Source organism: Verrucomicrobiia bacterium, from assembly GCA_019634625.1.
Taxonomy (GTDB): domain Bacteria; phylum Verrucomicrobiota; class Verrucomicrobiia; order Limisphaerales; family CAIMTB01; genus CAIMTB01.
The window spans coordinates 1-46799 of sequence record JAHCBA010000048.1; the positions used below are offsets into that span (position 1 = coordinate 1).

Sequence of the window (46799 nt, forward strand, 5' to 3'; positions counted from 1 at the left end):
GGCGCGGATCATTCGAGGCGCCCCGATTCCGGGGCTTACCGTGTTGCGTGATCTCCGCGTCGATGCGGTGGGGTAAGGCGCTTCGTCTGAGCCGAAGTCATCGGGTCCATCCAACTGTCCTGTGTTCCGGCTTGAGTCGGCCTCCGCCAAGCTCCAATCCCCTGACCCATTCCCCAGCCCCGACACGCCAAAGCGTGGACACCCGACCACCTCTTCCATGCCCACTTTGCGGGAGATGCTCCAGTGGGTGAATGGCACCTGAAGCAGGAAACAAGAGGTCCAGGCGGCGGCAGAAGGCGTCGGTGGTCAGGTTCGGGTGCGTCGGCCGCTGCCGGGAGAGCGGGGTGAGGCGGAGGCGGCCGGGGTGGATGCGGTTCGGTCGGAAGGAGAGGAGCTGTCCGTGGGGCGCGGAGGGTGAGGTGAGGGGTGTTCCTCCGCGGGGATCATTGGGGAGTGAGGGCGGAAGAGGTGCAGGGTGACGATGCCGACGCCGAGGAGGAGGGCGGCGGCGCCGGCGGGCACGAGGAAGATGCCGGGGCCGGGTTCGCCTCCGATCAGCCAGAGGGCGCCGAGCAGAAAGCCGAGGGGGAGGAGGATTTGACCACTCGTCATGCTCCAGGACATGCAACCCGCCAGTCGGCCACTTGGAACAGGTGCGGCCCGGAGGGTGAAGGCCAGGGCAATCTGAACCAGGGAGAAGAGTGTGCCGTGGGCGTGGGCAAGCGTGAGGAGGAGACGGCGCTGGGTACCGTCAGGACTGAGGTACCAGGAGACCTTGAAGCCGTGGAGAACTTCAAGAGCGATACCCAGGGTTAGGAATGTCAGCAGGCCCGTCCAGCCATAGCGCAGGTGGCGTCGGACGAGGGGAGACGGGGTTGCATCGTGAGTGGGCATGGCTGGGGGATGGGGATGGGGATGGGGGCCTCGCGGAGATCGTCCCTCTGGACGGCCGATAGCGTTCGGATGAATCCGGATGGGCAATGAAGTGCGATCATTCCTTGACGGTCACCGGGCGCTGGTCCTGGGCTTCCAAGAGCGCGGCCAGGCGGTCCCACATGAGTGCGCCATCGGGATGGAGCAGGATTTCCGGGCCGGTCCGGGTGGGGTTGGGGGTGAGGCGTTGCCAGGTGTCCTGGAGAGCGCGGATGTCGGTTCGGACGTCATTGGCGGGGTTGAGGAAGTCGTAGCGGGTGGATTCGAAGCCGGGGAGTTTGCGGAGTTCGCGTTCGGCGACGTAGCGCACGACCCCGTAGGAATCGGCGAGGAGTTCGGCCTGGAAGGGGGCGAGCCAGTCCCGGCCGGAGGCGGCGAGGGCGGGTTCCCAGCCGAGGTGCCAGGAGGCGATGACGCGCTGGGCGGCGTGGCCTTTGAGGAGCCAGAGGAGCGCGGCGGAGGTGGAGCGTTGTTCGTCGGTAAGGGGGACCCGGGGTTGTCCGTACCAGCGTTCGAGGTGTTCGGCGGTCCAGGCGAGGGTGCGGTCGAGGTGACAGAGGTTGCAGGCGTTGGGGACGCCGAGGCGGGCGCTGGCGCGGGCGTGAGGGGACTCGATCTGGTGGGAGCGGATGCCTTTGAGCAGGGCGTAGGTGGTGTGGGGCATGTGGCAGTTGAGGCAGTCGCTGCCGGTCGAGGCGGGGGCGTGGAAGGTGTGGCGCTGCACCTCGGTGGTGAAGCGGGGTTCGGTGTGGCACTGGGTGCAGGCGTGGCTGGTGTCCATGCCGGGGATCAATTGGTCCACGGGGTCGCTGGCATGCATGGAATGGCAGGAGAGGCAGGACATTGTCCCGCGCCGGTAACAGGCGGAGGCGGACATGCCGGTGAATTCGCGTCCTCCGGCGAGGATGGTGCCGTCGTCCCACCAGCGTTCCCGGAAGAACTGCGGGTTTTCCCGCCATTCCTGGCGGCGTTCGGGGGTGGGATCGACGCGGGGATGCTGGATGAGGTAGCGGGTGGCTTCGAGGTCGTCGCCGGGCCGGAACAGGGGGCCGCGCCGGGCGTACTCCATGGCGACCTCGTCCTGGAGGATCGAGACGGCGTGGCACTGGCCGCAGACCTGGCTGGAGCGGCGATGATCGAGGCGGGCGGGGTTGACGATGGTGGGATCGGGTTGGTCGGAGAGGAGGGCGCGATAGCGTTCGATGGGATCGCGGTGACGGCGGACGTGGGCTTCGCCGGGGCCGTGACAGGCTTCGCAGGCGATGCCGAGTTCGCCGACCTCGGTGCGCAACTGGCCGGATTCCAGGTCGAGGCCGGGATTGCCGCCGGTGCTGTGACAGCGGATGCAGTGGTGGTTCCACTGGGTGATGAAGCGGCCGCGGTCGCCGGGTCCGCGCAGGAAAGCCTCTTCGCGCGGGATCCAGCGTTGGTCGGCGATGAGCCAGACGAGGGGCAGGGTCTGGAGGAGGCGGTCGTAGCGTTCACTGGCGACCCAGTAGGTCTGGTAGTGGTGGGAGCCTGTGGTCATGACCACCGGAAGTCGGACCCGAGGGATTTCCTCCATCGGGATGTCACGTCCGCCCTGAACGACGTACATCATCACGTCGGGGTCGGGCATTTCGGCCCAGAAGGCGTCGCCGTCGCGGATCACGCGGTAGAGGAGGCCGTCCGAGGAAACCGCCGTGCCGTCGAAGGCGCCGAGGACGTTTTCCGGGGCGGCTGCCTGGGTCATGGTGCGGTGAAAGGTGCGATGCCAGGATGCGTGTTCGCCGGGGTGACAGGCGCGGCATTCGGCGGAGGTGACGTAATCGCCCTGGCTGCGTGGGCCGGGGAGGTCGGCGGCGAGGCGTGCGAGGTTGGCGGTATGGCGGAGTCCCTCGGACTGGCCGGCCTTGCGGGCGGCCGCGAGGGTCCATGCGGTGACGACGGCGAGGGCGAGGAGGAGGGCGAGTCCGGCGGTTGGAAGGGGGTGTGAAGGCGGGGCGGGCATGTCGGCGCGGAGGGGCGGGGTGGGTGGGTGATGGGCGGGATCGTTTCGGGACCGGATTGGAAAGGCAAACCCCGGGCGACAGCCGGTGTGGCCGTCGCCCGGGGTGGAATCAAGCCCCTGGGATGGGGCGGGCGATCAGTCGGCCAGGTAGTAGGCCTGGGCGCCGGTGGGGGGGGCCGTGTAGGGCGACGATGCGCCGGTGACGGGGGTGTAGGGGCCGGTCACCTGGTCTGCGCGCTTGAGGGTGCCGGTGTACTCGATGACGACGCCCGCCGTTTGGAGGGCGATGCGGGAGATGCCTGCGGGGGCGACGGGGAGGGCAGGTTCCGCGACGGTGCGGCGGCGGTAGGCTTTGAGGGAGGCGGCATCAGGGCCGTTGACGAGGGAGGCGACGCCGTTGTCGCCGAGGGTGAACCATTCGACACTGGCGCCACCGCCGCCCTCGAACCAGAGGAGGCGGAAGAGATAGACGCCCGGGGCTTCGGCACGGAAGTAGAAGACGGTGTCCGAGGCGCCGCGTCCGGCGTCGAACCGGCCGAGGACGAGGTGGGTGGGGGTTTCGGCGTTGCCGACGCTGACCTGGAAGCCGTCATCGCTGTTGACGACCATGGTGTACACGCCGGCGGCGGGGATCTCGAGGTAGGCGAGGGCTTCACCGGCGATGTTGTCGTTACCGCCTTCGAGGCCGGGGATGCCGGGGATGAAGTCATCGGCGATCTGGAGTTCGGCGGTGGCGGCGGAACCGCGGAAGCGGCCGGCTTCGCCGCCGTTCTGTTCGAAGTTCACGAAGTCGATATCGAAGCGACCGGGGGATACTTCGAGGCTGGTGTCGTGGATGCTTTCGCCGAGTTCGCCGCGGAGCTGCTGTTCGGTGAGGGCGATGGTGGTGCCGCGGGAGGTGGCGAGCTGGTGGGTGCGCCAGCGCATGCCGGGTTCGGTGCGGGTGCCGGGAGCAGTGCCGAGGGCGGCGGGGACGGTGACGTAGGAGGGTGCGGTGAAGGTCACGGTCTCCTCGAGTTCCTGACCGGCGCGGGTGGTGTAGATCACCTTGAGGGTATGGGATGATCCCGAGGCGAAGACCTGGGGAGCCATGGAGTAGCGGGCGTCGATACGGTCCGGGGCATCGGAGCCATCGTTGGCGAGGAGGTCCACGCGTTGGACCGACTGCGGGGTGACGGACGTGCCGTTGAGTTCGAAGCGGATTCCTTTGCTCTCATCCACGCCGAGGTACGTGGTTTCAAGGAGGGAGGCGGTCACGACGGACGGGGTGGCCGAGACGGTGACATAGCCGGGTGCGGTGAAGGCGACGGTGTCGGTCAGGTTTCGACCATCGCTGGAGCGGTAGGCAAGTTCGACGGTGTGGGTCGAACGGGGGGCGAAGACCATTGGGGACTGATCGTAGCGGACGAGCAGTCCGGAGGCGGAGATCTGGCCACCGACGATCGACTCGTCGGGATCGGATTCCTCGGCTTCGCGGGTCACGGTCACGGCCTGGCCGTTGAGGCGGGCGGTGATGGCGGGGGTGGTGCTGACGGTTTTGCCGAGGGCCTCGACGACACGGACGGCGAAGCCGACGCCGGAGGCGGTGACGCCGGCGACCATGGGCGGTTCACCGACGGCGAGGTTGTCGAAGGCCCACCACCAGTCGTTGGCGGCCTGGATCATGCCGAACTTGAGCCGGGCGTTCTGGGCGCCGGCGGGGTTGTTGAGGGGGACGAGGACGGCCTCGTTGACGGCGTTGGGCTTGAAGGTTTCGCTATCTGCCTTGGAGTCCCAGCGCATGACTTCGATCGGGGTGCCTCCATCCCACTCGACGGTGATGACGGCGGTCTGATTGTTGAGGCGTTCGCCGGTGTCCGGATCGGCGGGGAAACGCGGGGGGCCGTCGTCGCAGCATTCGGGGCGCCAGCTTGAGTCGAAGGCCATGACCAGGCTGTTGGCGGGGCGGCCGGCGACATTGAACTGGGGGGTGAGGAGGTAGCTGTTGAAGAGGCCCGGGTAGTGGTCGGCATCATCCCACTCGTCGGGATCGGCGATTGCGGCGGCCCCGTTGGCACGACGGAACTCCGAGCGGCGCTGGTCATCGACGGTGGGCCACCAGCGGACGTCGGCGAAGCTCCAGCCGGCCCATTCGTGCATGCCGTCGCGGGCGCGGTAGTCCGGCTCACCCCAGCCTGGCATGCCGGTGTCATCGATTTCCCAGCCGGCTGGCGGGGTTTTGGTCCAGACTTGGGCTCCTGCGGAGGCTTCCTCGACGTTGGGGCCGAGGGGGAGGCCATCGAAGTTCTCGAAGAACAGCTTCTGCCCCGGCGCGGGCATCGACAGTGAGGCAGCGAGGGCCAGTAGGGTCGCGTGGCGAACCCGTCTGGTCCCTCCATGCGGTGAACGGTGATCTGTGGTTTTCATTCCTGATGGTGTATGCGTGGTGAAGCGAAGAAACCGGGGAGGCATTCCCGCGGCGCGGCGAGGGAATAGAGGGGAGGAGCACCGGTCTCAATCCCAGACAGGCGTGGGAGGATCAATTCACAGGACGGTCACACGGGCGTTGCCGAAGGACCCGCGAAAGGGAAGGCAGGAAGGCAGGAAGGGGCTGGAGGAAGGGTTGCGAGTTGGCAGGGGGCGGATCGGGCCGGGGTGTCTGCGCCGCGGCAGGGGGTGCGCGGGTGGGTCCTCCGGAAGCGGGTCATTTCTGGAGGTGGCGGACGACGGCCTCGGTGCGGGTGCGGACGCCGTACTTGGCGAAGATGCGTTTGAGGTGGCTGTGGACGGTCCAGATGCTGATGCCGAGTTCGTGGGCGACTTCCTTGTCGGCGAAGCCGCGGCTGAGGAGGTCGAGGATTTCGAGTTCGCGGCTGGTGACTTCGGCGGGATGCCCGCGCGCAGGGGCGCTGGCGGGTTCGAGGAGAGCCTGGAAATAGCGGGCCACGGTGCGATCGGCGTCGAGGGGCGCGCGAGGGGGTCCGTCGGGAAGGGCCTCGAACAGGGGCGCCAAGAGAGAGGCCGGTTGGACCCGGCGCAGGAGGTAGCCCTGACTTACGCCGCTGAAGGAGGCGAAGATGGCGTCGCTATCGGTGAACACGCCATGGGTGAGAAGGCGCGGATGGGTGGACGGAGGGGGGTCGAGACGGTCGCGCAGGGTGGCCGCGGGCTGCTCACGGTTCGCGAGGATGATGTCCCACCCCTGGGAGCGCGGCGCGTGGGCGGCCGACTCGGCGTCGTCCACGCGGGCCGCGCCGGTTCCGGAGGCGAGAGCCTGAACGAGGGCCCTCCGGACGCCGGCATCGGGTTCGAGGACGAGGATGCGCCAGCCGTGTTCGCGGTCGGGTGCGGGTTCGGGTGAGCCTGCCCGCGCCGGGAGGGAGAGGAGGGTGGTGTAGGTGCAGGTCATCGGGTTGGCGCGCCAGAAGACGGCGATGGTGATTTCGCGGGAATGCGACAGGCGGAACCGGGCCCAGCCGTCCCGTTCCAGTTCGCCGCGCAGATCCTGGGCGCGAAGCCGGGCTTCATTGGGGTCGTCCGTCCCGAGCGGCACATGTTCCGTGATGCCCTGGGCCACCAGGGTGGCGAACCATTCGCGAGCGCGGGCGGGGCCGAGGTCTCCGACATATTTGCGACGGCCGACGCCCAGGAGTTCGGGGGTGGCGGGGTCGGGGAGAGGGCCGGGAGATCGTCGTCGGTCGAGGGCCGCCCAGCCGCCGGCGCGGAGCAGGCGGTGGAGATTGGCGGCCTCGCGACCGGCTTCGTGGCGATCGCGGGCGGCGAGGCGGAGCGTCCGGCGTTCGCCCTGCCATTGGACCTTGATGCACCACCCGGGCACGGTGCGGCGCCGGCCCCGGTAGGTGAATGTGTTCCGGAACAGGCGCCGCTCCCAGTAGGCCGGGGTGGCGCGGTCGTTCGGCTTGGACATTTCCAGGACACTGGCGTTCCGGCCCGGGGCGGCGCAAGCCGGTCTGCCGCATTCGATCCGGTTCAGCAGGTTACGAAACGGTGAAGTCGCGGAGAAGGTGAGGTGATGGCCATGTGAACCGCGGGCAACGCACAGGGGCGTCTTCCCCCGTTCGGGCGAGTGGCCAGATCCTGGCGGACCCGGCTAGGGTTCGTGCGCGGTCGGTCAGGGTTCCCGGCAGCGGTTGCCGGTGGATCCGCCTCCTCGAACGCCTTCGCGCCATCCGCGGGCGGGGCGAGGTTGCCATCGCCAGATTCGCTCACCCCAACACCCATCAACGGCTCTTCACCCTGCCTTCCATGCGAACCAACAACCTCCCTCCCGACGGTCCGACCGGCGGCCCGGTCTGGCGCGCCGTGCTGCTCGCCTCCCTGGTTGCCCTGACACTCCACTCCTCCGCACGGGGTGCGGTGGTGGGCCAGTGGAACTTTGAGAACGGCAACCTCAACGCCGCCGTGGGGGGGCAACCCCTGGCGTATGCGGACGGGGCAGGGGGGCTGACCCAGCAGGGCACCAGCTTCGGGACCACCACCAGCCTGGGCATCCCGGACATCGGGGGCGTTGCGGCACCGGTGATGCGGTTCAGCGAGTTCAACTTCCCGGCCGGCTACGCCATGCCGGTCTCGGCTGATCCGAACGGGGGCGGTTCCCAGGTGAACACGTGGACGCTGTTCCTGGACGTGCTCTATCCGCAGGAATCCCACAACCGTTGGCGGGCGCTGATCGACACGGACGGCGGGTTCTTCGGGGAGGACGCGGATTTCTTCATCAACACGGCCAACGGGATCGGGATTTCGGGCAACTACAGCGGAACGATCCAGCCCAACACCTGGCACCGGATCGCCATTGTGGTGGATGCGCCCAACAATCAGATCCGGAAGTATATCGACGGCATCGAGGTGGGAACCCAGGCGGCCGGGGGGGCCAGTGCGGTGGACGGACGCTGGGCCCTGACGGCCGGGGGCACGGCCACGTTATTTGCTGATAACGACGGCGAAGTGGCTCCGGGTTTCGTCAGCAGCATTCAACTTCAGGATGTCGCGCTCGAACGCGGCCAGATCGCGGCCTACGGCGGTCCCAGCGCAGCCGGCGTTCCCACCACCCCTCCCGCCGTCCCGTCGTCCCTCCTGGCGTGGATCCCACGGGGCGATCTGGCGATGCCCAACACGGACATCGGGATCGTCCTCGAACGGGGTGGAGGCACTATCGATCAGGCGTCCATCGTGCTGCGCCTGAACGGCACGGCGGTCACCGGCCCGGTCATCACCCCTTCCGCGGACCGGTTGACGGTTCGCCGCTCCGGAGCCGGACCCTTCGCGATCGGGTCCACGCAGACGATCGAGGTGACTTACAACGAGACCGTGGGCGGCGAGGTTCGGGCGCGATCCTTCACCCACACGTTCGGCATCGCGGTGTTTGTCGAGGATTTCGACGGGCTCGAACTCGGCCCCAACGTCGAGGAGGCCCTGGCGGGAGACGCAGTATGGACCAAGACGCCGCCTCCGGGCTGGACCGTGGACGATTCGGGCATGCCCGGGTTCGACGAGCCGGATTATGCCGAGCGGAACGGGATCGACGAGTTCTCCGGCTGGACGTTTCTGGATGCGAGCTGGTGGGTGGCGACGGCCGGTGACCAGCGCCGGTCCGAGTTCACCAAGGCGCGCGGCACGGTGGCTGTGGCCGATCCGGACGAATGGGATGACGGCGGCGGCGGACATTACCAGGGGCTGTTCAACAGCCTGTTGATCACCCCGGCCATCTCGCTGACGGGAGTGCCGGCCGGGGCGGCGGTGCTGCAGTTCGATTCGAGCTGGCGGCCGGAGTGCTGCGACGACGGACCTCCGAACTTCCCGGAGGGCAACATCAACAACCAGACCGCGGTCATCCGCATCGCCTTCGACGGGGGCGAATCCGAGGAGATCCTCCGCTGGGAATCCCGGCCCGGTCCGTTCTTCAAGGCCGACGGGCAGTTCATCAACGAGACCGTCGTGCTCCCCCTCAACAACCCCGCCGGGGCCAGCACCATGCAGCTCACCTTCGGTCTCCTCGACGCCGCCAACGACTGGTGGTGGGCCATCGACAACATCGCCATCATCGGCACCGTCCCGGCCCCGGAGATTGTGCAGCACCCGGTCGGCACGGCACGCATCGTCGGATCGTCCGCAACCTTCACCGTCGGGGCCAGCGGGGCGCAGTTGTCGTATCAATGGACCAAGGACGGCGCCAACATCGCCAACGCGACCAATGCCACCTTCACCATCGACGCCGTCATGCTTGCCGATGCCGGCAGTTACCGGGTGGTGGTGTCGAACCCGACGGCATCGCTGACCAGTGAACCGGCGGTCCTGTCGGTGCTGTTCCCGCCCGCCGAAGCCGGCACGCTGACTCAGGGGCTGGTGACCTACCTGGGCTTCGAGGGCAACCTCGACGACGCCTCCGGCAACAATCTTCCGGGCATCGCGGTGGGCGAGGTCACCTTCGCCCCGGGCCGGGCGGGTCAGGCCGTGCGGATCGAGAATTCCCGCGCCGACGGCATCTACAATTACATCACCCTGGGCGACAACGTCACCCTTTCGCCGGGTCAGGATTCGGACTTCACGGTGGCCTTCTGGGTCAAGACCGAACGGCTGTCCGGCGACCCTGCGATCATCGCCAACAAGGCCTGGGCCTCGGGCGGCAATGTGGGCTGGACCATCGGCACCCAGGGCGACGGGCGCATCGAGTGGAACTACGCCCGCAGCGGCAACACCCGGAAGGATCTGGATTACACCGCCAAGGGAAATGTCCTGAACAACCCCGACGCCTGGTCCCATGTGGTCGTGGTCTGGCGCATCGACGGCAACGCCGAGACCTACCTCAACGGTGAGTTGGTGGATGTCACCGCGATCGCGCCGGGCACCGGGGACATCGGCAATCCGGATCTCTCCCTCAACCTCGGCCAGGACGGAACCGGCGCGTATGGCAGCGGGGACTGGACCGGCCTTCTCGACGAGGTGGCGATCTGGGAACGCGGGCTCTCCTCGGAAGAGGTGGTCAGCCTCTATGCCTTCGGCGCCTTCGGCGACAGCATCTATGCACCGGCGCTCTCCAGTCAGTTGGCCACGCTGCTCAAATTCGACGGCGACCTCGCGGATGCCACCGCCACCGGCAACCACGGCACCGCGGTGGGGAACCCGGCCTTCGCGCCCGGTCGGATCGGGCAGGGCGTGCATCTCCGCACCGAGCGGTCGGCCGGCGGCAATGCCTACAACTACGTCACCCTGGGCAGCGGACCGAATGTGCGGTTCGGCGAGACCCAGCCGTTCACGGTCGCCTTCTGGGTGAAGATGAACGAATGGAGCAGCGACCCCTCGCTGATCGCCAACAAGAGCTGGGCCAGCGGCGGGAACACCGGCTGGATCGTGGCCACCGACAGCGACGGGCGTGTCCAGTGGAACTACCGTCGGGATGGCCAGACCCGGAAGGACTTCGACAGTGTGGGCGGATTGCTGAACGACCTGGCGTGGCACCACGTTGCGGTCGTGTTTGACATCAACGGGCAGGCGGTGACGTACTTCGACGGCAACGAGATCGAACTCGACCGCGGCAATGCGCCCGGGCGCAAGGACATCACGCCGGCGACCGGCACGCTCTTCCCGGCGGGCCTGGCGTTGAACATCGGGCAGGACGGCACCGGGGAATATGCGGACAGCTCGCTGTTCGATGCGGTGCTCGACGACGTGGCCTTCTGGAACCGGTCGCTCAGCGGCCGTGAGATCGCCCTGCTATACGTCCGCGGTCTCAACAACCAGAGTGCCGACGGTTCCGGCGGACCGGATGCCGGGCCGACGCTGACGGCGGCGGTCTCCGGCGGCCAACTGACGCTGACCTGGACGGGCGCGGACTTCGTGCTCGAGGAAAACGGCGTCGTGGGCACCGCGGGCGGCTGGACGCCGGTGGCCGGGGCGGGCGCGAACTCGGCCACGGTACCGTTGACAGGATCGGCGCGGTATTTCCGCCTGAGGAAGTGACATTGCACAATCCGCCAAGACAAGGCATCTGATGGATCGCGTCGCCGGGGGCCCAGGCGCCTCCGGCGACACGTCTTTGATCCACCGCCAACGTTTCATGAAAAGAGACCCATACGTACCGGCCAAGGGTTCCCCCCGTTCGGCCTTCACCCTGATCGAACTGCTGGTGGTCATCGCCATCATCGCCATCCTGGCCTCGATGCTCCTGCCGGCGCTGGCCAAGGCGAAGGAGAAGGGGCGCCAGGCGAAGTGCCTGAGCAATCTCAAGCAGATCGGCCTCTCGACCGCGATGTATGCCGAGGATAACGACGAGGTGTTCCACCATGTGGGGGGCTCGGCGCCGAATCACGGGATGTGGGTGGCCACGCCGCGCAGCACCATTCTCCTCGATCCCAATCATCCCCAGGCGTACTGGGGCATCGCCTATGCCAAGTACATCCGCTCCACCGGCACCAACTGGAACTGGGAAGGCGCGCAGACGATGTTCCGCTGCCCTTCGGCCCGGGTCGTGGACGAGTGGCGTGAAGAGGGACTGCGGTTCGCTGCCGAGTACTGGCTCAACTCCTCGATCGGCATCAATGCCTATGTGGTCCAGCCCGCCGACCCCAGCAGCCCGAACACACGGCTGACCGGTCCGCGCAAGCTGTCCAGCTTCCTGAGCCCGACCACCACCGTCTTCGCCCAGGACGCCGCCGAGCAGCGCATGGAAGGCCCCGACGACTCGATCGGGCTGTTTCCCGGTCAAAGCGAGTGCCTGACCCAATGGAAGTACGGCCTGGCGAGCCATTATCCGGGCCGCCAGATGGAGATGGAATGGTGGCGGCACAATCGGCGCTGCAACACCCTCTGGGTCGGCGGCAACGTCTCCTCCGTCCGCTACTCCAAGCGCGGTTACGACTACCGCTGGTACACGGGCGCACCCCCGCTGGAACAACCCCCGCTGTGAACCCTTCCCTCCTTCGGATGAAGCTATCTCCCTTGCACGGTGCGTTGCTGATCGCGGTGTCCCTGGTGATGGCCGGTTGCGGCTCCGGGGACAAGGCCCCCGAGCTGGTCGGCGTGGAGGACATCTCGCAGGGCGCCGCCAGCGCCTTCCAAAGCGGTCAGGCCGAGATTCAGGAGCTGTCCAACCAGGTGGTGGAGGCCCTCGGCAGGCGCGATTTCAACGGCGCCTGGGGCGCGTTGCAGGATCTGAACGCGCACCCCGATCTCACCGCCGAACAACGCGCCTTCGTGGCCCAAAGCCTGGCGAGTGTCGGGGCCGAACTTCAGAAGGCGGAGCAATCCGGCGACGACCGGGCCCGCCAGACCCTCGAGTTCCACCGCGCCAACAAGTAACCGGGCGCGGGTTCCCGGTTTGCCTTGGCGCTTAGCTTTCGCCGCCTCGTGGCGGCGGCTTCCCGGACGGGGGGCAGGGCATCGTTCCGTGTGTGGCCCTGCTCCCCGTGCCTGGGGCGGTCTGAGGCCTGAAACCTGAAACCTGAGACCTGAGACCTGAGACCTGAGACCTGAGACCTGAGGACTGAAGGTGGAGGGAGGTTTGGATATTTGAGTGAGTGGCCTGCGGAGGCGGGCCTGGCGATTTTTCTATGTTGGCACCCATGGTACCCAGTTCGCGCGACAAGGTTCTGTTCACACCCGGCCCCTTGACCACCAGTCTGGCGGTCAAACAGGCCATGCTTCACGATGCCGGGTCCTGGCATTGGGAGTTCAATGCGCTGGTCAAGTCGATCCGTGACCGGCTCCTGGCTCTCGCCGGGCTCGATGCGGGCGAGGGATGGGAGTGCATCCTGCTCCAGGGCAGCGGCACCTTCGGCGTCGAGGCGGTGCTGGCCAGCGTGGTGCCGCCCCAGGGCAAGGTGCTGGTCCATGCCAATGGCGCCTATGGCGAACGGGCCATCAGGATGCTCGAGCATCACCGCACGCCGCATGTCGCCTACCGCACGCCCGAGGATGCCGCGCCCGATCCGGTGGAACTCGACCGCCTGCTGGCCGATGACCCCACCATCACCCACGTCGTCGCCATCCATTGCGAAACCACCACGGGCATCCTGAACCCGATCGAGGCCCTCGGGCCGGTGGTGCGGCGTCACCAACGGGTGTTCATCGTCGATGCGATGAGCAGCTTCGGGGCGTTGCCCATCGACTTCCGGGCGTGCGGCATCGACTACCTCATCTCCTCGCCGAACAAGTGCCTCGAGGGCGTCCCAGGGTTTTCGTTCGTGTTCGGGCGGCGGGCGGATTTCGCGGCCACGGCGGGTTGGGCGCGCTCCTTGAGCCTGGATCTGCTCGGGCAGCTCGAGGGCTTCGACAAGAACGGGCAGTTCCGGTACACGCCGCCGACCCATTCCATCCTGGCGCTCCACCAGGCGCTCCAGGAACTCGAGATGGAAGGGGGTCGCGAGGCGCGGTTCGATCGGTACCAGGCGAATCATCGCACCCTGGTGGCGGGGATGACCGCGCTCGGATTTCGTCCCTACCTGCGCACCGTCGTGCAGAGCTGCATCATCACGTCGTTTGTCTTCCCGAAGGATCCCCGGTTCACCTTCGATGCCTTCTACCGGCGTCTCAGCGACGAGGGCCATATCATCTATCCGGGCAAGATCAGCCAGGCCGACACCTTCCGCATCGGGAGCATCGGCCGGATCTTCCCCTCGGATGTGTTGAATCTCGTCGCCGCTGTCCAGCGGGTCATCGACGCCATGCAGGTCCGGCCCGATGCGGGCGGGTCATCCGCGAGCTGACCTCCTGGCTGCAAGGCATGGATTGGCGTGCCTCCCCCCGAGCCGTTCGAACACGCTGAAGCGTGGACACCGAACCGGGCGGGGCTTCCGCGTCTGCCCTGCCGGCACAGAATCTCCGCCAGGCCGCCTTCGTGCTCGTGCTCGTGCTCTTGCTCGTGCTCGTGCTCTTGCTCTTGCTCGTACTCTTGCTCGTGCTCTTGCTCGTGCTCTTGCTCGTGCTCTTGCTCGTGCTCTTGCTCGTGCTCTTGCTCGCACTCGCACTCGGCCTTTCCCGCTCCGCTTCTTTCAACACCCAGACAGAATCCCTCCCGCGCACCCGTCGTCCGGTCAATTCGAGGAACGAGGACGAGTACCGCCCTTCGGGCTGAGTACGAGTACGATGACGGACAAATGGAATAATACGGAGTTGACCCCACTGCCCAAACCGTGAGGCAGGAACCAAGCTGCGCGGGGTCAGATTGGGCACGGTGCATCCCCAAGTTGTCGGTGAGGAGGCAGCAAATCGGAGGGACGAGCTCCGCGAGTCCTCAATCGAACGCACCACACCATTGCGGCCTCGTGGAACTCGGCCCTCCGAGGCGATGCTTCGCGAAGTTCGCGCCTCCACCCACTCCTCCGGGATGCACGGGATTGGCCAACCTCCGGACTTCCCCTGAAGACTCCGCACCGGCAGGCTTTTCCGCCCATGTCCAAAGCCGTCACGTTCACCGTCCATCATCGCACCTACTCGCCTCCGGCCCGCCCGGTGGCGGTCGTCTGCCTCGACGGGTCGGCCGACGAGTATCTCGACGCGGCCATTGCCCGCGGACGCATGCCCAACCTCGTCCGGATGACGGCATCGGGATACCGCGGCAAGGCCCGCGGGGCCATGCCCAGTTTCACCAACGTCAACAACACCTCGATCGTCACCGGGGTGCCGCCGGCCGTCCACGGGATCGGCGGGAACTTCTTCTACGAGGCGGACAGCGGGCGCGAGGTGATGATGAACTCGGCCTCGTTTCTCCGGGTCGAGACGATTTTTCCCGCGGCCCAGCGCGCGGGCCGGCGGGTCGCGGTGGTCACCGCCAAGGAGAAGCTGCGCGATATCTTCGCCCATGAGCTGATCGCGGCAGGCGGGATTGCCTTTTCCTCGGAGAAGGCCAATCAGGCCCGGATGGCGACCCATGGCATCGACGAGGTGGAAGCCCTGGCGGGACCGACGCCGGAGATCTACAGCGGGGAGGCGAGCCTGTACGTCCTGCGGGCCGGAGTGGCGCTGATCGAGCAGGACCGCGCGGACTTCCTGTATCTGAGCACAACGGATTTCATGCAGCACAAGTTCCCGCCCGAGGCGCCCGAGGCCCTCGAGTTCTATGCCGGGATCGATGCGCTGCTGGGCCGGCTTCTCGACCTGGGCGTGGTGGTGGGCCTGACCGCCGACCATGGGATGAACGACAAGCGGAAGGCCGATGGTTCGCCGAATGTGATCTATCTCGAGACCGCCCTGAACGACCGGTTCGGCCCCGGATTCCGCGTCATCCTGCCCATCACCGATCCGTACGTCGTGCATCACGGCGCCCTCGGCAGCTTTGCCCAGGTCCATTTGCCTCCGTCCGATGCGCGGATCGCCGTGCCCGAGGTGGCGACGTGGCTGCTGTCGCTGGTGGGAATCACCGAGGTGCATGACCGGGCGACGGGCGCGCGGTTGCTCGAACTGCCGATCGATCGGATGGGCGACATCGTGGTCTGCGCGGGGCGCGATGTCGTTCTGGGCCGGACGGTCGATTACCACGATCTGAAGGCGATCGAGGGCGGGCTTCGTTCGCACGGCGGACGGTACGAGGAAATGGTGCCGTTCATCCTGTCCGAGGCGCCTCGCCCCGAGTACCTCGCCCGGGCCCGCGCGGATGTCCGCAATTTCGACATCTTCGAGTTCACATGCAATGCGGGTGTGAAATCGGAGGGTTGAGCGCCACGAGGCCGCAGGGAAGGCGAGCGATGGGGGGCGCGCATCTCAGTCTTATGCAGCGGACCTCGTACTCGTACTCGTAATCGTAATCGTAATCGTAATCGTAATCGCCCTGCCCAATTCCCATGCGGAATGGGAGGTCCGAACAGGATCGAACCCATCGGGCCAGCCATGAGGCGACGCTGAAACGGTGTGTCTGCGAGTCGAGGACGATGACGCGTACGAGTACCGCCCTTCGGGCTGAGTACGAGTCCCGGGAAGGGGGAAGAGGTGTGGTGCAATGGATTGCGGACTCGCGGAGCTCGTCCCTCCGAAGGGTGAAGCGGGGTGGCGAGATCGGAGGGCCGAGTTCCACGAGGCCGGCAGGGGAGTGGTGCAATGGGATGGGAGGTCGCTCCCGATTTCGATTTCGATTTCGATTTCGATTCCGACTTGGGACTGTTCCGACGCTGAGGGTCGCCGAGTCCATGGGGTACCGAGTTCCAGACTGCTGCGGATCCCGACAAAACTGCGATCCTTCCCAGACCCATCCATGACCTCCTGGCGTGACCGTTCCCTGGCTTTGTTCCCTGCCGGTTCCAATGGCGAATACGCCATTCCTCCCGAACTCGTCCCCGTCCTCGAACGCGGGCACGGAGGCCGGGTGTGGGACACCGAGGGTCACGAATGGATCGACCTCACCATGGCCTGGGGTTCGGCGCTGGTCGGCCACGGACATCCGCATGTCTTCGAGGCGGTCACCCGGGCGGCCCGGGACGGCTTCAACTTCGCGGCTGTCAACCGGCGCAGTGTGGAGCTGGCGGAGCGGATCGCCGCCCTTTCGCCCTGCGTCGAGCGCCTGCGGTTTGTCGCGTCCGGCACGGAGGCCACGATGCTGTGCCTCCGGGTGGCCCAGGCGGCGACGGGCCGTTCGAAGGTGCTGAAGTTCGAGGGCGCCTACCACGGGCAGCACCCGGTGGGGGTGACCAGCATGCTCAACGGTCGTCCGGCCGTGCTTCCGCAATCCGATCCTTCGGGAGCCGGGGCGGCCTGGGTGGAGCGCGACGTGCTGGTGGCACCGTTCAATGACCTCGCGGCCACCGCGGCCATCGTGGCCCGGCATGCCGGCGAACTCGCGGCGGTGATCGTCGAGCCCCTGCACCGATGCCTGCCGCCGAAGGACGGTTTCCTGGCCGGGTTGCGCGACCTGACCCGGCGCCACGGGATCGTTCTGGTCTTTGACGAAGTCGTCACCGGCTTCCGCCTCGCCCTCGGTGGGGCGCAGGAATACTACGGGGTCATTCCGGACCTGGTCGCCTACGGCAAGGCGCTGGGCGGCGGGTTCCCATTGGGCGCCTACGGGGGCCGGGCGGACCTGATGGAGGTGGTCAACGAGCACCGGCTGCCGGGTCCGAACTATGCATGGTCCGCATCGACGACCGGCGGCAACCCTGTCTCCTGCGCCGCCGGTCTGGCGGTGCTGGACATCCTCTCGGAAGCAGGGGTGTACGAGCGGTTGCATGGCATGGGGCGGCGTTTGCGGGAAGGGATGGGCGAGGCGTTGGGGGCGTCGGGTGAGATCGGGCAGGTCCTGGGGGACGGCCCGGTGGCGCAGGTGGCGTTCTCGGCGGAACCCGTGGTGGACCAGCGTTCCTGGCTGGCGAGTGACCGGGCGCGGGGCCGTGCGCTCATGCTCGAACTGCTGCGGCGCCGGATCTTCCTGAATCCGCTGGGCACCAAGCTCTATGTGTCCCTGGCCCACGAGGAGACGGATCTGAAGGAGTTCCTGGAGCGGTTGGACGGGGCGCTGCGGGCGACCCGGGGCCGGTGTCAGGACGGGTAAGCCGTAACAGACGCTGGGCCGCAGCACTCCCCGTCACCGGTCCGCTTCGCGCAGGCACCACGCCCGAGTTCGCTCACCGGATCGTGAGCCGGGCATCGCGTGGTCGTGGCCTTCGGGTTCCGGTCCCGTATTCTTGCTCCTGCTCGCCCCCTCGCCCTCCACCACCGGGGCTGGATCGCGTTGAAATGCCTGTGCGTTCTGTTGCACAACCCCTGTTTAGCCTTGTCGCAGGGCAGCAAGATGCTCCATAACGCCGCCCGTACCCAGTTCGGTAACAAGTCAACCAACCCCTATTTGGAAGAAGAACCCATGAGGAGTAAAAAACCATGGGCAGCTTCCCGCCTGATCGCGGCGGGAGCGGCCTTATTCGTAGCCGGATCGGCATTCGCCGGTTCGGTCACCTACAACTTCACCACGGATCCGCAGGCCGATCCGAATCTCGAGTTCGGCGGGAACTTTGTGAACACCATGCCCTGGGTGGATTCGGGCGGGAATCCCGGTGGATTCCTCGCACTGACCTGGCCCATCGGCAGTCTGTACCAAGGGGTGATCTTCCCGGACATCGATCCGGGCAAGATCGTCACCGGATTCAATTTCAAGTGCGACATCCGGACCGGCAACAGCACGGGCGACCGTGTGGCCGACGGCTTCAGCGTCAGCTTCGCGCGCGATGGGGATCCGGTTTTGGGTGACATCAACAACATGGGGAACTTCGCCGGTGGCATTGCCGAGGGCGGCACGACCACGGGTATCGCGGTGCTGTTCGACACCTGGTCGGGCAACACGCTCCCCGACGGAGCCGACATCGAAGGCATCATTGTCCGCGTGGACAACCGGACGGTCCTGCGTCAGGCGCTGCCGACGCGGCATGGCGCCTGCACGGACATCACCAGCCTCCAGACGGGGCCTTGGGATTCGGAGTACTGGGCACAAGGCGGCGATCCGATGGATCCGGCCTCGTGGGCGGGCCTCTGCTGGCAGCCGTTCGAGATCGATCTGACCCAGGACGGCAAGCTGACGGTGGCCTGGAAGGGCAACAAGGTGCTGGACGCGTTCCAGACCGACTACTTCCCGAGCGCGGGTCGGATCGTGTTTGCGGGCCGGACCGGTGGCGCCAACGGGCACACGCACATCGATAATCTTCAACTGACCACGGTGGCTGTGGAAAGCGGCGGACCGCCTACCGCTCCGGGTGCGCTCACTGTGGCGCAGGCTGGCGCGCGTCGCGTTGCGTTGAGCTGGGGCCCGGCCACCACGCCGGATGGGACCCGCGTGGCCTACCGCCTGAGCCGCAATGGCAACCAGTTGGGGGGACTCCTTACCGAAACAACCTACGAAGATCGCGGGCTAAGCCCCGGAACGACTTACAACTACTCCGTGGTGGCGGTTAATTTGGCGGGCCAGGACGGACCGGCGGCGACCGTATCCGCGACGACGGTGGCAGAGGTGGCTGGAATCGGCTTCCCGCTGGTGCGCATCTATGACGGATTTGGCGGCGCCGGCCAGTTCGACATCGACACCGTACTCGCCGATCCCAAGTGGCCCAACAGCCCGGACCGGACCTTCTACGCCAATGGGCTGAACTTCGCCGACTTTGGCGACAACTACATGGCGGCGATCTCGACGACGATCACCGTTCCCGAGACCGGCCAGTACCGGTTCTTCGTTCGGAGCGACGACGCCTCGCGCTTCTACATCAACCCGACCGGCACGGCGATCCCGAACCCGCTGGTGGACCTCCCGGTGGCCCAGGAAAACGGCTGCTGCGGTCCCTTTGAAGAACCCGGGGCCGGTGAGAATGTCGATGATGGCACGTTCCCGACCAGCGAGCCGATTCAGCTCACGGCGGGGAGCCGCTACGGTGTGCTATTCCTGGTGAAGGAAGCGGGCGGCGGCGACTTCGGCCAGGTCGCGATGCGTCGCGAGGGGAGCACCACTCCGGCGAACCAGTTGACCCCGATTGGAGGAGCCCTGATCGAGGCTCCCGCCGATGCGGTGGGCGCTTCGGCGACCATTGTGACCCAACCGGCCGATGCCACCACGGTTGCCTACCAGCCGGTGACGTTCTCGGTCACGGCGGAAACGGTTTCTGCCTATGGCGCGGGAACCTTCTACCAGTGGTACAAGAACGACGCGCTGATTCCGAATGCCACGGCGGCGACCTACACGATTCCGGTGGCCATGCCGGCCGACAACGGGGCGAAGTTCAAGGTGCTCGTCGGAACGCTGGGTGCGAACGTGACCAGCGCCGAGGCGACTCTCACGGTGAACGCCGGGCAGGCGCCGCTGGTGGCCAACGTCGAGGGCAGCGAAAGCTTCACCGCCGCCACCGTCCGGTTCAACCAGCCGGTTTCAGCTCCTTCGTCCACGACAGTCGCCAACTACACCTTCAGCGGTGGCTTGACCGTGTCCGCAGCCACGGTGGTCGATCAGTACACGGTGCGGCTGACCACCTCGACCCAGGCGGAAGGCACCACCTACAACCTGACGGTGAACGGCGTCCAGAATCTTGGCGGCACACCCGCTGCCGCGGCCTCGGGCGTCCTCAATTCCTGGCTGCTGGTGCCGAATCGCGCCCGGGCCGACCAGTACACGGGCTTCACGGGAGCTTCCCAAGCCGACATGGACACGGTGCTGGCAGATGCCAAGTGGCCCAACAGCCCGGACGTGGTGCGTTACACCCCTGGCATGACCTTCGGGGAAACCACCAACTTCGGCGACACCTGGGGTGACAACCACATGGTGGCCATGCGGGCGATCCTGCGTCCGACCGAATCCGGTCAGTACCGGTTCTTTGTCCGCAGCGACGATGCGTCCCGGCTGTATATCAACACCAGCGGTGCCGCCATTCCCGATCCCCTGGTGGCCCTTCCGATCGCCCAGGAGAACGGTTGCTGCGGGCCGTTCGAGAATCCGGGAGCGGCCCAGAATGCCGACGATGGGACCTTCCCCACCAGCGAGCCCATCAACCTCACGGCGGGACAGAGCTACGGTCTTCTCTTCCTCGTGAAGGAAGGGGGCGGCGGCGACTGGGGCCAGGTGGCCTGGCGCCGGGAAGGCGACACCACTCCCGCCGCCTCCCTGACCGCGCTGAGTGCCCATGTGTATTGGTACGGTCCGCCGGTCGTGCAGGAGATCGCCATCGACTCCATCGCGTTGCAAGGCGGGAACGTCGTGATCACCTACGCGACGGGAACTCTGCAATCCGCACCTGCTGTGACCGGTCCTTGGACTGACGTGGCGGGAGCCTCGTCGCCGTACTCCACGGCGCCGACGGGCGACGGCACCTATTTCCGCGTCCGGCAGTAGCCGGAAGGGCAGGTGGTTTTCGAGAGACCGGGCCGCAAGGCCCGGTCTCTTTCTATTTCTGGAAGCAACGATTCCGCGGCACGCGGCCTTGATTGAACGCAGGGGCTGGGGCAAGGCTCTGAGGCACATGGTTTGCGCATGACGTCCGACGTGTCTCCCCCTGACGCCCCCGGTTCCGCGGAAGAGTTGCCTCCAGGTCTGGCTGAGGAGATGGCGGCATTCTGGAGGGCGTTTCCGGGCAGGACGTTGTTCCTCGGCCTGTTGGGCATCTGGATCGCGCTGTTCCATTTCCTGGGCAATTCGACCTTTGGGTATGTCGAGTCCGGATCGCTGTTCGGGTGGCTCAACTATGCGTACAGCCAGTCGCAGGATGACGAGCTGGGGCGGTACGTGCCCTTGCTGGTGCTCGGGTTGTGCTGGTGGAAGCGGGACGAGTTGATGGCGGTTCCCAAGGGTCCCTGGGCGGGCGGCGTGGTGCTGCTGGGACTGGCGTTGGTGCTGCATGTGCTCGGGTTCGCCATCCAGCAGACCCGCCTGAGCGTGGCGGCGTTCTACCTCGGGGTGTACGCCCTGCTGGGGGTGGTGTGGGGCTGGACCTTCCTCAGGGCGGCGTTCTTCCCCTGTTTTCTCTTCGTCTTCTGTGTGCCGCTGGGGACCCTGGCCGAGACCATCACCTTTCCGTTGCGGTTGATCGCCACGAACATCACCACCTGGATCTGCCAGGCGGGACTGGGGATCAGCCTGATTCAGAACGGGACCCAGATCTTCGATGCCCAGGGCACGTTTCGATACGAGGTGGCCCCGGCCTGCGGGGGATTGCGAAGCCTGACGGCCACGCTGGCCCTGGCCTCGATTTATGCCTTCGTCACGCTGCGCCGCCCGTGGCGGATTGCGGTGATGATTGCCTCCGCATTCCCGCTGGCCGTGGCGGGCAACGTGCTCCGGCTCACCCTGATCATCCTGGCTGCGGAGGCGTTCGGGCAGGAGGCCGGGAACTGGGTGCACGACAATGCGGTGATGAGTCTGCTGCCGTACGTGCCGGCTTTTCTCGGGCTCGGCCTGCTGGGTTCGTGGCTCGGAGAGGGCCGGGCGGCGTCCCAGCCCGCCGATCCTCCGAACCCGGGAACCCTGGCCTCACAAACCCCATGACGCGCACCCGCAGTTGGACCCTGGCCGTCGTTTCGCTCGCACTGATGACCGGCGCGGCACTGTTGTTGTTCCGGTTGCAATCGGGACAGCGGTTGGGCGAACCGGGCCTGGTGCTGACCGATGTGGCGCTGCTGGACGACGAGGGGAAGCTGGCCGCCACCCACAGCATTCACCTGCCGGAGCGCATCCTCGACTACCGGTCCGAGTTGTTGCCGGTGACGCGGGAGGAACTGGACTGGTTGCCGGCCGACACCACCTACGGGCGCCGGTTGTACCGGTCCGAGACGGATGGGTTTCCGGTCCAGGTCTCCGGCGTGCTGATGGGAACGGACCGGACGAGCATCCACAAACCGGAGTACTGTCTCCCCGGGCAGGGGTTCCAGATCCATACCTGGCGCAAGGAGCGCATTCCCATCGATCGACCGCACCGATACGAGCTGCCGGTGGCGCGGTTGGATGCGCTGCGGGAGCTTCGGACACCGGGGGGCCAGGTGGAACGAATGGGGGCGGTGTACGTGTACTGGTTCGTGTCCGAAACCCGCCTGTCCAACGATCATCTCGAGCGGATGTGGTGGCTGGCAGCGGATCTGGTTCGAACGGGGGAACTCCAGCGTTGGGCCTACATCGGCTGCCTGGCGTATTGTCCGCCGGGCCGGGAAGACGAAGCCTATGAACGGCTGGTCCGGCTGATTCAGGCGATCGTCCCTGAGTTTCAACGCACCACGGGTCCGGTGATGATGGGCTCGCGGAGCTCGCCCCTCCGGAAGTTGGAACGGGCGGATGCAATCGGAGGGCCGAGCTCTGCGAGGCCGGCAATGGAATGGAGCGGAGGGACTGAGGGCTCGCGGAGCTCGCCCCTCCGGATGCGCGTGACCACGCCGGCGTTGTCTTTCGGGGAAGGTCGCGGCTAACCTCGCGCACCGCCTGGTTCGGGTCAGAGCCGTATGTTACGCCGTCAGCGCATTGTTCGGGACCGCATCCAAAAAGTTGCGGATGCGGCGCTGTTTGCGTGCGGGTTTTACCTGGCGTTTCTGTTGCGGTCGAACGCGGACGACGTGGGCAACTGGCTGGTGGTGTTTTTCGGCTGGTTCGGCGGCACCCCGGAGATCCAGCCGTTCGGGCAGTATGCGTGGTACATGCTGCTGACGGTTCCGGCGGCGATGCTGCTGCTGAATCAATACGGGTTCTATGGGCGTCCGCTGGTGGCCTCGCGGCGCCAGACGTTGCTGATCCTCTTCAAGGTTTGCACCGTCCTGACCATCGGGGTGGTGCTGCTGATGTTCCTGACCCGCGAGCAACTGGCGCGGGCGGTCATCATTCTCTTCGGCGTCTTCAGCTTCGTCCTGGTCCTGGTGAAGGAGGAAATCGTCCGCTGGTGGATCCGGTCGGGGCTTGAGAAGGGCCAGTTCGAGCGGCGGTTGGTGCTCATCGGGACGGCGGAGGACACGGAGGGATTGAAGCGCGATCTGTCGGACCGGGAGCGGCACGGGATCCGGATCCTGGCGGAGATCGACGTGAACGAGGTGCCATTGGACCAATTGACGGCGATTCTGCACGAGCAGTCCGCGAACGGCGTGGTGCTGGCGGCGCGCCACACGTATTTCGGTCAGCTCGAGAAGGTGATCCATGCATGTGAGCTGGAGGGCATCGAGGTGTGGCTGCTGGCGGATTTCTTCAAGACCCAGATTTCGCGGACGACGGTGGACGACTTCTACGGGCGGCCGATGATGGTGTTCCGTTCGACGCCTGAAATGTCGTGGCAGGCGGCGGGGAAGCAGATGCTGGATGTGGCGGGGGCCTTCTGCCTGCTGGTGTTGTTCTCCCCGGTCATGCTGCTGGCGGCGCTGGCGGTGCGGCTGAGTTCGCCGGGGCCGGTGATCTTCCGGCAGCTCCGGAGCGGGCTCAACGGGAGGCCGTTCACGATGTACAAGTTTCGAACCATGGTCACCGACGCCGAACAGCGGAAGCAGGAGCTTGCCGCATTCAACGAGATGAGCGGCCCGGTGTTCAAGGTCTCCCAGGATCCGCGTGTGACTCCGGTGGGACGCTGGTTGCGGAAGTTCTCGATCGACGAGTTTCCCCAGCTCTTCAACGTGCTGCGCGGGGACATGAGCCTGGTCGGGCCGCGGCCACTGCCGGTGGACGAGACGCGGCGATTCGATGATTTCGCACATCGCCGCCGGCTCAGCGTGAAGCCCGGCCTGACCTGCCTGTGGCAGATCAGCGGGCGCAGCGAGGTTCGCGATTTCCGGGAATGGGTCCGGCTCGATCTCGAGTACATCGACAACTGGTCGCTGTGGCTTGATCTCAAGATCCTCCTGCGGACGATCCCCATCGTCCTCACCGGGAGTGGCGCCAAGTAGTTGCGGGCAAGTCTGCGACCGGCTGAAGCCGGGACACCGAACGGGAGGACGGGCCGCGGTGGTTGGGTGTGCACGCTTCAGCGTGTTGGGGGCCGTGGAGTGGAGCAGGGGAAGGGAGCAGGGGAAGGGAGCAGGGCTGTGACCGGCTGAAGCCGGGACACCAAACGGGAGGACGGGCCGCGGTGGTTGGGTGTCCACGCTTCAGCGTGTTGGGGACCGTGGAGTGGAGCAGGGGATGGGAGCAGAGCTGTGACCGGCTGAAGCCGGGACACCAAACGGGAGGGCGGGCCGCGGTGGTTGGGTGTGCACGCTTCAGCGTGTAGGGGGCCGTGGAATGGAGCAGGGGCTGGGAGCAAGACTTTGCAGCAGGCCTCGTACTCGTACTCGTAATCGTACTCGTACTCGTAATCGTACTCGTACTCGTACTCGTAATCGTAATCGTAATCGTAATCGTAATCGTAATCGTAATCGCCCTCCCCAGTCCCGAGGCGGATCGAACCCATCGGGCCAGCCCTCAGGCGACGCTCCAAGGGGTGTGCCTCCCGTTTCGGGGGCTGAGCACGAGGACCAAGGAGGGATGGCTTGGGCCAGTTTCGAGAAACGGAGATGCGCCCGTGGTGCCCCCCGCTCCGGGGCCGGCAACGCAACGCATCCGATGGGGTCGATTTTAACAAATCTCTCGACAGAACGGCCATAGGTGGGGAGAGGCTTCGGGCGGAAGGCGGCGGCATGGGGGGGGGCAAGTGAGTTGTGACACCTGGCGGGAGCCGAGCGGGCCGAGGTGTCGGGATCCCGTAGGGTCAGGCTACGATCCTGGTGGCGCCGTGGCGTACGGGCATGGAATGGGGAGAGGGTCCATCGACGGCAACAAGACGTAAGGAACGGGGCAGGGGCTGGTGCATCGTGCGATCCGGGCGTCGCACGGGTCCATGGCAGGGTCCGAGCCGTGGTGGGTTTCAGTCCGTTGGCCGAGTCCGAACATGATCAATCCCGCGATTGTCGCCCTGGTGCAGAATGCGGCCCTGTTGCTGGCCACGGTGGTCGTATTCGATATGGCCACGCAGGGACGGCGGGCCGCGCCCCTGCGGTGGCGTCAGGCGGGCATGGGCGTCTTCCTTGGGGGACTCGGCATCGGGTTGATCATCACCTCGTATCAGTTCGAGCCGGGGATTGTGTTCGATTCGCGGTCGGTGCTGCTCGGGGTGGCGGGGCTGTTTTTCGGGGGCATTCCGACGGCCGTGGCGGTGGCCGTGACCGGCTTGTTCCGGTTGTGGCAGGGAGGGGAGGCGTCCTGGGTCGGCACCGGGGTGATCATCAGCAGCGGAGCGATCGGGTATTTCTGGAGACGGCTGCGGGGGCGTCCATTGACCGACATCGGGGCGGCCGAATTGTATGCCTTCGGGGTGGTGGTGCACCTGGTGATGCTGGCGTGGATGCTGGGGTTGCCCGAAGCGAGTGCGCGCCGCGTGCTGGCGGCCATCGGCTGGCCGGTGATGCTGATCTATCCGGCCACCACCACGGCGTTGGGCCTGCTGCTGGCCAACCGGCTGCGGCGGGAGTTGGCGGAACGTTCCATGAGGGCCAGCGAGCATCGACTCCGGCAGGCGGAACACCTTGCCGGGCTGGGAAGTTGGGAGCGGCCGCCGGGCCCGGCCGCGAAGGAGGGCGCCGATGAACCGATGGTCTGGTCTGACGAGACGTACCGCATCCTCGGGCATGAGCCCGGAGCGGTAAGGCCCACCTGGCAGCGGTTTCGCGAGCGGGTTCGCAACGAGGACCGGGAGGAGGTGGAAAGGGTGTCCGGCGAGGCGCTGCGGACGGGTCAGGTGTACCGGGTCGAGTATCGTCTGGCGCTTCCGGACCGCCAGGAGCGCATGGTGATCGAACAGGCGGAGCCGCTGCCGGATCCATGCGGCGGGAGGCGGTGGCTGGGCGCTCTCCAGAATGTCACCGAGGCGCGGTTGGCCCAGGAGCGGTTGAGGAACCTGGCCCGGGCCGTCGAGCAGTCACCGGTCTCCATCGTGATCACCGACCGAACCGGCGCCATCGAGTATGTGAACCCTCGATTCACCCGGGTGATGGGGTACACGGCGGAGGAGGTGCTGGGAAAGAACCCGAAGATCCTCAAGTCCGGCGAGATGTCGGATGAGGCATACCAGACGATGTGGAAAGCGGTGCTGGCGGGGAAGGAGTGGCGGGGCGAATTTCACAACCGCCGCAAGGACGGCTCGATGTTCTGGGAGGCGGCGTCGATCTCGCCGGTTCGGGGGCCATCCGGGGAGATCACCCACCTGATCGCGGTGAAGGAGGACGTCACGGAGAAGCGCCTGACCGAATCGAAGCTGCTTCGGGCCCAGCGGTTGGAGAGCATCGGCAGCCTGGCGAGCGGGATCGCCCATGACCTGAACAACGTCCTCGCACCCATTGTGCTGTGCACGCCGATGCTGCGGAACGATCTCCCGCGGGAGGAACGGGAGGAGTGGATCGCGACCATCGAGACCAGTGTGGGACGCGCGGTGGGGGTCGTGCGCCAGTTGCTTGGGTTTGCCCGGGGCCGGGAGGGGCCTCGCATCCCGACGCAGGTGCGTCACTTGATCCGGGAGATCGCGGACATGGCGAGGGAGACGTTTCCGCGCGGCATCGAGGTGCGCGTCGATTGCGCCGCCCACCTGTGGCCGGTGGTGGTCGATGTCACCCAGATCCACCAGGTCCTGCTCAACCTCTGCGTCAACGCCCGCGATGCGATGCCGTCCGGCGGCCGGCTCACCTTGCGGGCGGAGAACGTGACGCTCGACGAGCCCTTCGTCTCGGTGCGGCCCGGGGCGAGCGTGGGGCCGCATGTCCGCATCCGGGTGGAGGATACGGGGACGGGGATTCCCGAGGCGATGCGGCACCGGATTTTCGAGACGTTCTTCACGACCAAGGCGGAAGGGCAGGGAACGGGGCTGGGTCTGACCACCGTCCAGGGGATTGTGAGCGACCACGGTGGGTTCGTTGAGTTCACGAGCGTCGTGGGCAAGGGGACCACCTTTGAGGTGCATCTCCCGGCTCAGCCGGAGGTGGTGGCCGTTGACGATCCCGCGGAGCGTGCAGGCGAGGTTGCCCGCGGGAACGGAGAAACGATCCTGGTGGTGGACGACGAACCGGCGCTGCTGGAGATCACGCGACGGACCTTGGAACAGTACGGTTACGAGGTGGCGGCGGCCCGGGATGGGATCGAGGCCCTCGCGCAGTTCGCGAAGCGGGCCGGCGACATGCGGGCCGTGGTGACGGATGTGATGATGCCGATGATGGATGGCGTGACGCTGGTCCGGGCGATCCGTCGCATTCGCCCGGACACGGCGGTGGTGGTGTCCAGTGGCGGGTTGTTCGATGGTCCGGGCCGGCAGGCCTTCCAGGCGCTGGAACGACTGGGGGTACGGCATGTTTTGCACAAGCCGCACCCACCCGGTGAACTGCTGCGAGTGCTCGCCGAAGCGTTGAAGCAGGGCGGGCATGCGAAGGGGGCGAGGGGCACCACCGCCGTATCCATGCAGTAAGGAGGAAAGCGATGGCGCCCGGACTTGGCGCTCCGACGTCGGTTCCGTTCCCGCCGGATTCACCGAGGTCCAGGCTGCCTTCGCCCCAAGTTCCTCCTCGGGCTCACGGCCACTCCCGAGCGCATGGACGGCGGCGATCTCCTTGCGCTTTGCCAGGAGAACCTCGTGTTCCGGTGTGATGCCTTCGACGGCATCGACCGCGGCCTGCTCTGCCCGTTCCAGTACTTCGGCGTTCCCGACGATGTTGACTACGCCCAGATCCCGTGGCGCAACGCCCGTTTCGACGAGGAGGCCCTGACGCAGGCCGTCGCCACGCAGAAGTGGGCACAGAACGCACTCGAACAGTACCGGAAGCGGGGCGGAAAACGGACCCTGGCGTTCTGCGTTTCCCTGCGACATGCCGACTTCATGGCGGACTTCTTCCGCGGCGCGGGAGTGCGGGCGGTCGCCGTGCATGCAGGTGCCGAAAGCGCACCCCGGGCCGCTTCGCTGGAACAACTGTCGGCGGGCGGCATCGACGTCATCTTCGCCGTGGACATGTTCAACGAAGGCGTCGATGTGCCCACCCTCGACACCGTGCTCATGCTGCGGCCCACCGAGTCCGGCGTGATCTGGCAGCAACAGTTCGGACGCGGCCTCCGCGTGGCGGAGGGCAAGTCCCACCTCCGGGTGATCGATTTCATCGGGAACCACCGCATCTTCCTGACCAAGATCCGCACCCTCCTGCGGCTCAATGCCGGGGATTACGAAGTGGACCGGGCGCTGAACCTGCTCGCCGACGGTGCCTTCAACCTGCCGCCCGGCTGCGAGGTGACCTACGAGCTGAAGGCCATCGAGATCCTCAAGTCGCTGCTCCGCGCAAGGACGCCCGATGCCCTGCGGGCCTTCTATGAGGATTTTCGGGAACGGCACGGCATCCGCCCCAGCGCCACCGAGACCTTCCATGAGGGCTACCTCCCTGGCTCGGTCCGACCCCAATTCGGGTCGTGGTTCGGCTTCGTCGCCGCCCTGCAGTTCGAGGCGAGCTTCGTCAAGGTCGCCGTCCATGCCCTGCGAAAGCCCGGCAACCAGGAGAACGTCCTCCCCGAAGTCCTGCGCCAATGGTTCGGCCCGGACGCCGGAATGCCCGGCACCCGACAGTTTGTCGCCTTCGAACAGACCGAAACCGGCTGGCGGATGGCCGCCGCGGCGGCTCCGGCACCGGTTGGTAAGCCTGAGCGTTGGCGTGAGTATGACCGCCCGGAGATCCCCGAACTCTTCGGCCTCCAGTTCAACGCGGGATCCTGGAATCAGGGATTCGCCGTCAAGGACCGTGACGTCTTCCTCCTCGTGACCCTCGACAAGGACGACCTCCAGGAGGGCCACAAGTACCGCGACCGCTTCCTGTCCCCCACGCTCTTCGAATGGCAGAGCCAGAATCGCACCCGACGGGACTCCGCCCATGGCGAACTGCTGCGCGATCACGCCAAGAAGGGCATTGCCGTCCACATCTTCGTCCGCCGGTCCAAGAAGCGATCCGGCCGACCGTCAGGGCTCACCTACTGCGGCGAGGTCCAGTTCGTTGATTGGGAAGGGGACGAACCTGTCACAATCCGATGGCGCATGGATCAATCGCTACCCGATCGCCTGAAGCAATCGTTCAAGGTCGGCGGGGTGTAGCCCCCCGGCTGCGCCCCTGTCCGCATTGGACTCAACTTCCCCAGCCCCGCGCGCAACCTGAGCCCAAGCACCTCTGAGGCGGATCGAGCAGGAGCTTCGTGGCCGATTCGGCGAGTCCCATTGGCCGATGGCCATCCGCCCCTTCCCCAATCCTCGCAATCGCCTGAGGCCGGTCTGCGCTATTCGTTCCGGGCACCCCAATAGATTGTGGCGAGATCGCAGAGTGTGAGGCTTTCACGCAATTGAACCCTTCTTAAGTGTTGCGCTATTCAACGCGTCCTGGATCAGATCCGACTAGGTCCCGGTAAGCAGGTAGCTCCTGATTCTCTGCGCCCCGGGTTTCGTCGGCTGGACGAATCCGTCGTCGCACCACCGATCCAGCCAATCCCGGGCCGTCGTGGCGGAGATGCCGAACCATTCCACCACATCCGACGGTGTGAAGGCTGTCACCGCCTTCGGATCGTCGAGTGCCCGGACCAGGAGGCGGGTGAGGAGTTGCTGTTGCAACTCGCGAATGAACTCCTCCGACATCGACCGGCGGCCCTCGATCTGTTCCTCGATCCACTCCAATGCGCGCCAGTAGTTACGCACCTCCTGCTGCATCTCGGTCTGGGTCCGGTCCACCGCCAGCACCGCACGACCCACTTCGGTGCTGTTCAGCGTGTTGCCCTCGATCCGGGTGGAATTGCGCGTGGCACGCTGCCGGGCCGCCTGGCGGAGCCAGAGCACGCGATCCGGCGGCAGTGGAAGGACATCGACAACGGCCCGGGCGGACTCGATCACGCCAAGGTTGCGCACCATCGAGTTCGTATAGTTGGTTGTCTGTTCGTCTGGTCCCAATACCCCTCCCGTTGATCACTCCGGTCGATGAATTCCGCTCTCACGGAGGCACCGAGACACAGAGGATCCTGATCCAGATACCCGCGGACGATTCCGTAGATCGTCTCCGACAAACCGGGTCCCAGATCTCGATGTAACTCAACAGCACAGTCGACGACGAGGGTCACTGTGGCGATTCGTTGATCTCCGTGTCTTTGTGCCTCCGTGAGAGGCATCCATGGTGATCGAACTCCGTTGTACCACGTTTGCTCGGAGAAGGGGAGTGGGGGAGTGGGGGAGTGGGGGAGTGGGGGACGCGGCTGCCTCGTCCGAAATGGATCCAACGCGCGGCTCAGATTCGAATGCGCTCGATCTCGTCCAGGGTCAGTTCGTCGTGGGTGCGGTCGTAGAGCTTGGTGGTGCGGGGCGATTCGTGCGCGGCAATCTGCTGGGCCTTCTCGATGGTGCCGCCGTTCTTCAAGTACGCCGTGATGCCGGTCGCGCGGAAGGTGTGGCAACACGTCGAGGCCGGGATCCCGGCGTCGAGGGCGCGCCGCTTGATCATGCGCAGGACATCGGTCCGGCTCATGCCCCGCTCGGTGCCGCGGCCGCTCTGGCCTTGCAGCGTTCGGAACAGGGGCGTGCCTTGGGCATCGCCGTGCCCGCAGGCCTTGAGGTAGGCGTCGAGGTGTCGATGCTGTCCAGGAGCCTTCGGGCGTCCTCCGCCTCCAGGACCGGCGTCTTGCCCCGCTTGACGACGTGACGCGGACCCCGCACCGATGCCGCCGGATTCGATGGGAGGATCTGGCCGATCACCAGCCAATCCATGAGCATTCGGATGGCCGCCAGGTGCTGCTTGATCGCGACGATCGCGGGCGGGGAGAGAGGTAGGGTGGCGACAGTGGTCACGAAGGGCCGTCCGCTCTCATGATGGCGCCGGCGGGTGCGCCGGTGTTGCACGGGTCGGTGGGGGAGTTCCTCGATGTACGCCGCTACCAGGAACGGCGAGAGATCGCGCAACCGGATTGCGCGCTCGTCGCACCACTCCAGAAACTGTGCCACGGCCCGCGCGTAGGCCGCCCGGGTGTTGGAGTTGCGGATGTTGGCGGTGAAAAACTCGACGAAACGCCGCACCGCGTCGGGTCCCGCATCGAGGATGACCGCTGGAAAAGTGCCTCCCGCAAAGGCCTTCGGTGCCATCGCTCCCGAACCCACTCCCGACCATCCTTCCAACACTCCCCGGTTGCCCCCCTGCGCCATCCGACCTCCCTTACCGTAACGGTCCAGCATCTCTGCCCTTCGTTGGGCTTGTCGCAGGTCCGTCATCCGTGCGTCGACGTGTCTCGTGTCGCCGCACGGCACCGTCGATCAATTCTTCCGCAATGAAGATGTTCGTGGCGCGAAGCCGCTCGATTGCCTCACGGAGTTCGATGAGGTTCCGGTCGGCGGCATCCTCCAGAACGCCCAAGGTGCCCTTGACCCGAACGCCCGCCTGGCGCGCGACGCGGCGGCCTACGGATTCGTCCATGAGCACGAAGTCCGCCCCTGAATCCAGCGCGAGCTGGATCGCCTCCCGTTCTCCCGAACCCAAGTCAAGAAATCGGGCTGATTCGGACGGCGCTTGAACGTCCGCCCACGGGGGCAGGCTCTCCGCCCACAGCCGCACGGGTTGGGGTGTTCGAGAGTGAAGAAGTTCGCGATGAACCGCCGGAGGCAACAAGACGGACCCGAAGAGATCGCGGACCAAGTCGATGCAGTTGCTGAGGATGAGGTAGTGGATGGGGCCCGTGTCCGCCACGACGATCATGGGACCCTCGGCAACGAGGCGTTCTCAAGATCGTCATCGGCGCCCGACTTGATCGGATAGGGGACCCGGCCTTGGCGGAACAGTTCCTCGGATTCGTGAAAGCTCAGCCCCAGGATCTCGGCCACCTTGCCGCGCGACAACCGGCCACGGGAGCATTCGTCCACCAAGAGCGCTTCGAGCAATCGGCGCGGCATCGTCTCCGGGGCGTACCCCAGGGAACTCGCCACCGGCTCGGGGATTTGCAGCGTGACTTCCATAATTCCGTCTCCTTCGTATCGATGTCGCCGTTCTCGACCATCCTCCGCGCGGTGCCCGGGAATGCCAAGGTTGGAACGGGCGACGAGCTCCGCGAATCCACGACAGCGGATCTGACGCCAACCCATTCACGGCGAGTATGTTAGCTTGAAATCCATTCTATCATACTCCCCCGAATCGGACAATACCGTGAAGCATAAAGGACGTTATGATTCACGAGAGGAGAGGCGCATCCATGCAGGGACTTCAGGGCTTACCGCCGCGAAGCGATTGTCTTGCCTTGGAGTGGAGAAGCTCGATCAGGAGCCCGACCCTGTCGTAAGCCTCGGCCTCGCGTCGTTCCCCGGCGGTCAGTTGACCGCGCTGGGCGCGCTCACCCAACTCGCTCATCCGCGCCAGGTCTGCGTCCGGCAACCTGGCCCGCAGAAAAACCCTGGCCACGTCGTTTGGCAGATCGCCGCTCTCGACGTCGAACGCGCGCGCCAACAGCGTCGCTTCATTGGCAGTATGCACGAGGTTCGTTGCCACGCTCTGAATCCAGGCGTACGCCGTGGACCTTGACAACTGCTCGGTGCAGCCGTTCCTGGATGGCGGTTGGCCAGTTGTTGTTCAGTCATCCTCCGGCAAGAGAATTGTCACGCTCCGGTCGGCCTCGGTGATAATCCAGAACTTCCGCACGAGATCCTTGCGGACCACCTTGCCGGGGAAGGCATCGATCAGCTTCTGGTCCAACGCATCAGTCATGGGGCACCTCAGATCGCCAGTTCGACAGGAATGTCGGTCAGTTCAGCGAGCACGAGTTGGGTTTCGCAGTCGACGGCTCGGAGACCGACCTTGGTGAGGTTCTGGCCGGACGTCAGCATCATGGTGACGGCGTTGGCCTTGCCGGGTTGCATCAGGATCTCCCGCGTGCCCTCCTCGTAGCCGTATGACGTGCGGCACATACACCACCATCTTGGGCGGCACTCCGCAGCCCGGCGTCACTTCCCCGTCAGTCGTCACGAACTCCAGGCATGGCTCCAGAGCCTCTCGCAGCCGAAAAAAGCCATCGCCGCCCAGGAACACCCGGGCGTCGTCAAGAGTCAGCGTCTGGGCCAGGGATCCATAAACACGATCGGGATCGTACCAGACGACGAGGCCGCGATCGGCCAGCTGCCGTTGGATCAACTCGCGAATGCTGTCAGAAATCTTGCCCATGCCCTGAATCGAAAGCGGTTAGACCAGCAGCGGCACAAAGCCCGCCTTTCGGAAATGCTCGTCGGTCGTCAGCGCCTCCTGAATGTCCCGCTCCTTCATCAGGCAGAAGCTCAGGCAATCAACGAAGAAATACCCCTGTTCCGCCTGTTGCCGGATCATCGCCTTGGCAGATCGCAACAGGCCGTCGTCCGGATTCACTACCAGGACGGCGGTGCTGCGATCGATGTAATCAAGGAACCGGGCGACCAGGTGGGGCCGTTTTCGGGTCACGAGCAAGGTGCAGGTCTCGCCCAGAATCCACTCCGTCGTGACCGGTCGCACCCGGCCCCGGTTCGTCCGCATCCATGCCACGGCCTTCGCGTGACGCGCGTCGCACTCGTCCATCAGCGCGAAACAGCCGCTGGTGTCGAAAAGGACCTCAGCGGCCATACACGGCGGCGTCGATCTCGGTGTTGGTCAAGGGACCGATGCGCTCGGCCAACTCGTCCAGGCGGAAGATCGGATCGTCCACCGCCAATTCCGGCTCGGCCTTCAACGGCACAATCCGCGCCAGGGGCTTGCTGCGATAGGTCAGGGTCAGGGTTTTGCCCGCTTTCACCGCCTGCAAAACCCGGTCGAACTCGAATCGCATCTCGTGGGTCGTGATGGTCTGCCCACCCCGCCCGGTCTTCGCCCTGCTCATAATGCCGACTATTATGTCCGTCTGCCGGCGGAATCGAAGCGTGAATTTCGCCGGGCTCCAAAGACTGGCAGCACTCGCCCAACCCACCCTGGCCGAGCACATCCTGATTCGTGAATGCCTCAAGGTGCACGGCTTCGAGCCCACCGGACGGAGCCAGTTCCCCAACGGTCGCGCCACCGTCCACTTCGAGGGCACCCGACTCGTCGCAGTTCCCGGCGATGGCTCCCGGACCTGGCGCTCCGAAGTCGGCTCCGCCCCCCCGAGGCGATCGTCGCGATGCTCGACACATTCCTGGCGACACCGCCTTTCCTCTCTCAGCAGGAAATCGACCGCCGCCTCGCGTGCACCCACGCCGCCAAGATCACCCTCAATCGGATCGTGGAGTTGATCCATGAAGCCCCCGACGCCGCTCCCAGCCGCGAACTCCGCCGCTTCCTCTGGTCCCTCTTCAACGGCCACCACGTCATCAACCTCTACCGCCTCCGCCACGCCCTGGACCGGCAGCAGCCCGGGTGGGCGACCGAAGTCTTCACCGCCTGGATGAACGGCCACGTCTCCGAGGAATTCCTCCGCCGCGCGCTGAGCGATTCCGGTGATATGGAGCCGAGGGACACAACGCCCCGCCCCCACACTTGAGCGCGAACAACTCGACGCCGTCGCCACCGTGAACGAGGTCCTTCGCACCACTCCTCCGGGAGATTGGCATCCGAGACTTTCCCAAGCTCTCAACCTGCTTCGGAGGGCGGCTGATTTCCCAAGTTGAATGGCGCCAGGAGCCTCGACGAAGCTGCCGCGTCCCGGAGATTGTTCCCATTCCTCCCCCGGCCCCATCTGGGGCTCGCCTTATTCATCAGGCTTGCCCAAGCAGCCCAACCCACTCACCGAGAACCCGAAGCGAATCCTCTTCGGCCTGCGTGATGACGATCGGGGCGAAGTCCGGGTTCAGCGGACGCAGTTCGATCCGGACATGCTGAAGGTTCCCGTCCTCGTCGAATCGCTTTTCGCTCCAGTACCGCTTCACGGTCAGACGCCCGACGGTTTCCGGGTCCACGGAGTCCCTTAAGGCAACCAACACGATCCGCCCCTGCCGTGTTCCGGCGAGCGCCTCGCCTGCGCGAAAGAGACAGAGCGAACCGTCGGGAATTTTTGGTTCCATCGAGTGTCCGACGACCCGAAGGGCGAACATGTCCTTCGAGGCCCGCATTCCCTCGACCCGGGCCCACGCCGAAGCAGCGCCGGGATCGGGCGCAGTGTGGTCGGGTCCAAAGGCACCGGCTGCAGCCGTAAGTTCGTAGAACGGAACCCAGAGAATGAATCGCTCGCCCACAGGCGGATTGCCCAGCAGGACTTGCCCCAAGGCATCCGGGGATGTCGTTTGTGGTTCAGGTGCTGACTTGTCCTCCGCGGCCCAACCGCCCACCACCGTGCGAAACCCGCGCGGTTCCCACCGTTCAACTCCGCGCTGGATGGCGGTGTGCTCGACGGACTCGGCTACGGCGCCAAACAGCCGCAATTCCCAGTCGCCACTCCGCAGAACTATCCGGCCAGCCAGACGCTCCGCCTCAAAGTCGAACCGCTCCCTGTGCACGCCCCGCATCCGGGACCAGTAGTCGATGATGCAGGATTGGCGTGAACTCAGGACAGAACGCGACGGTAACTGATCGCGTTTGTCCTGGTTGGCCGCTTTCGATGCCGGCAGGAGATTCCACAGGTCGTTGTTCCGCCAGAGCGCGAAAGGGATGGCGTGGTCCAACTCGAACCGGCCGCCCAGCGCGACCCCGGTCCAGACGCACACCTTGTCGGTTAAGTCCTCGTACAGACGGCGCGCAGCATGCACGTCGCGCTCCGCGAGGGGTACGGTGAGCAAGGCGTCGATCACCTGGCTCGGCTTGAGCAAGCCTTGCGAGATCTCAGTGGTCAGCTCAGCCCAGCGCAACACGGTCGCATCCGCGATCCAAGCCCCCATCAGCGACAACTCCCGCCACAAGTCAGCCGACATCTCCACACGCCCGCTCGCTGAGTCGTACCGGAAAGTCCCCGATCCGCCGCCTCCGGCGAAGTACACCGGGCCCGCCCGGATCGCATCCCGCACCCTCGACAGGGCCTGCTCGTGCACTTTGGCCGCTTCCTCGGAGAGACCGCGGCTGCGGTAATCGACGGTGAATCCGGCGAGGCCGCCGCGATTGCGATAGTGCTCCACCAAGCGGGCGAGCGGAGCCCGGAATTTCATGGGCTTCGCGCATCCGGGTTTCTCGCCGCGCTTCTGGGGAATGAACTCCGGTGATTCGATCAGCGGCCAATAGTACTCGATCCACTTGTCCGCGATAAGCCGCAGCGGGACTGCCACCCGTCCGCCGGGGAGCCAAGTGGCCGAGTGATGGCTGGTGGTCGCCAGATCCGCCAAGGCCCGAACCAAGGCCGGCTTGTACGTCGCGTCCTTCTTGTCGCGGTTGAGGATCGCCTCGATCGTTTCGAGGCTTCGCGAGCCCGGCCCTTCCAGAACGAACGCCTGCGTCGCCCAGGTCCGCTCCGTTCGGCCGAGGGTGTCCCCGGAATCCCAGCGATGTGTCCGCCGAAATCCCACCTTCTCGAAGAGGAACTGGAACTGTTCCGGCGGCACCTCATTGAACAGCCGTCCGTCCGGGTCGCGATGCGTCTCGGCATCGACGGGAGGCCCCTGCAGCGGTGTCGAAATCAGCAGTCGTCCGCCGGGCCGGAGCACGCGGCGCAAGTTGAACAGCGTGTCGAACAGCCGCTCCGCCGGCATGTGCATCAGCACAGCCCAGCACAGGATGCCGTCAAAACTGGCGTTGGGGACCGTGCCCAGATCCGGCAGCGAATCCCGTCGAAGCCGGCCCGCCAGGGCCGGGTACCGGCGCTTCGCCTGGGTCAACAGGTCCTCGCAGGCATCGATTCCCTCGGCCTCGAACCCGGCGTCAACGAGCGCATGAAGATCGCGCCCGGACCCACAACCGACATCGAGAATCCGACCGGCCGTCCCGAAGATCTCATGAAAATGCCGAGCCGCTGCGCTTTCAGCCGCGGCATATCGCGCCGCCACCGTGGGAGCGTGTTCCGAGTAGAACTGGAGCGTTTTCCCGTCCATTCCTCGCAGAGGTAGGCTAGGCGGCGACCCTCGCGGAAACCAGCGGCGTGTGAGCAGGGTCAACGTCTGCAATCCTCAGGGAGGCTTGTCATCGGAGATCTCCTTGGCTTGCATGTCCCGCACCCCCCATGCGCGTAGGCGAACGGCACATTCGAACCTTCCATGGCTGAAGACTGGTCACGCGAGGAGGTCGAAGCCGTGTTCGCCGACTATCTGGCGATGCTCGCCAGCGAACTCGGAGGCGAACCCTACAACAAGGCAGCCCACAACCGAGCCCTGCAGCGGGTGCTCGGTCGCCGGACGCACGGGTCCATCGAGCGAAAGCACCAGAACATCAGCGCCGTTTTGATCGACCTCGGTTTCCCGTACATCGAGGGGTACAAGCCGCTCGGGAACTACCAGGACCTGCTGCGATCCGTCATTGAGGATCGATTGGATGGCGAACGCCGCCTTCAGGAAATCGTCGCAACCGCCGTTGTTGCGACCCCAACCGCCCCTCGGCTCCCCTCTGACCTCCTGACCATCGAGGTGCCCGCCCCGGCTGGTGTCGAGGACAGCTACGCCTTCCGCGATCGTGCCCCTCGACGCCAACCCTCAGCAAAGAGGGACTATCTGGCGATCGAGGCCCGGAACGCCTCCCTCGGCTTGGAAGGGGAGCGCCTGGTGCTCCGCTTCGAGCACGAACGCCTCTGGCGGGCCGGCCAAAGGACCCTCGCTGAACGAATCGAGCACGTGTCCCAGACCCGGGGGGACGGGGTTGGCTACGACATTCTCTCTTACGAAACCGACGGCCGGGAGCGGTTTGTCGAGGTCAAGACCACGCGGTTCGGCGAGATGACACCATTCTTCGTCTCACGAAACGAAGTCCGCGCTTCGGGGGAGATCGGCGATCAGTACCGGCTCTGCCGGGTCTTCGCCTTCGCGCGCGAACCGCGGCTGTTTACCCTGGCTGGTCCTCTCTCCTATACTTGCAAGCTCGATCCGATCGCGTTCGTCGGAATGCCCAAATCGCGCCGCTCGTAGCCGCGATCTCTCCCCACTAAACCCGCACAACCTCTGCTCCTCAGCAATGGCAGCATCCCATGTCCGCCTTTGATGTCTGTAGCGCGATACACAGAAGCCGGTCAGTCGAGTGCGGGGTGAGGATGACGCTGGCAGCTGATGCGGCGACTCCGGTTGATCGAGGCGCGATTGACAAAGTAACGGATGTGATCCCGACTCCCCCCGGTTCATACGTGCAAGTCGCCCCTGGAAAACGTCTTCAGTAATCATGGATCACACCGTCTCCATCATGTGTCCAGGGCGGCTGATGACAATTGCGTCCACAACGCGGTCGAATTTCCGCATGCCCTCGATAATCAGAGCATGATCTTCTGAGTGGGCGGCGTTGTCCCATAGAAGGACGAGTAGGTGATCATAGCCGGTGGCCGTCGTGAAATAATTGGAGGCGTCCTGCGCGATCTCATTAACCGCATCCTTCAGTGCGCTCCTGGTACGAGCGAATTTGACCTCGATGAGCAGCCGTAGGGATGGTATCCCGAAATCTACCCGTGGCTGAATGGGTCCCACTTGGGGAGCATATTCCTCACGTCGCAGGTCAGGAAACACTGGGGCGAGCATCACCCAAAGAAGGGCCTGAACGTGGTATTCGTTGTCGATCTGCCACTTGGCCAGTTGGCTCTTCGATGTCTTCGCTTTCGCCTCCCACGGCCATTGCTGAAGGGCCCGGGGCATAGCGCGCAGCAGTTCCGTAACGATTCCCACGGTCGCCTGGCCCGGCAGCACGACCGGCGACGAACGGCGGATCCAGCCGAGGGCTACAAGAAGCAATTGCGCGTGGAACGTATCGTTGGGAAGGTCGCCTCGCAGGAGGCACTGGAGTAGCGCGTTTCCCTCATCGTCGGTGCTGGTCACGATTCCGCGCGATGCCAAAGCAATCCGAAGCTCGGGCGCGCAAGGAGATGCTCCCCCACGCACGATGCGACCTCCTTCGGCAAGCCACGCAGGAGTCACGGCTTCGGCGCAACGCGCGAGGACTTGGTCGTGCCACGGCGCAAACCACCGACGCTCCCGTGCTGCGAGGCCAAGAACTATGTGCGCCAGTCCATCGGAGACAACGGGTGCTGGAACGCCGGCTCGATCGAGTGCTACTGCCGCGAGCCACTGAAGGCCGTCATCGAGACTCGACTTGTCCATCGCCCACCCAGCCACCTCCGCGAGAGAGGCTAGGGCCACGTGCTCGTATTGGCGCAGAGGGGGCTTGAGCGCATCCGCGAGACCTGCTGGCGCTGACCCGGCCCGCAGCCACGAAATGAACGCGGTCTCAAGTAGCGAGAGATCCCCAGCCTGAGCAGTGGCCACTAGTGTCGCCTCGGCTTCGCGAAGGAGAATCTTTGCCGCCGTCACAGGAACCACCTCGACGTGCCCGCGTCTCCCCGGAGGATGTCGGGATCCCAGCGCGACAGGCTTCCAAGCCGGCCGAGAAGATCCGCGATCAACTCGGCGTACAGGACTGTGATGGGTACAGAGGTCGGCGTGAAATTGCGCCACGACAGAGCCGCAAAGGCAAGGACCTGATCGCTCAGGTAACCGAGATCCGTGAACGTCGACCCCTCTTGGAGCTTAATGCAGATCGGGCGCGGGAAGCCGGCCCGATCGTTGCGGATCTCGTTGGGTCCGAGGACAGCGACAAGCGCCTCGTAGCGTCCGATATGGACCACAGCTCCTCGTGGCGGGATCTGTTGTTGCTCGCTCGGATCGAAGAGGAGGATGGGATGCTGCTCGGCAAGATGAAGGAACGAGAAATCGACCTTCAGGTCGGGCTCGGCGACACCCACCACCGCGCCTTTAAGCGCTTCGAGATGGTGCTTCCTGAGGTCCTTGAAACTGTGGAGCACGACGCGCACCGAATCGCCCGGCCGCCAGGCCATCTCAGCGCGTACTCGCTTGAACGCCGCGACAGCACTCTCAACGACTGCGCCCTCGTGCTCTTCGTACTTCACGATGCGCGACGTTTCGGTCAGGTAGTACCTGCCATCACCACTAAATGCAGTCGTAAGCCCAACAACGCGATCGCGATTTCCACAACGCGTGGTTCCAAGGCTGGCGCTGCCCAAGCCGAGGATCAGTTCGTGCACTCTGGTTTTAGTCTGCAGCAGCCAGGGCACACCGCCAAGCTTCGAGAAGATTTGAAGGCCGATGCCTCCGAGCGCCCATTGGCGCTGGCTCGTCGGCTTCTCCATCGTCTCCACGCGGAACTCCTGCACCGGAACGTTCCGCGCAAGGAACTTGGCCTTCGTGACAAGATACGGATTCTGGTCGCCGGGAGCGTCCTGGGTGTCGCTCGGGACCTGCACCAGCGCGAGTTGCCATTTTGTTCCTGCGTCAATCGCGGTCTGAAACGCCTTCTGGTAGTCGGAGGCCGAGCTGCTAGCGGCATCGAAAATCGTGAACGAGATCGCGCCGATCTTCCACGTCTGGACGAGTGGACGGTGAGAGCCCTCGCCGTCGCTGAGCGCCTTGAGGAACAACTCGACCTCGCGACGCCGCGAATTCTCGCAAAGTACACACGCGCGCACGCTGTGTTGTGCGCTCGAAGGCACGTAAACTGGACCCGACTTGAAGAGCCCGCGCGTGGAGTCGGCGACCTTGTTTCCGCCGACGATGTACTTCGGCAGTGAAGCTGTCGTCTGCCCCAGCTCGTGCGCTGTCACCCAGCCGGAAAGACGGGCCTTCACACCAGGCGCGATCTCGAAGCTGTCCTGGGAAAGGCGCTCCACGAACCGTGAGATGCGCTCCCACCGCTGGCTCCCCGTCGCGAGCAGGTTTCGCTCGTCCCACAGCTCCTGGTTAGCTTCGGCCCCGACATAGTGCGCAGCAAGGCGCTGAAGTGCAGCCGGCCCGAGGTCCAGCGTGATGGTCGACGCCTCGTACTGCGCGCGGTCGCCGCGCCGGTCAGAGCCGAGATGCACTGTTGTCCCTTCGACCTGGATCACCTGGCCGACCATCGTGGGCCGTCCGTGTTTGGTGTCTGCAGGGTCGAGACTGAGCACGTAGAGGCCGCGCAGGTCGAAGTCGTCGGCGATAAGATCCGCGCAGGTCGCATCGCCGAGATCCGAGTGCGTGATCGCGTCGATCACGAGCGCTGGAGCCGGACCGGCTTTGCGATATACGGTTCGCGCTTCCATGCGGAAGCCACGTCGCACGTGAAGAGGGAACCGGCCCTGAGTCCGTCTTCCGAAAAGCGTGTTGGCAATGTCGTTCTTGGGCTCGAGCGAGACAACCGTCAGCGGCTTGCGACGGATCAGAGCGATCTTTGGCTTGGCGACGGACCGTTCGAAGCCGCGCTCGATGAGCAGATTGAGCAGCTTGCCGATCTTGTTGGCCGGCCGCGGTTCGAACTTCATGTCGAGCAGTGCGGCGCTGAGGTTGGTCCGCACCGCCTGGAGAGAATCGCCGCGACGCCGGAAGACGTAGTCCATCCCGTGCGCGTCCTCGAACGCCCGGTGGCGCTCCTTGTCGTAGGAGGCTAGCGTCCCGACGTCGATCATCGCGTCGTCGACATCGATGAGAATGAAGTTGGTCCTCAACGCCGACAAGTCGCCTCCTTCGAGAAGCGCTTCTCGATTACCTCGACGATGTTTCCGTCGGGATCGACGCAGTGAAACGAGTGCTCACCCCAGGGGAGTTCCGCGATCGGCTGAACAGGCCCAGCTCCGAGCTCGGTCACACGCGTATGTGCGGCGCGGATATCGCTGACGTGAATTTCAATGCGATTCCTTCGATTCGAAGGCTCCAGGGTTACCAACCCGCCCGAGAGATCGAGAGCCGTCTGTGCGTCGACGAGTGAGAGGGCGCCAAACTGCACGAAGCGATTGCTCTTCCGCGTGTGCGCGAGCCCTAGCCGCTCGTAGAAGGCAGCCGACGCAGCGAAGTTTGACACCGTGAGCTTCACGCCTCCCGCACGAACCTCGAGCTTCTCCTCGGTGCAGGGCGGCGGCTCCTGCGCGGGCGGTTCCGAAGGTCGCCGCGACGCTGCAACTCGCGTCATCTGCTCTTTCGACTTCCTGCCGATCTTCGTGACGTAGAGCGTCTGCCCGTCCGAAGTCGCAAGCTGCCACCCGGCGGCGGTGACCGTCGGCGCGGATGGCGTGAGCCTGTATAGATCCACGACACGCGCTTGGCGCGTGCCACCGAAGTCGAAGTCGTCTCGATGCCCCTCCAAGACGTTTTCCATGATGGTCTCAAGCACCTTCGACGTCACGACTGGGTGGTCGACAATCGCCCCCTCCGGCTTTAATCGCGCGGCGACCTTGTTCGCGATATGTCGGAGATAATGGCTATCCTGCACCGCTCCCCATTCAGGCGGCAGCCAGTCCGATCCCACGAGAGCCCCTACGAGCCCACCGGTCATCGCAGCCACGGTGTCGGTGTCCGAGCCGAGAGCGAACGCTGCTCTCAGCACTCCTTGCACCGGCAGCGCGGCATGGCGGGCGGCAAGGTAGATCGCCGCTGCAGCACTGACCGTGCCTGAGCCCTTCTCTCGACTGAACGCTCCCATTCGATCAAGGACGGCATCGTCGTCCGAGAGCACGCCTTCCTCCAATCCCTTGATTCCGAGATGGAGCAGTTGGCGCATTTCCTCGACGACGTCGTTCCATAGTTTCTCGTAGTCGCGAAGGGAGCTAGTCGCCGCCTCAAGCCAACCGCTTTTTGTGGCCGATGCCATGGGTGGCGACCCCCAGGCTGACGAAGTGTCGAGCAGCACCGTGAGGAGCTCGCCGAACCCGACGGTGTGCTGTGCGCGGAGGAGCCACCAAGCTGCGTACGCGTACGCAGCAGCGCCAACAAGCGCGCGAGGATGACCGTGCGTCGCCGCTCCGTCGACCACGACATCCTTGAGCAACGGGGTCGGATCATCAGCGTCGGCGTGAAAGACAGCATGGGGGACAATGCGCATGGCCACGCCGTTGCCGCCTGCCTCGAAGTACCGGGCTACGGCTTCAGAGTCTGGTTGCTTCCACGGGGCGACACCCCGGAGCCAGCAATTTGCAGCGCGTTTCGTTGCGCCGCCTCCCCCCCGCTCGTAAAGCGTCCAGAGAGGAAGTTCGTTCCTCGTGAAGAACAACCACCAGGACGAGCCGGCCGTAAGCCGGGAGCGAGCGATCGCCAATGTGAGCTGCGTGTCGTCGCTGTACTCTCCAGCGCGGATGACCTCGGTATGCGGGTAGAACCGTCCGCCCCCTCGACGCTCCCAGTCTCGGAACGAAGCCGTGGGCTGAATGTGGTGCTTTCGGCTGATGAACTCCTGCGGCCAGCCTAGTGCATCGCCTACCGCGAGCGCGGTGAAGGCTGCTTCGACCCGCGTTCGTGCCACTGCCGGCCGCTGCGTGTTGTGGCTGCTCATCGCTGACCTCTAAGCTTGAACACCGTCTCTGACGGCGCTGTGCCGCTCATGAGCCGCGCGCTGAGCGAGTGCGGGTTAAAGAAGTCCGGTGCGATGACGATACGCGGAATGTCAGCGTGAAGTTGCTCAAGGCGTGCGTGCTCACGCTTGGCCTGGGCCTCGGAGGCAACGGCAATGCCAAGGATGTCCTCGCCCGCCACGCGATCGGGGATGAGCACTTCCGCTTGCTGGTCAGTCGTCAACCATGCTGGGTGCTCCGCCGTGCGAGTGAAGGTTTTCCCGTATGCCCCAATCACCGACTGCGCGAACATCGAATCGAAGGCACGCTCACCTTCCGCGACGCCGCTGCCATAGTTGGCTGCTGCATTGCGCGCGGAGAACCTGGTGCCGGCTTTCCACAAAGCGTCGGGCCTAAGCAAAAGCACCACCCAGTCCGCGAAGAGGCTTTCGTTCCCACGCGCTTTTCGAAAGTACCAGGCGTTTGGGTACTGCACCGAGCAGCACACGTGGTCGGGGAATCCGTCAAGACGCCGCAAGTCGGTTGCGTTGAAGACAGCTTTCTCGTCCTTTCGTAGACGCACAGCGGACAGAACTCCGTTCGGGTCAGTGGCGATGTGCACGAGGTTGCGTGATGGCGTGAAGTGGCAGAGGCGGGAGATCCCACGCATGGTCACCTTCGCTCGGATAGATGCGATCATCGCTGGCTCCTTTGCAGGAGGCCGTCGCTGAGCGGCAAGAGGGGCGTCGGGTCGCCCGTGTGTGTGATTATCAGATTGGACTTCGCTCGCGTGACCGCGACATAGAGCAACTTCGTGTTCCGAGCCGCCGCGTCATCGCAACCGAACGCCACAACGTCCGGAGGGTGTGGTAACCGCGAACTCGACGCAAAGGGGACGAGCACCGAATCGAACTCCAGCCCCTTCGCCGAATGGTAGGTCCCGTAGAACAGCTTGGGGCCTCGCGACCAGACGTTGAGCTCTCGATGGAGCCGCGTTGCGTGGACCGGAAGGAGCTGCGGGAGGTTCTGCTCGATTTCTCGATCTCGAAAGAGCACGGCGACAGTGCCCGTCTCGGCGAGCTTTTGTGCGCGCGTCGCGACAAACTGCATCTCCTCGGTTTCCACTTTGAAGCCCACGAGAGCAGGCGGCGGCCCATCAGCAGTCGGGGACTTTGGCTCGACAAGGTCGGCAAGGCCGCGGTAGTGGGGAGACCTCGCGATCGCGAGAGCGAGCTGCGCGATCTGCCTCGAGTTGCGATAGTTCTCTTCGAACTTCCAGACCTTCGGGGCGTTGAGTCCTGCGCTACGCCAAGAAATCTTGTGGCCGTAGATCTGTTGGGCCATGTCGCCGAAGAACGTCAAGCTGCCGCCCGCTGGGATCGCAGCGGCGAGCGACTGCAGCATCACCGGTGAGAAGTCCTGTCCCTCATCGATGATGATGTGTGTGTAGCAGCGCTCGTTGTCGTCGTTGCGGAACTCTGTGAGGACGGTCTGAGCCAGGTCGTCCCAGTCGTAAGGCTTGCCGCTGGCGTTCCTCAGGGCCCGGTAACTTTCGTAGGCGACGAAGACTTGTGCTCGCTCGTTCTGGGGAACACGAGAGCCTGTGCGTCCATCCTGCTCGGCATCGAAGTAGTCGTCGGCTGATCGAATGCCGTTTTGCGAGAGCCATTGGAACTCCTCCACGAGGAAATCGATGGGCCGACCGAAGACTTGGGTCGTCACCCCAGTTCGCCTCAGGCCGTCGATCGCACGCTGGGCATAAGCAGCCGCGAGGTCTGGGCTCGCGATGGCGTTGCGCTCCATCTTGCCGCGACTCGCGAGATAGCCGCGCGCGAAGTGATGGTAGTTGCGAACGTGGACTTGACCGAGCCCCGCGCCCAGCGATTGCAGGTACGCGACGAGACACTTGTTGAACGTGACCAAGAGAGTGCGGCCACCATGGTCCGTGTTCGGGTTCGCGAGGTACGCCGCTCGGTGGATGGCCAGCGTGGTCTTCCCGCTACCCGCGGTGCCGAGGACGACGGTGTGGCCCGAGGCAGGAAGGGCCAGAACCTCTTTCTGTCGTCCAACGGGGGTTGGAAGCATCGCGGACATCTCAGCTTCCCGGCGCATTCATGGCGACCGTGTTGGCATCACCGAACAGAATCGGATCTGCTTTCACCGTGATGTTGGAGTCTACGAGTCGGAGACCGCAGTTGTTTTCGATGGAAATCAAGGCACGCGCGAATTGATGGGTCCAGAAAAACAGCGGCCACGCGTGGCTGAACCAAGACGGCCGAGCTGACCCTCGGCAATCAAGCAGCCGACCAAGTTCGTCCCGCCACGGCGGCCAATGAGCGGGCGCAGGCCTAGCTGATGATCTAAGTCGTCAGGAACCGCCATCATCGATCCTCTCTGTTGGCAGGCTCGTTTTGGCGGACGTCAGCACTGCCGCCCCTTACCCAGTTGTCAACTTCAGAGAGCTTGAATTTCCAGAGGCGACCAATCCGATGCGACGGCAGGCTCCGAGTCTCGATCCACCGGTAGACCGAATCCTTGGCAACGCCCAAGTGCTTTGCCACAACCTCAACGGAGCTCCAAGGTTCGGTGGTGTGGACCGGAAGGTTCATAGGATCGAGACCCAAGGTCGCCTTGGGGGGTAAGACAAGGCGATTTTTGCCGACGGAACCGGATCAAAGTCGAGAAGAATGTTCACCAATCGAGTTAAGCGTAGTCGCCGAAAGCGGTTCCGGATCGAGACTCTGGGGTGACCACGATTGCGAGCTTCGCGGTTTGGTACCATCCGACCGGTGTTCTTTCCTGGTGGTCCTCAAACGCCGGAAACGTAACCTCGGCGGCGTGAATGCCGGCACGGTGGCCGACGCTGCTTCTCCGGCCGTAGACCGCGCCAGGTAGAATTGATCCGGGTGGCTACTCATCGGTCTCGGGGTGGGGCTATCACGACCCACAGCGGACAGAATAGCTTGTTCACAACACACCACGACGAGACCATGCTCTCGTCGAGTCGATGATGGATCTACGCTGCGGTGGAGCCGCCGAGGAGAACCGCGAAGGCTCGGTTGAAGGGCCTGAGGTGGCTGCTGTATTTATCGACACGCGGACTGTGATGGCTCACGG

34 protein-coding genes and 1 pseudogene are annotated in these 46799 nt (G+C 65.2%); 15 read left to right on the top strand and 20 right to left on the bottom strand.

Annotated elements, in window-relative coordinates; all coding sequences use genetic code 11:
- Positions 1-306 precede the first annotated feature (306 nt).
- From KF833_20925 to KF833_20940, 4 genes are all read right to left on the bottom strand, one after another.
- Entirely contained in the window at positions 307-894 is a 588-nt protein-coding gene (locus KF833_20925) for a hypothetical protein (GenBank protein MBX3747779.1), read from the bottom strand.
- Between the two features lie 97 nt (positions 895-991).
- Positions 992-2923, bottom strand: coding sequence for a hypothetical protein (locus tag KF833_20930; protein ID MBX3747780.1), 1932 nt, complete (start codon positions 2921-2923; stop codon positions 992-994).
- A 135-nt stretch (positions 2924-3058) separates the two neighbouring features.
- Positions 3059-5242: a hypothetical protein gene (locus KF833_20935; GenBank protein MBX3747781.1), complete on the bottom strand. Its 2184-nt coding sequence runs from the start codon at positions 5240-5242 to the stop codon at positions 3059-3061.
- Between the two features lie 364 nt (positions 5243-5606).
- Complete coding sequence (locus tag KF833_20940) at positions 5607-6830, bottom strand: response regulator transcription factor (GenBank protein MBX3747782.1); 1224 nt, start codon at positions 6828-6830, stop codon at positions 5607-5609.
- Positions 6831-7168: 338 nt separating this feature from the next.
- On the opposite strand from KF833_20940, the gene KF833_20945 reads away from it, so the two are divergent.
- From KF833_20945 to KF833_20995, 11 genes are all read left to right on the top strand, one after another.
- Entirely contained in the window at positions 7169-10879 is a 3711-nt protein-coding gene (locus KF833_20945; GenBank protein MBX3747783.1) for an immunoglobulin domain-containing protein, read from the top strand.
- A 97-nt stretch (positions 10880-10976) separates the two neighbouring features.
- A complete protein-coding gene (locus KF833_20950; GenBank protein ID MBX3747784.1) occupies positions 10977-11825 on the top strand; it encodes a type II secretion system protein in 849 nt (282 codons plus the stop codon).
- Between the two features lie 17 nt (positions 11826-11842).
- Positions 11843-12217 (top strand): hypothetical protein, encoded by a 375-nt coding sequence (locus KF833_20955; GenBank protein MBX3747785.1) that lies wholly within the window; start codon positions 11843-11845, stop codon positions 12215-12217.
- 263 nt (positions 12218-12480) lie between these two features.
- Positions 12481-13623, top strand: a complete 1143-nt coding sequence (locus KF833_20960; GenBank protein ID MBX3747786.1) for a 2-aminoethylphosphonate--pyruvate transaminase — start codon at positions 12481-12483, stop codon at positions 13621-13623.
- Between the two features lie 62 nt (positions 13624-13685).
- Positions 13686-13991 carry a hypothetical protein gene (locus KF833_20965; protein MBX3747787.1) on the top strand — a complete coding sequence of 102 codons (306 nt, stop codon included), beginning with the start codon at positions 13686-13688 and terminating at the stop codon, positions 13989-13991.
- Between the two features lie 317 nt (positions 13992-14308).
- Positions 14309-15571: a phosphonoacetate hydrolase gene (gene phnA, locus KF833_20970; GenBank protein MBX3747788.1), complete on the top strand. Its 1263-nt coding sequence runs from the start codon at positions 14309-14311 to the stop codon at positions 15569-15571.
- A 532-nt stretch (positions 15572-16103) separates the two neighbouring features.
- Positions 16104-17393, top strand: a complete 1290-nt coding sequence (locus KF833_20975; GenBank protein ID MBX3747789.1) for an aminotransferase class III-fold pyridoxal phosphate-dependent enzyme — start codon at positions 16104-16106, stop codon at positions 17391-17393.
- 309 nt (positions 17394-17702) lie between these two features.
- Complete coding sequence (locus tag KF833_20980) at positions 17703-20702, top strand: fibronectin type III domain-containing protein (GenBank protein ID MBX3747790.1); 3000 nt, start codon at positions 17703-17705, stop codon at positions 20700-20702.
- 138 nt (positions 20703-20840) lie between these two features.
- The gene (locus tag KF833_20985) at positions 20841-21851 is read left to right on the top strand and encodes an exosortase/archaeosortase family protein (protein ID MBX3747791.1); all 1011 of its coding nucleotides are present in this window, start codon (positions 20841-20843) and stop codon (positions 21849-21851) included.
- Entirely contained in the window at positions 21848-22762 is a 915-nt protein-coding gene (locus tag KF833_20990) for an exosortase-associated EpsI family protein (GenBank protein MBX3747792.1), read from the top strand. The genes KF833_20985 and KF833_20990 overlap by 4 nt, the downstream gene beginning before the upstream one ends.
- A gap of 33 nt (positions 22763-22795) precedes the next feature.
- Positions 22796-24214 (top strand): sugar transferase, encoded by a 1419-nt coding sequence (locus KF833_20995; GenBank protein ID MBX3747793.1) that lies wholly within the window; start codon positions 22796-22798, stop codon positions 24212-24214.
- 77 nt (positions 24215-24291) lie between these two features.
- Here the strand turns inward: KF833_20995 and KF833_21000 are convergent, their stop codons facing one another.
- Positions 24292-24717: a hypothetical protein gene (locus KF833_21000; GenBank protein MBX3747794.1), complete on the bottom strand. Its 426-nt coding sequence runs from the start codon at positions 24715-24717 to the stop codon at positions 24292-24294.
- A 477-nt stretch (positions 24718-25194) separates the two neighbouring features.
- Here KF833_21000 and KF833_21005 point away from each other — a divergent pair, with 477 nt between their 5' ends.
- Both KF833_21005 and KF833_21010 read left to right on the top strand, forming a co-directional pair.
- Positions 25195-27753: a PAS domain S-box protein gene (locus KF833_21005; GenBank protein MBX3747795.1), complete on the top strand. Its 2559-nt coding sequence runs from the start codon at positions 25195-25197 to the stop codon at positions 27751-27753.
- Positions 27754-27876: 123 nt separating this feature from the next.
- The gene (locus KF833_21010) at positions 27877-29412 is read left to right on the top strand and encodes a DUF3427 domain-containing protein (GenBank protein MBX3747796.1); all 1536 of its coding nucleotides are present in this window, start codon (positions 27877-27879) and stop codon (positions 29410-29412) included.
- 294 nt (positions 29413-29706) lie between these two features.
- Here the strand turns inward: KF833_21010 and KF833_21015 are convergent, their stop codons facing one another.
- The 8 genes and pseudogenes from KF833_21015 to KF833_21050 all read right to left on the bottom strand — a co-directional run bounded on the left by KF833_21015 (position 29707) and on the right by KF833_21050 (position 34172).
- Positions 29707-30213, bottom strand: coding sequence for a hypothetical protein (locus tag KF833_21015; protein ID MBX3747797.1), 507 nt, complete (start codon positions 30211-30213; stop codon positions 29707-29709).
- 370 nt (positions 30214-30583) lie between these two features.
- A pseudogene (locus tag KF833_21020) lies at positions 30584-31431 on the bottom strand (tyrosine-type recombinase/integrase).
- Positions 31432-31501: 70 nt separating this feature from the next.
- On the bottom strand, positions 31502-31897 hold the full coding sequence (locus KF833_21025) for a DUF3368 domain-containing protein (GenBank protein MBX3747798.1): 396 nt from the start codon (positions 31895-31897) through the stop codon (positions 31502-31504).
- A gap of 137 nt (positions 31898-32034) precedes the next feature.
- On the bottom strand, positions 32035-32295 hold the full coding sequence (locus KF833_21030; GenBank protein ID MBX3747799.1) for a UPF0175 family protein: 261 nt from the start codon (positions 32293-32295) through the stop codon (positions 32035-32037).
- Positions 32296-32539: 244 nt separating this feature from the next.
- Positions 32540-32821 carry a hypothetical protein gene (locus KF833_21035; GenBank protein ID MBX3747800.1) on the bottom strand — a complete coding sequence of 94 codons (282 nt, stop codon included), beginning with the start codon at positions 32819-32821 and terminating at the stop codon, positions 32540-32542.
- 224 nt (positions 32822-33045) lie between these two features.
- Positions 33046-33237, bottom strand: coding sequence for a hypothetical protein (locus KF833_21040; protein ID MBX3747801.1), 192 nt, complete (start codon positions 33235-33237; stop codon positions 33046-33048).
- Between the two features lie 271 nt (positions 33238-33508).
- A complete protein-coding gene (locus KF833_21045; GenBank protein ID MBX3747802.1) occupies positions 33509-33919 on the bottom strand; it encodes a type II toxin-antitoxin system VapC family toxin in 411 nt (136 codons plus the stop codon).
- Entirely contained in the window at positions 33909-34172 is a 264-nt protein-coding gene (locus KF833_21050; protein ID MBX3747803.1) for a hypothetical protein, read from the bottom strand. Before KF833_21050 ends, KF833_21045 begins: the two co-directional genes overlap by 11 nt.
- Before the next feature lie 276 nt (positions 34173-34448).
- On the opposite strand from KF833_21050, the gene KF833_21055 reads away from it, so the two are divergent.
- Positions 34449-34808, top strand: coding sequence for a hypothetical protein (locus tag KF833_21055; protein ID MBX3747804.1), 360 nt, complete (start codon positions 34449-34451; stop codon positions 34806-34808).
- A 214-nt stretch (positions 34809-35022) separates the two neighbouring features.
- Here KF833_21055 and KF833_21060 read toward each other — a convergent pair whose 3' ends face one another.
- Positions 35023-37278: a methyltransferase domain-containing protein gene (locus tag KF833_21060; protein MBX3747805.1), complete on the bottom strand. Its 2256-nt coding sequence runs from the start codon at positions 37276-37278 to the stop codon at positions 35023-35025.
- A gap of 162 nt (positions 37279-37440) precedes the next feature.
- Between KF833_21060 and KF833_21065 the strand changes: the two genes are divergently transcribed.
- Complete coding sequence (locus tag KF833_21065) at positions 37441-38301, top strand: DUF3883 domain-containing protein (protein MBX3747806.1); 861 nt, start codon at positions 37441-37443, stop codon at positions 38299-38301.
- A gap of 252 nt (positions 38302-38553) precedes the next feature.
- Here the strand turns inward: KF833_21065 and KF833_21070 are convergent, their stop codons facing one another.
- The 6 genes from KF833_21070 to KF833_21095 form a co-directional block, all read right to left on the bottom strand.
- Complete coding sequence (locus tag KF833_21070) at positions 38554-39192, bottom strand: hypothetical protein (protein ID MBX3747807.1); 639 nt, start codon at positions 39190-39192, stop codon at positions 38554-38556.
- A 488-nt stretch (positions 39193-39680) separates the two neighbouring features.
- Positions 39681-41876: a hypothetical protein gene (locus tag KF833_21075; protein MBX3747808.1), complete on the bottom strand. Its 2196-nt coding sequence runs from the start codon at positions 41874-41876 to the stop codon at positions 39681-39683.
- Complete coding sequence (locus KF833_21080; protein MBX3747809.1) at positions 41864-43684, bottom strand: ADP-ribosylglycohydrolase family protein; 1821 nt, start codon at positions 43682-43684, stop codon at positions 41864-41866. Before KF833_21080 ends, KF833_21075 begins: the two co-directional genes overlap by 13 nt.
- Complete coding sequence (locus tag KF833_21085; protein MBX3747810.1) at positions 43681-44382, bottom strand: DUF4433 domain-containing protein; 702 nt, start codon at positions 44380-44382, stop codon at positions 43681-43683. Before KF833_21085 ends, KF833_21080 begins: the two co-directional genes overlap by 4 nt.
- A complete protein-coding gene (locus KF833_21090) occupies positions 44379-45794 on the bottom strand; it encodes a DEAD/DEAH box helicase (GenBank protein ID MBX3747811.1) in 1416 nt (471 codons plus the stop codon). Before KF833_21090 ends, KF833_21085 begins: the two co-directional genes overlap by 4 nt.
- A 269-nt stretch (positions 45795-46063) precedes the next feature.
- The gene (locus KF833_21095) at positions 46064-46291 is read right to left on the bottom strand and encodes an excisionase family DNA-binding protein (protein MBX3747812.1); all 228 of its coding nucleotides are present in this window, start codon (positions 46289-46291) and stop codon (positions 46064-46066) included.
- Positions 46292-46799 lie beyond the last annotated feature (508 nt).

Coding starts and splice junctions, on each gene's coding strand:
- KF833_20995 (MBX3747793.1), top strand. CDS start 22,796: ATGTTACGCCGTCAGCGCATTGTTCGGGACCGCATCCAAAAAGTTGCG.
- KF833_20975 (MBX3747789.1), top strand. CDS start 16,104: ATGACCTCCTGGCGTGACCGTTCCCTGGCTTTGTTCCCTGCCGGTTCC.
- KF833_20960 (MBX3747786.1), top strand. CDS start 12,481: ATGGTACCCAGTTCGCGCGACAAGGTTCTGTTCACACCCGGCCCCTTG.
- KF833_21015 (MBX3747797.1), bottom strand. CDS start 30,213: ATGGTGCGCAACCTTGGCGTGATCGAGTCCGCCCGGGCCGTTGTCGAT.
- KF833_21030 (MBX3747799.1), bottom strand. CDS start 32,295: ATGGAAGTCACGCTGCAAATCCCCGAGCCGGTGGCGAGTTCCCTGGGG.
- KF833_20990 (MBX3747792.1), top strand. CDS start 21,848: ATGACGCGCACCCGCAGTTGGACCCTGGCCGTCGTTTCGCTCGCACTG.
- KF833_21080 (MBX3747809.1), bottom strand. CDS start 43,684: ATGAGCAGCCACAACACGCAGCGGCCGGCAGTGGCACGAACGCGGGTC.
- KF833_21055 (MBX3747804.1), top strand. CDS start 34,449: ATGCTCGACACATTCCTGGCGACACCGCCTTTCCTCTCTCAGCAGGAA.
- KF833_21000 (MBX3747794.1), bottom strand. CDS start 24,717: ATGGGTTCGATCCGCCTCGGGACTGGGGAGGGCGATTACGATTACGAT.
- KF833_20980 (MBX3747790.1), top strand. CDS start 17,703: ATGAGGAGTAAAAAACCATGGGCAGCTTCCCGCCTGATCGCGGCGGGA.
- KF833_21010 (MBX3747796.1), top strand. CDS start 27,877: ATGGACGGCGGCGATCTCCTTGCGCTTTGCCAGGAGAACCTCGTGTTC.
- KF833_20955 (MBX3747785.1), top strand. CDS start 11,843: ATGAAGCTATCTCCCTTGCACGGTGCGTTGCTGATCGCGGTGTCCCTG.
- phnA (MBX3747788.1), top strand. CDS start 14,309: ATGTCCAAAGCCGTCACGTTCACCGTCCATCATCGCACCTACTCGCCT.
- KF833_21095 (MBX3747812.1), bottom strand. CDS start 46,291: ATGAACCTTCCGGTCCACACCACCGAACCTTGGAGCTCCGTTGAGGTT.
- KF833_21085 (MBX3747810.1), bottom strand. CDS start 44,382: ATGATCGCATCTATCCGAGCGAAGGTGACCATGCGTGGGATCTCCCGC.
- KF833_20930 (MBX3747780.1), bottom strand. CDS start 2,923: ATGCCCGCCCCGCCTTCACACCCCCTTCCAACCGCCGGACTCGCCCTC.
- KF833_20940 (MBX3747782.1), bottom strand. CDS start 6,830: ATGTCCAAGCCGAACGACCGCGCCACCCCGGCCTACTGGGAGCGGCGC.
- KF833_21045 (MBX3747802.1), bottom strand. CDS start 33,919: ATGGCCGCTGAGGTCCTTTTCGACACCAGCGGCTGTTTCGCGCTGATG.
- KF833_20925 (MBX3747779.1), bottom strand. CDS start 894: ATGCCCACTCACGATGCAACCCCGTCTCCCCTCGTCCGACGCCACCTG.
- KF833_21005 (MBX3747795.1), top strand. CDS start 25,195: ATGATCAATCCCGCGATTGTCGCCCTGGTGCAGAATGCGGCCCTGTTG.
- KF833_21050 (MBX3747803.1), bottom strand. CDS start 34,172: ATGAGCAGGGCGAAGACCGGGCGGGGTGGGCAGACCATCACGACCCAC.
- KF833_21090 (MBX3747811.1), bottom strand. CDS start 45,794: ATGCGCCGGGAAGCTGAGATGTCCGCGATGCTTCCAACCCCCGTTGGA.
- KF833_20945 (MBX3747783.1), top strand. CDS start 7,169: ATGCGAACCAACAACCTCCCTCCCGACGGTCCGACCGGCGGCCCGGTC.
- KF833_21060 (MBX3747805.1), bottom strand. CDS start 37,278: ATGGACGGGAAAACGCTCCAGTTCTACTCGGAACACGCTCCCACGGTG.
- KF833_21065 (MBX3747806.1), top strand. CDS start 37,441: ATGGCTGAAGACTGGTCACGCGAGGAGGTCGAAGCCGTGTTCGCCGAC.
- KF833_20935 (MBX3747781.1), bottom strand. CDS start 5,242: ATGCCCGCGCCGGGGCAGAAGCTGTTCTTCGAGAACTTCGATGGCCTC.
- KF833_20985 (MBX3747791.1), top strand. CDS start 20,841: ATGACGTCCGACGTGTCTCCCCCTGACGCCCCCGGTTCCGCGGAAGAG.
- KF833_20950 (MBX3747784.1), top strand. CDS start 10,977: ATGAAAAGAGACCCATACGTACCGGCCAAGGGTTCCCCCCGTTCGGCC.
- KF833_21040 (MBX3747801.1), bottom strand. CDS start 33,237: ATGTGCCGCACGTCATACGGCTACGAGGAGGGCACGCGGGAGATCCTG.